This is a genomic window from Undibacterium sp. GrIS 1.8, from assembly GCF_040544445.1.
In the GTDB taxonomy this organism is placed as follows: domain Bacteria; phylum Pseudomonadota; class Gammaproteobacteria; order Burkholderiales; family Burkholderiaceae_D; genus Undibacterium.
Genome location: NZ_JBEONQ010000032.1, coordinates 1 through 52,928, shown reverse-complemented (window position 1 = coordinate 52,928; position 52,928 = coordinate 1). Strand labels below are relative to the sequence as shown.

Sequence of the window (52,928 nt, the reverse complement as noted above, 5' to 3'; positions counted from 1 at the left end):
ATCACCGATCATAAACTGCACATCAACTTTGATCGTTGGGTTTTCCTGACTGAATTGATCGGCGATACGCTGCATTTCTTCTGGCCAATCGGGCGCCCAGATCAAAGCAGTAATAGTGGTTTGTGGCACTGGCTTGCTGGTAGCTACCGTTTGCTCCGCTGGCTTATTACATGCAACGCTAATGCAAACAAGCATAGCTAAAGGCAGTTGAACGAAGAGCGCCTTGGTGATGCCGTTATTTGCTGCTTTATGCATGTATTTTTCCGGCTTGACTGTAGCATCTACAGCATGATCGATTCGATATCTATTGAACCACAAAATTCCAACTAGGAGACATGACTAACTGTCGGAAAATCAGATAAAAGCACACTACCTACGTTCCTGAATTAGGAAACTTGGTTCTGTTGCGTCGCTTGAGTAATCGCCAATACTGCCGGATGCGTCAACTTGCGTTGTACAGAAATCGCATAAAACTGTTCACGAATCTCGTCAGTATGCCCCACCTGCTGCACATCGTATTGACGTATGACCATATCAGCAATGGAGGATGGCGCCGCAAAAAAACCGGCCCCCGCCTGACCGAAGGCGCTCATGAGAGCGCTATCGTCGAATTCTCCAGCAATTCGCGGGTGCAGTTGCTTTTCACTCAGCCAAAACATCAGTTTAGAACGTAGGGCAGAATCTTCTCCGGGCAATAAAATAGGCGCGCCCTGCAAACACGCAGGAAATGCCTCGCCATATTGCTGCGCCAGAGCAGCCGTCGCAAAAAAACTAATGCCACATTCTCCAAGCTGGTGATTAAATCCACGTACATTGACCGTGGGTGACATCGGGCTATCAGTAATCACAATATCGAGCTTATGCAAAGCCAGCTCAGCAAGCAAGACATCGAGCTTGCCTTCGCGGCAATTGATCCGCAAAGTTTGCGGTAACGCCAAGGCAGGTTCTAACAAACGATAAGCAACGGCTTTAGCTACCGCATCTGACACGCCAACACGCAGTTGCAGCGTGCGCGCGGTCGGTCTGTGCTGCAATACTTCTTCCAGCTCTTGTCCCAAAGAAAAAATCTCTTCTGCGTAACCCAATACCAATCGCCCTGCCTCGGTCAATTGCAAATTGCGACCTTGCTTCTTAAATAATTGCTCGCCTTGAATATCTTCAAATAAACTAATTTGACCGCTGATGGTTTGTGGTGTCAGGTTCAATTGCTCGCTAGCACGGGCAATACTGCCCGCTTTGGCGACGACCCAAAAATAATGCAGATGCTTGTAATTAAGGCTGGTCATCGTTGGCCGCACCCAATAAAAATTGAATAGATTTAGGACTTACGCAAAATTGTCCCAGCAAGGCGCTGCGACGCTTTGCGGCGGTTTTGCATAAATTTTAAGATTGCAATATTTCTAAACACTTCGTTTTATACGAACCATTTATCAATTATATTCGACTTTTATTACTAATTGAGGCGCACTATACTTTGGTCACCTTGTATAAAAAGGCGAAAAACTTACTTTCTGACTGGCATTGTCGCTTGGTTCTTATTGGCAATGTCCGAATAAATAAGTTTAGCTTTTAAGGTTTTCGACATTCTAGGAGAAAAGCATGAAAATTTTAGACCGTTCCGCCTTACGCAATGTGCAAACCGTGGATTACAGCGACAGCAATGTCGATGCTAGCCACAAAGTGTTACGCAACACTTATATGCTGCTTTCAATGACGCTGTTATTCAGCGCACTGACGGCCGCAGCCAGCATCGCTTTCGCTCTACCAAACCCGGGCATGATTATTACGCTGGTTGGTTATTTTGGTCTGCTATTCCTAACTAATAAATTCCGAAACAGCGGCTTAGGCATCTTATTTGTCTTTGCGTTGACAGGCTTTATGGGATTGACCATAGGACCGATCATCAGCCATTACCTTGGTATGGCAGGCGGTGCAGGGATTGTGATGAGCGCAATGGGGTTAACGGGTGCTATCTTTTTATCTTTGTCTGCGTATGTGCTGGTGAGCAAACGTGATTTTAGCTTTATGGGTGGCTTTTTGATGATCGGTATGCTGGTCGCTTTTGTGGCAAGTCTGGGCGCAATTTTCTTCCAAATCCCCGCATTGTCATTAACGATTTCTGCTGCGATGGTATTGCTGATGTCTGGCATGATTTTATTTGAAACTAGCAACATCATTCGTGGTGGCGAAACCAATTACATCATGGCTACAGTCAGCTTATACGTCACGATCCTTAACCTGTTCCTAAGTCTGTTGCAATTGTTGGGTTTTATAGATAAAGAATAAAGTTTAGCTGGGGTGCGCATATTGCAAAAAACATCTTGCATAAAACCGTGTGCCCCAGCCAAACGTCACTCTGTATAGACCACACATAACCTATACCACTTCTTCTACCAAACCGGTTTAATAGGAAATTCAATGATTCACAGTATCGCCCAACCTTGGATGTGGGCAGTTTTTATTGCTTTCGTCTTGGGCATGCTTGTACTCGACGTAGTTGCCCTGGGCGGTTCGCGTTCACATAAAGTTAGCGTAAAAGAAGCTGCTATCTGGTCAGCCGTCTGGGTCAGCCTGGCCTTACTGTTTGACTTTGGCCTATGGATGTATTTGACGGACACTTTCGGACGCGCTGTAGCAGATGCTAAAGCGATGGAATTTTTGGCAGGTTACGTTATTGAAAAATCCTTGTCCGTCGATAACGTATTCGTCTTTCTGCTGATTTTTGGTCACTTTGCTGTACCGCTGCAATATCAGCGCAAAGTCTTGTTATACGGCGTATTGGGTGCCATCGTCATGCGCATCGCGATGATCCTGGCTGGCACTTGGGTCGTCACACAATTTGCCTGGGTACTGTATTTGTTCGGTGTATTTTTGCTGGTTACGGGTTTCCGTATGTTAGTCGCAGCAGAAAAAGAACCCGATCTAAACGCAAACCCTGTCCTGCGCTTTTTGAAGAAATGGATCCCATTTACTGAGGACTTCCGTAAAGAAAAGTTCAGCGTAGTAGAAAACGGTAAGCGCGTTTTTACTCCATTACTGTTAGTCCTGATTTTAATCGAAGTATCCGACGTGATCTTTGCAGTTGATTCAATTCCAGCAATTTTTGCAGTTACTACCGATCCGTTTATCGTATTTACGTCTAATATTTTTGCGATTATGGGCCTGCGTGCACTGTATTTCTTGTTGGCAGATATGGCGAATCGCTTCCACTTATTAAAATTTGGTCTCGCCTTTGTGTTGATGTTCGTCGGTATAAAAATGCTCATCGTAGAATGGATGCACATACCAACAGCTATCTCGTTATTGGTTATCGGCAGCATTCTGGCAAGTTCTATTGTAGCCAGCCTAGTTGCCACTCGCAGCAAAAACTAGTTTTACTTGTATCGATCCCTTTTGGGCGCATTACCGATTTTGGTGGTGCGCTCTTTTTTTATCTAGAGTTCCTTAGTCGAGCGACGACAAGTATGAAGTTATCGCTGCAATGTTTATACTCAAATCAAGACGAGATTATTCATTTGAATGTGGCATACCGCGGTATTTCTACGACGTAATAACGGTCTGATAGAAAATCTAGGTTTAATTAAACCGCTCTTCTCAGAAAATATAGACACAAAAAAACCCACGATTTACATCGTGGGTTTTTTAATTTTAGCCAACTAACTACAATCAGCTTAACGCAGCTTAAATTACTTAATACGAATTATGATTTACGACGACGCATAAAACTCAAACCTGCCAGACCCAATCCAAGCAATGCGAGTGACGCTGGCTCAGGCACATTACCAGGAACATCTTCAATTGGCTTGCCACCGATAGTAATGCCATCAAATGCCAAACCTGTTTGATAAGCAGTATCAACGTAATTAGCAGTACCAAATTCCAGATAATAATTACCTGCCGCTGCGACGTTATAAGTCGAAGATACCCAACCAGTGTAACCACAACCATTGCTGTAGCAAGTACCACTGCTGCTACCCAAAGGCGCCCAAGAAGGTGCACCAGGAACAATTGTCACTACGCCTGGATTAATCGTTGCTGCAATACCTGGCATACCAAATCCTGGAACACTATTGCCGTTTGGTGTAGTTCTCGCCGTGAAAAGCAAAGCGATCTGGTTCAAGGAAGAGTCTAACAAACGAGCCCAAGCATAATCAGAAAAACCAGCGCCATCAGAAGTGATGAAGTCAAAACTGAAATTCAATGCGTCACCAGCATTAGATGAAAACAAAGTACTGCGCAATGTAGAACCGTTAGTGCTAGAAGCACCAACTGCCGCCAATACATTTCCAGATACCCCACCGTTAGTAGAAACCCAGCCGTATTTGCTGCTGCCAACTGGCGACAAACCAACTACGCCATTTGCACCGGAAGTACCGCAACCACCAGTGCATACCCAGCCTGATGGCAGACCACCGTCAAATATCGCAGCAGATGCATTACCTGCGACAGCAGCAGCGCCAAGAGTCAATGCTATTGCCAAACTCAATTTTTTTACAGATTTTTTTAAAATGTTCATTTTTTCCTCACATGTTATTGATGATTATGGTTGAAGCTGATCGTCAATAAAGCACTTATCATGCCAAATTGGAATCAAGCATTAAATTCTTTTAAATTCAATCACTTATAATAATATTTCTTGCAATAAAAACTATTAATTCCGGTGTACGTAATATTTATCGACAAAAAATTGACGCTCAAGAATCAAAATGATGGCTCTGACATCCACTTTATTAAAATCGTATTAGCAAGTAACAAAAATGCATAAGGGAAACAAGCCAATCCTGCTCCAGACTAAATTTGTCACACTCTCTTTATCGTATAATCTTTAACTTGCGCCGATTTGATACTCAGATTGCGGGCGCGTAATAAGTGCAGCTAAAAGGAACGCCCGGTCCCGCCTGCATTTTTTGTATGAGCTGATCGGGTTTTTTGTTTCATTAAGAGCATCTTCCATGACTACCGCAAAATCCACTCCCGCTACGAATCTCAACGCAAGTGCAACGACAGCTGTCAGCACAGAAGCACGTCTGCGCGCATTGTTGAAAGAACGCATTCTGATTTTAGATGGTGCGATGGGGACGATGATTCAGCAATACAAATTGACTGAGGCGGATTATCGTGGCGAACGCTTTAAGGACTTCAAGGGTCCGGAAGGTGTCAGAGAATTATTTGTCAAAGGCAATAACGAATTATTGTCACTAACACAGCCGCATATTATTCAAGAAATTCACGAGCAATATCTCGCTGCGGGTGCCGATCTGATCGAGACCAATACCTTCGGCTCTACCACTGTCGCACAAGATGATTACCACATGGCTCATCTGGCCTACGAGATGAACGTTGCAGCTGCAAAAATTGCCCGTGCCGCTTGCGATAAATATTCAACCGCAGACAAGCCACGTTTTGTCGCTGGCGCCCTCGGCCCCACCCCCAAGACAGCATCCATCTCGCCTGATGTGAATGACCCTGCAGCACGTAATGTGACCTTTGATCAATTGGTTGCGGCCTACCTGGAACAAACCCGTGGTCTGGTCGCGGGTGGCGCAGATGTGCTACTGGTCGAAACTATTTTTGATACCTTAAATTGCAAAGCCGCTTTATTTGCGATTGATCAGTATTTTGAAGAATCTGGTATACGCTTGCCGATCATGATTTCTGGCACCGTCACCGACGCATCAGGTCGTATTTTGTCCGGTCAAACCGTGCCAGCGTTTTGGAATTCAGTGCGCCATGCCAAGCCTTTAACGATAGGTTTGAACTGCGCATTAGGTGCGACCTTAATGCGCCCTTACGCCGAAGAGCTCTCTAAGATTGCAGACACTTTTGTGTGTATTTATCCCAACGCCGGTCTGCCCAATCCTATGAGTGACACCGGCTTTGACGAGCTACCTGCTGACACTTCTGCATTGCTAAAGGAATTTGCCGAGAGTGGATTCATCAATATTGCTGGTGGCTGCTGCGGTACGACACCGCCACATATTAAAGCGATTGCAGAGTTGCTTAAGCCGATCACTCCGCGTCAAATTCCAGCAATTACCAACTGCATGCGGCTATCTGGTCTGGAACCATTTACGATTGATCAGGATTCTCTGTTCGTCAACGTAGGTGAGCGCACCAACGTCACCGGATCAAAAGCATTTGCACGTCTAATTCTGAACGAACAGTACGACGAAGCCTTGGCGGTAGCGCGCCAACAAGTAGAAAACGGCGCGCAGGTCATCGATATCAATATGGACGAGGCGATGCTCGATTCGCTCGCGGCCATGACACGCTTTTTAAACCTAATCGCATCAGAACCAGATATCGCTCGCGTGCCTATCATGATCGACTCGTCTAAATGGTCGGTGATTGAGGCGGGACTAAAATGTGTGCAGGGCAAGGCCATCGTTAACTCGATCTCGATGAAAGAAGGCGAAGCCGAGTTTTTGCGACAAGCCACATTATGTAAGCGATATGGTGCCGCCGTCATCGTCATGGCATTTGATGAAAAAGGTCAGGCCGACACCTATGATCGTAAGGTAGAAATCTGTGAACGCGCTTATCGTTTATTGGTTGATACGATCGATTTTGATCCTTACGACATCATCTTTGACCCCAACATTTTTGCCGTCGCCACCGGTATTGAAGAGCACAATAATTACGCAGTCGATTTCATCAACGCGACGCGCTGGATACACCAAAATTTGCCCGGCGCCAAAATCAGTGGCGGTGTGTCCAATGTGAGTTTCTCTTTCCGCGGCAACGATCCGGCGCGTGAAGCGATTCATACCGTTTTCCTGTATCACGCAATCCAGGCAGGTATGACGATGGGTATCGTCAACGCGGGTATGGTCGGCGTATATAGCGAACTGGATGTTGAGTTGCGTGAGCGTGTAGAAGACGTGGTACTGAACCGTCGCGACGACTCGACCGAGCGCATGATAGAAATTGCGGCCACCCTCAAAGCAGGCGGCAAGAAAGAAGAAGCCACGCTGGAATGGCGTAGCGAGTCTGTAGAAAAACGTCTCTCGCATGCAATGGTGCACGGCATCACGCAATGGATAGTAGAAGATACGGAAGAAGCCCGTAAACAAATCATGGATGCTGGCGGACGCCCCATACAAGTGATTGAAGGACCGCTGATGAGCGGCATGAATATCGTCGGCGACTTATTTGGCCAAGGCAAAATGTTTTTGCCACAAGTCGTTAAATCTGCCCGTGTTATGAAGCAAGCCGTTGCGCATTTAGTCCCGTATATTGAAGAAGAAAAAAAGCGGAGTGGCGACAACAAACCCCGTGGGAAAATTGTCATCGCCACCGTCAAAGGTGACGTCCACGACATTGGCAAAAATATCGTCACCGTGGTTTTGCAATGTAATAATTTTGAAGTCGTCAACATGGGCGTCATGGTGCCCTGCTCAGAAATTTTAGCTAAAGCCAAAGCGGAAAATGCCGACATCATCGGCCTCTCTGGCCTGATCACACCGTCACTGGAAGAGATGGCCTATGTCGCAAAAGAAATGCAGCGCGACCCTCATTTCCGCATGCTAAAAATACCGCTGCTGATTGGCGGCGCAACCACCAGCCGCGCGCATACCGCAGTAAAAATTGCACCCAATTACGATGGCCCAGTGGTGTATGTACCTGATGCTTCACGCTCAGTCTCGGTCGCGCAATCGCTGCTGACACCAGAGAGCCGTGATCAATATATGGACGATCTGGCTACCGATTACGAGCGTATTCGCGTACAGCACGCGAACAAAAAAGCTACGCCGATGGTCACGTTAAAACAAGCACGCGCCAATAAAATGAAGCTCAATTTTGTCGGCGCCAATGCGCCTGTCAAACCAAAGTTTATCGGTCGCCGTATCTTTAAAAATTATGATCTGGCGACGATTGCGCAGTACATTGATTGGGGTCCGTTCTTCCAGACCTGGGATTTAGCAGGACCGTTCCCCGCAATTCTGACGGATGAAGTTGTAGGCGAAGCGGCCACCAAAGTATTTGCCGAAGGTCAGGCGATGTTGAAGAAAATCATCGATGGTCGCTGGCTCAGTGCCAATGGCGTAATCGCGCTGCTCCCTGCGAATACCGTCAATGATGACGACATCGAAATTTATACCGACGACAGCCGTACCCAAGTGGCGCTGACATACTATGGCACTCGTCAGCAAACAGAAAAACCTATCATCGATGGTGTGCAACGTCCTAACCAATGTCTGTCCGACTTTATCGCACCGAAGGACAGTGGCATTGCAGACTATATCGGCATGTTTGCCGTCACCGCTGGTTTGGGTATTGAGAAGTACGAAAAACGTTTTGAAGATGCCCATGACGACTACAGCAGCATTATGCTCAAGTCCCTGGCAGACCGTCTGGCAGAAGCCTTTGCTGAACATCTGCACGAACGTGTACGTAAAGATTTATGGGGCTATGCCAGTGATGAATCTTTATCCAATGCCGAGCTGATTAAAGAAACCTATAAAGGTATACGTCCGGCACCAGGTTATCCGGCCTGCCCTGAGCATACAGTCAAAACTGAGATGTTCCGACAAATGCAATGCGAAGAAATCGATATGTATATCACCGAATCTTGGGCGATGATTCCGGGTGCGGCGGTTTCAGGTTTTTACTTTGCACATCCCGAATCTAAATATTTTAACGTCGGCAAGATTGCGGATGATCAGGTAGTGGACATGGCTACACGCCGTGGTGTAGCGAAGGACGAGGTTGAGCGATGGTTAGCACCTAATTTGTGATGACCGGTAGGATCTGATCACACTACAGTAAGAGTACGAAGGGCGAGTCTAAGGCTCGCTTTTTTTCGCCTTTTTTGCTGGCTCTTGCTATTTATTTTTTCCCTCACTCAGGTCTAATTCCATCATTACCCCAAATACTAAGCTAGGTGGATATGCCGGTTTTTTATTTGCTCCGAGTCGTGGTAAACACCTATTAAAGACAGATAAAACTGTCTCGGTTCAGCGCCGAGATTGCGGCCATTTAAGTCTGTTAAAAACACATTTTGTTACATCATATACACGCTTGTTAAGTTCTTTTTAAGGGCAAATGTGTTTTGGAAATGTAACATAAACGCCAGTTAATCTAGGCATGTTAAGCGATACTAATGTTATGCATTTTTCAGTTTTAACGTTCTTATCGGGCGCCGACTGCTACTTTCACATCCACATTTATAAAGGTAAAAAAATGAAGAAAATAATCGCTTTTTTGTTGATCGCCATACTTGGGCTGGTTGGCAACGCCAATGCTCAAGGTGGTACACATTTGACCATCCGTAATGAACTTGGTGGTGACCGTTTGTGTATGGATGCGAGTCTGGACCATGGCATTGGCGATGGTGCACCAGTCTATGTATATCGCTGTCATGGCCATGAAAATCAACGCTGGACAGTGACCCAAAGTGTGCACGGTCAGAGCGCTATTGTTGGCGTTGATGGCTTTTGCCTGGACGTACGCGGTGCGTCACGTCAACCTGGTACACCGGTAGAACTGTATCAATGCCATTTCGGTAGTAACCAAAAATTTGTAGTGCAACAAGAAGGCCATATTAAAGAAGTAGAGAGTGGTAAATGTCTGGCATCTTTAGGCACCCGAGACCGCTCGCCTATCGTGTTGGATTTCTGCCAAAACTCACCTAACCAAATCTGGTTGCTGGAGAGATAATTTGCAATAAGTTTTTGTCTGCTACCTGTCACTTTATCGACTCGCCTTGCTCACTTCGGTACGTCTGATTTTACTAAAGTGACAGATATATTCTGAAAAATAATCCGAAGAAATTCGGATTATTTACCCAATCCAAATCTTACGCTGTACACCAAATCATACTGTGTTTTTACAAGGTGAAGTCAGTGTTAAAAAAGCCCGAACACAATATACTCCCCCAATACCTCTCCAAAATACCGCCACTCACAACATAACATATGGACAACTAAAATATACTTATCTGGAGTATAAATTTAGTTATCTGATTTTTGGCTTATTCATTCAAACAACCGGTTTAACCCATATGCGACTGGCGTAACACAAACGCATCCACACAAATTTGTGGGCAACCGCTATTGGCTGGTAATTGATAATGAATTGACAGCATCAAATCGAATGATAAATATAGTCATCACACCTGAAAGAGACAAAAGCAGGTTAGCTAGAGCGCTAATCCACAACAATGCCTAAAATAGTATCAACATAGATTGCGTCAAATTAACTTAATGCCTATGCTTGTTTTGGCAGCATAAAAGACTAGCGACAAAGCGAATCGCCCCGTCTGTAGATTGATCAAAAATTGCGACGAAACTCTTGTTGTCGCAAAAATAATGATTTAGCGAAGAGCGCAATATAGTCATCTAATGTCATCCATTGCCCCCTAAGACTTATCCCTTGGTTGAAAGAGATAACATGGCCATCCAGCGGTTTTTTTTAGTCTTGATCACCAGCCTGTTTGCGATCGCCACCAGCGGATGCAGTGACTCCAATCAACAATCTCCGTCGCTACCTGCCGCAAGTCAATCTTCTGGTGCGATAAAAAATCTGGCAGACAACAAACCAAAACGAATTGCACTAGTATTAAAAACTCTGACCAACCCTTATTTTATTGAAATGGAAGCCGGTGCGCGTGATGCGGCCAAAGATTTGGGTGTGGATCTGGTGGTCAAGATGGCATCGCAAGAGACTGCAGTAGAGCAGCAAATCCAGTTGGTAGAGGAATTAATTCAGACCAAAGTCGATGCACTGGTGATTGCGCCTAGTGATTCGCAACGCCTGGTGCCAATTCTAAAAAAAGCTCAGCTCGCCGGTATTCTCATCATTAACATTGATAACCAACTTGATGCAGCAACCGTGGCGAGCCATCAAATGAGTCCGATACCATTTATCAGTGTGGACAATCTAAGCTCAAGCTATGAATCCGCAAAATTCATTTCAGATCAAATAAAAACGCCTGGCAAAGCAGCTATTATCGAAGGAATGCGCACCTCAGAAAATGCCCGGATGAGAACCACGGGAGCCGAACGTGCTTTTGCGGAAAATCGAAATATTAAATTGATAGTGAAAGAAACCGCCAATTGGAAAATTGACGAAGCTTATCAAGTGACTAAAAAAATATTTACCCAACATCCTGACATTCAAATTTTATTTTGTGCCAACGATATGATGGCTTTGGGCGCAATTAAGTATTTAGGCGAAACCAATAAAAAAGTATTGGTTGCCTCCTACGATGCATTAGCCGAAGCAAAACTAGCAGTAAAAGCTGGAACGCTGGCAGTGACCGTAGACCAGAAAGCAAAGAAGCAGGGCTATGAAGGTATCGTAACGGCCACACGTGGACTTAAGGGAGAAAAATTACCCGCTGTCATGTTGGTAGATACCTCTCTGGTGACAGCACAGACTCTAAGATCTGCTAGTAATTAAACTGAGTAAATGAGGTTAGTGTATCTTGTCCGTCAAACACAATATCTCGGTCAAACTAATTGGTTACCTGGTCTTTGTCAGTGTATTGCCGTTACTGTTATTTGCTCTCATTTCTTATAGTACGACACAGAAGACGATTTTTGATTTAGCCAGAAGCTACAGTACACAGTTGCTCTTAAATCAACGTGATTATCTGGAGCTGGAAGCCGAACAAGTAGAGAGTTTTGCTTTCAATGTTGCCGGGGTCGAAGAGATCAGCAATATCATCATAAAAGCTGACCAGGCTATTACTTTAAGCCATAATTCTTATGACGAATTATTTACTCAGTCAGAAATCCGGCAACGACTCAATTCCAATAGTAGCCTCAAAGGTGTGGTGTCAATAGACCTGTTCACGGCCAAAGGCCATCGGTTTTATGTGGGTGACACGTTAAGCGTGGCTCCGGTCAACGACATGATCAGACAAACTATTTTTGACACGGGTATCGCTTCAGATAAGTCGATTCTATGGCTTGGAGTAGAAAATAATTTAAATCCTGCATCACCCAACCGCAAGGTGCTGACAGCACTCAAAATTATCCGGCATTTTTCTTCCGAGAGTATGACGTCAACGCCGGTAGGCATGATTTTAATTAATTATTCTACCGATTATTTGTACCAACATTTTAGTCGCATTGATATGGGCGTCGGTTCGTATTTGATGGTGGTCGATAGCTATGATCGCCTTATCTATCACCCGGATAAAGAAAAAATTGGCAAGCCCATCCCCTCAGAGTTCAACACTGCCGCGATACATAAATCAGGTATTCATAATCTGCGATTAAATGATCAGGAGCTGATGCTCAATTCTACTTGCCTGGCGAAATTAGATTGGTGCATCGTTGCGGTGATCCCGGAAAAAACTTTTATGCTGCCGATGGAGCGGCAATCACAAACAGCAGCGTTTTTAATCTTACTTTGTCTGGCACTCATCGCCTTTGGTGCTCGCCACTTTAATCGTACGATGCTATTACCGATTAAAAATATCTCAGATGGATTTAGAAAAATTGAAGAACAACCTTCCATACAATTACAACCATTAAGCATACCCAAAAGCGAAGATGAAATTAGCGAATTGGTCGATTGGTACAATGCATTTCTGGAGTCACTGGAGGCACGCAAACATGCAGACGAAGAGCTACGAGAGAATCAGGAAAAGTTTGCCAGTATTTTTCAAAAATCTCCGCTGCCTTTAAGTTTGGCACGTGTTAGTAATGGCCGGTTTATCGATGTGAATGATGCCTGGTTAAATCAATTTGGCTTTACACGTGAAGAGGTAATAGGACGCTCAGCCATAGGTTTGGGTTTATGGCTAGATGACGCAGAGAAGTCACAATTGCTGGAACATTTAAATCAGAAAACAACGATCAACCAGTTTGAGGTGCATTACCGCTGCAAAGACGGGCGCAATATTACTTGCCTGTTATCGGGTCGCGTAGTAGAGCTGCGAGGCGAAGAATTTTATATTTTCTCGCCCACTGACATCACTCGACAGCGTGAAATAGAAAACGAAATCCAACAGATTAATCAAGAGTTGGAATCCCGCGTCCAGCGCCGCACACTCAATCTGGAGCAAGCCAATACGGAACTGGCAAATGCGATGGAAACCCTCAAACTCACCAAAGATGAGTTAGTCCGTTCAGAAAAAATGGCGGCACTCGGTTCTCTGGTTGCAGGCGTAGCACATGAGTTAAATACGCCGATCGGTAACAGCGTAACCGTCGCCAGTACCTTGCAGCACAAAACCCAGGAGTTAGCACGGGAAATCAATAGCGGCAATATACGTCGCAGCACGCTGGATGCTTATTTGGATAGCTCGGCCATGGGTACAGAATTATTAATGCGCAACCTCGCCTCGGCGCGTGATCTGGTGATCAGTTTTAAACAGGTTGCAGTAGATCAAGCTAGCAATCAGCGCCGTCGCTTTGATCTTAAACATACTTTAGCCGATGTAGTCGTAATGCTAGATCCCATGTATAAAAATACGCCATTTATTTTGGAAGTGGCGTTGCAGGACGAGATACAAATGGATAGCTATCCTGGACCGCTAGGGCAATTGATCACTAACTTTGTCACCAATGCACTCGCCCATGCGTTTGACGGCAGAAACCATGGCACCATGCGCTTAACCACGCGACTAAAACAGGAAGGTCTAGTAGAGATTATTTTCTCTGACAATGGGGTTGGCATCCCTGTAGAACACCAGGCGCGGGTGTTCGATCCTTTTTTTACCACCAAACTGGGGCAAGGCGGTTCTGGTCTTGGCTTAAACATTGTGTTCAATATCGTTACTAACCTGCTCGGTGGAAAAATAGAACTCCAATCCTATGCAGGCGTCGGTACCAGCCTGATCATCACGCTACCACTACAAGCGCCTGAGGTTGTAGAAAAAAATCTTTAGAGACTACAAGATCAGACCTGCGCTGAGTCGGCGGGTCATTAAGTCAATGAGTCATTGCGGTCTAATCTAATTCGGACAGCAGTAAGGCTAAAATTGCTCCCAGTCATCCGTCATACCCGCTGGCTCTTGCGTGGCTTTTCTGGTTTTTGCTGCATCACTGATTCTGCTCACGCTGGATGCTTTAGTTGCAAGCTTAACCGGCGCTTTCGGCACTGCCTTGGCTACTGGAGCGCTCGTCCGTGTTGGTTTGATATTTTGCACTTGCGCCCCGTCTAGTTTAAACACACTCACCAGTTGCGCCAGACTGCTGGCCTGATCTTGCAGTGCTTCGGCGGCGGCCGCTTCTTCTACCAAGGAGGCATTTTGTTGAGTAACGGTATCCATCTCAGTGATGGCCTGATTGATCTGTTGTATGCCACTTTCTTGCTCTTGGCCAGCGGAAGTGATTTCGCCCATGATGTCGGTGACGCGCTTAACGCTGGCGACGATCTCATCCATGGTGGTTCCCGCTTGATTCACCAAGGCGCTACCGGTTTCTATCTTCTCGACTGAATCACCGATCAAGGTTTTAATCTCTTTAGCCGCGCCAGCAGAGCGTTGCGCCAGGTTGCGCACCTCGCTGGCGACGACCGCAAAGCCACGCCCTTGTTCGCCGGCTCTGGCGGCTTCCACTGCGGCATTTAAGGCCAGAATATTCGTCTGGAAAGCGATACTGTCAATCACGCCGATGATGTCGACAATTTTCTTGGCGGAGTCATTGATAGACCCCATCGTTGAAACGACTTTCGCCACAACCTCGCCGCCTTTTACCGCCACGTCAGAAGCAGATACTGCCAGCACATTGGCTTGCCTTGCGTTGTCACTATTTTGTTTAACGGTCGAGGTCAGTTCTTCCATCGAAGATGCGGTTTCTTCCAGCGAACTGGCTTGCTGCTCTGTGCGCGAAGACAAATCCAGATTGCCCGATGCGATTTGGCTGGAGCCAGTCGCAATCGACTCTGTACCTGCCCGCACCTGACCGACGATATTTTGTAAGCTGGCATTCATTTCTTTTAAGGCTTGCAGCAATTGGCCTGTTTCGTCTTTCGTAACAACATCAATACGACCCGTCAGATCATTCGATGAAATCAACTTGGCAATGCCCACCGCTTCCGCCAACGGACGGGTAATACTGACGGTAATAAACCAAGCGCCTGCAACGCCTAACAGCAAGGCGAGTATGCCTAGACTAATAATCAGCGTGCGACCACTTTTATAATCCTCAATAGATTGTTTGCCTGCTTTGATGACGCTGTTATTTTCAAATTCAACAAATTTTTGTAGCGCGACGACATATGCTACCTGCGCCGGTCGCATGCTTTTTAACAGTAGTTCTTTGGCTCCTGCGGTATCGCCCGCGCTGACTAGCTTTAAGAAGTCATCCTCGGACGGGACATAAGCTAAACGGGTCTCGATCACAGCTTGCAGCATTGCCTTCTCATCCGTGGCGGTGACAGTTTTTTGCAATTGATCCAGATATTCTTTACGCGCCCGCTTGTCATCCATGACGGCATCGACTTCTACCTTAATTTTGTCTTGTCCCTCAAGGATCAGCATATTGCGGGTATGACGCGCGGTTTCCATCAAACGGAAAATCCAATTATTCGCCGTCATTAACTTCGGCAAACGCTCCTCGTTGGTGGCGTTGATATCGTCATTCAAGCTGGACAAACGCGACAAACCTACCATCGTGAGTATGGCGAGCAACAACAGTACCAAACCAAAACCTAGTCCCAACCGGGCACCTACTTTTAAATTTGAAAACGTCATGCTCTTCTCCATGTCTATAAAAAATCTGAGTGCGGTGGTGGTGATTATGGTTGTGATTTATCTAGGTATAGCAGAGTCCCGTGAGTCCAATCATATAAACGATTATGACCGCCAGGCAAGTAAAAACAAGCTGGCGCTTACAAATCAGTGTGCCTTAATACCAAAATGCAACCTAGGTGTAAGCAGCAATATTTAACGCTTATTATGTAACAAATGGTAACGATTATCTGGTGAGCCATCGTGTGTGAATTACTCGCAGTCATCGCATAGTTGAAATTCATATAATCGCAGCGTTTAGATAAACAAAAAACCTGCTAACACTACCAATTTTTATAAGCCGATATCACTTATTTCGCCAGCTTACATCGCTGCATTGATCATTCTAAAATGCTATATTGCTGCGTAGAATTTTCCTTGCGCTGTTGTTTTACCTCCGACAATCACGCCGTTGATAACGCATCTTTGCATCAACTTTAGCCCATCATTTTCAGGAACAGACATGTCAGACAAACCTGCTGCAATCGCAACCAAGACTGATCATGCCGATCATGCCGATCTTCCCGCCGATCCTTCTCGTCGGCGCTTATTGCAAGGTGCGGCCGCGGCTGGTGTCGTTGGCAGCCTTCCGATGATGGCCGATGCAGTGACTAGTAAAACGACCAGGATCGTGGCAGGTTCCCTGGATACCAAACTCAAGGCGCATATCAAAAATGTCGTGGTGATTTATCTGGAGAATCGCAGCTTTAATAATTTGTTTGGTAATTTCCCTGGCGTACGCCAGGCATTGTCCGATGTCCCTGCTGCGACTTTTACGCAAAAGGACAGAGACGGCTCGGTTTTACCAAGTTTGCCCAAGGTCTGGGGTGGCATGGTGCAGCGGGGGCAAAATCTAGGCGGCAAGCAATATCTGATCGCAGAAGACAAAATCAGCGGCCTACCGAACGCGCCATTCGCCTTAAAAGATGCGGAGGGTTTACCTCTGCCAGAGTCAGTGATCACCCGCGACCTGTGGCATCTGTTTTATCAAAATCAGATGCAAATCAATGGCGGTAAAAACGACCAGTTTGTTGCTTGGGCAGATTCTGGCGGCTTGACGATGGGACATTATGGCGAGACCCATAAAAATCTCGATCTCTGGAAAATCGCCCAGCAATATACCTTGTGCGACAACTTCTTTATGGCGGCATTTGGTGGCTCTTATTTAAACCACCAATTCTTAATCTCTGGTCGCACCCCAGAATATTTTGATGCGCCCAACACGCCTGCCAAAAAGAAGATTGCCGTCACCGAAGATGGCATTACCGGCAGCAGATTGGCAGTGGACAAAGACAGTCCCGCGTCCGCCTTAAACGGCAGGCCCAAATTTGTCAACGACGGAGCGATTACGCCAGACGGCTACGCGGTGAACACCATGGCGCCGCCATACCAGCCTAGCTATATCAAACCCGCGCCAGGCGGTGACACGTCGGTGGCTGATCCGCAAGACCCAAGTACGTTGCCGCCACAAACCTACAATACCATTGGTGATTTGCTGTCACAAAAAGGCATTAGCTGGGCCTGGTACGGTGGCGCATGGCAAGTTGCGCTGGAGTATAAAGGCGGTGGAGAAAAACCTAATTTCCAATACCACCATCAGCCATTCAATTACTTTAAACAATTCGCACCGGGAACCGCTGCACGGGCAAACCATTTGCGCGACGGTGGCTTGGGCGATAGTCCCATTTCTAATAAATTTTTAGCCGACGTAATTGCCGGAAAACTGCCTGCTGTCACTTTCTATAAACCGCAAGGTAATCTCAATATGCATGCGGGTTACTCGGATATTGAATCCGGTGATCAGCATGTTGCCAATGTCATCGAGCATCTGAAAAAAAGCCCGCAATGGAAAGACATGCTGGTAGTCATTACTTTTGATGAAAACGGTGGATGGTGGGATCACGTCGCGCCACCCAAAGGTGATCGCTGGGGCCCAGGCTCCCGCATTCCGGCCATCTTGGTTTCACCTTATGTGAAGAAGTCGAATGTTGATCACAGCTTTTATGACACTACATCCATCCTGCGGTTTATCACGCGTTTACATGACTTGCCTTTGCTAGAAGGGCTAAAGCTACGTAACAACGCGTTTGCAGAACGAGGCGCGTTGCCACCGGGTGATTTGACCGGCGCACTCAGCTTTGTCTAAGCGTGCTCGGGGATTTTTGGTTGGAATTAAATAGAGTACCACTTCTATATACTCCTCATTATTTTTATAGAAAGTGCCGGATTGTTTAGGTATTATCTGGACGATTAAAATATACTCTATCCGAGTATTTATAAAACTATGTGTTTTTGTCCATTCACGTTAAACCGCGTGTTGAGCACTTTGATGGATGAGAACCTTCCCGCGCTCTAGCCAGACATGTCTAATATCAATAAACTAATCACTCAACTTAGTACTACACTGATGACTAAGCTGACCAAGCAGGTAACAAACAAACTCATAAGCAAACTCATACACAAATTCCTACGCAAACCCACATGCAGAGTCACATACAAACTAAGTCCCGATTCCGCAAAAGCGGCGTCACCGATAAAAGTCATTTGTGCTAAATCACACATATAAATCTGCTACTAAAACGACAAGCATTTTTGTTTTATGTGTTTCCCTGACACAAATGTTGAAAAAGATGGATTTTTCAGAAATGCCGTGTTAATAATACAAGTTACTCCAACTGGCAGATGAATCAGGATATTGAGCAAGGCGCTTTATGACTGACATTCATACACAATTTATTGACCTTTCAGAACTGAAAGTCGGGATGTTTGTTTATCTCGATATGGGCTGGATGGATCATCCTTTTCCGGTAAGCAGTTTTGAGGTCCGGAGTCAGGAACAAATCACCACACTGCAGTCCCTGGGTCTGGAACGCATCCGCTATGCACCCGCCAAAAGTAGTTCCGAATTTAGTCAACGCCATACAGAATCAACGCCATCGCTAGCGGTGATCAGCCCTGCGCAGCCAGAACCTAGCGCCAGCGAACTGGCCCACTCAAACAAACTGGCGGAAGGTCGCAAAAGGCGCGATCTGCTCGCCAACCAACAAGCCAGTCTATTAGTCTGCGAACGGCAATTTATGCTGGCATCGCAAACGTTTAAGCAGGTGACGGAGACCGTCCACGCGCAGCCGCTTCTTGCACGAAAACATGCTGAGGATTTGGTACATAGTTTTCTGGGCGAAGTACTGGGCGAAGGTGAAGCAGCAATCCGTTTATTGTCAGAAAAAGCGGGTGAAAGAACCTCGCTGCATTCCATCAACGTCACCATCATCTCGCTCTTGCTGGGTAAGGCTTTGCACCTCGACAAAGCCGACATGCTGGAACTGGGCATCGGAGCGCTGCTGCATGACATCGGCAAGATGGAATTGCCAGATCGCCTGCGCTGGCCGGAAGATCATTTCACCCACGCCGAGCGGCAGTTGTACCAGGACCATGTGCTGCATGGGGTCACCATAGGGCGCAAACTCGCGCTATCTGCCAACGCCATGCTGCTGATCGCGCAGCATCATGAATGCGTCGATGGCAGCGGCTACCCAAGTCGTATTTTGGCTGAAAAAATATCGCCGCTGGCGCGTATTGCCGCACTGGTCAACCGTTACGATAACTTATGCAATCCCGGCAATCCGGCGCTGGCGATTACACCGCACGAAGCGCTCTCGCATATTTTTACGCAAAGCAAATCCCAATTTCACGCGCCGACCTTGACTGCGTTTATTCGCATGATGGGCATCTACCCGCCCGGCTCAGTGGTACAACTGACAGATGATCGTTTTGCGCTGGTGGTATCGGTCAATTCAGCACGTCCGATCAAGCCTCGGGTAGTGATCCATAATCCCGAGATTCCGCGTGATGATGCCCTCGTCATTAATTTGGATAAAGAGAAAAAGCTCGGTATACATCGCAGCTTAAAACCCTTACAACTACCTAAAGCCGCGTACGATTATTTATCCCCGCGCAAACGTCTATGCTACTTTTTTGAGCGTGGGCGGGAGCTAGAAGAAGTCGGTGCAGAATCATGACAACAACATCATGAGAGCGACATCATGAAGACGCATCAATGGCAAGCCCTGATTGAGGGCATGTTAGAAGCGGTGTTACTAGTTGACCCCATTCAATTGCGCATATTAGCGGCCAACCGCTCTGCCCATGCTTTGCTCCATTTAGATGCCGGTAGTCTGATCGGCAAACCGGTAGTCGATCTGGCTGCATCGCCAGAGGATCTATTCTTTTGGGAAGACGCCGCGGCCGGCTTGTCGGACAATATTTTTTCCGAGACCTTGCTGCAACGACCAGACAAGAGCACGGTACAAGTTGAACGCCGGGTCAGCTTAGTCCACATCGGCCTGGATACGACTATTTATGTCGTGGCAATCCGCGACCATACCAATCAACGTCATGTAGAAAACGAGTTAGAAAAACTCATCGCTGAACTACGTGCCACATTAGAATCTACCGCCGATGGAATTCTGGTAACAGATCTGGACAGCGGCATCCGCAGCTATAACCATCTGTTCGCTAAACTCTGGAGTCTGCCGGAAGAATTGCTCACCCAGCGCGATGACAATGCGATCTACGCCTGGATGGATAAATGCATGGTCGATGCCAGTCATTATGGCGAGCGGCTAGGTGCTATCAACCGCTCGCCGTTGATGGAGGCGACGGATGTGCTGGTGCTGCGGTCCGGCAAAATATTAGAGCGCGTCACGCTGCCGCAATACGCACGCGGTCGTGCGATAGGCCGGGTTTATTCTTATCGGGACATCACCCAACGACTGGCAGATGAGGCTCGCTTGCAACTCGCCGCCAAAGTATTTGAATCCAGCACCGATGCTATCTTTATTACCGATAGCGACCAAAAAATTATCACCACCAATCCCAGTTTTGAGCAGCTCACCAGCTATTCAGAACAAGAAATGATGGGCAAAACCCCCAGCGATTTTTTTTCTGAAGAAACCAATAGTGCGCTCGTCGAACAGCTATTAGAAAGCTTAGAAACCAAGGGTTTTTGGGATGGCGAATTATGGAACCGGCGTAAAAATGGTCATGCCTATTTATGCATGATCTCGTTGGTCAGAGTACAAGACGAGAGCGGTGCGACTATGCACTATATCGGCTTCTTCAAAGACAGAACCGAGACCCATACCGCCAAACAGCGCATAGAAGAATTAGCCTTTTCAGATGTGCTGACAGGTTTGCCCAACCGCTTATTACTGGCAGAGCGGATTAAACAATCGATCACTCTCGCCAGCCGTAATAACGGCACATTTGCGCTACTATTTTTAGACCTGGATCATTTCAAACAAATCAATGATTCACTCGGACATCAGTTCGGAGATCGGGTCTTGATTGACGTGACCGAACGACTAAAAAAATGTATACGCCAGGTAGATACGGCATCGCGGCTCGGTGGAGATGAGTTTGTACTATTGCTACATCAGGCAGACGCCAGTGGCGCAGAAATTTGTGCCAGACGAGTGCTGGAAGAATTAAGCGCGCCGTTTACTTTAGATGGCATGCACTTCTCGGTTACTTGCAGCATCGGCATTGCGCTGTATCCCGATGACGGCACTAACATGGATGATCTGATCAAAAACGCTGACAGCGCTATGTACCATGTGAAGGAAAGAGGGCGCTCGGATTTTCGTTTCTATCAGCGGCAAATGAATATCGGTTTGCTGTCCCGCATGAAGATCGATCATGCGATGCGCCAGGCACTGGAGCATCAAACTTTCCGTCTGTATTATCAACCCCTGGTGAATCTGGACAGCGGCAAAATCTTTGGCGCAGAGGCGCTAATCCGCTGGCACGATAAAGACCTGGGCGAGGTCAGTCCGGTGCAATTTATTCCCATTGCAGAAGAAACCGGCGTGATCGTTGCAATCGGTAATTGGGTAATGACTACCGCAGTTAAACAAGCTGCTTTATGGAATCTGGGCGACCAGCAGATGCGGATTTCGGTCAATGTCTCGGCGCTGCAATTCCAGCAAAGTGATTTTGTAGAAAACGTCGCACGCATCCTGGACGAAGCCGGTTTGCCGCCAGACCGGATAGAGCTGGAACTGACCGAATCAATCTTAATCCGCGATGCGGAAGAAGCCTTGGTCAAACTCAAATGCCTCGCCAATCTTGGCGTCAGTATGGCGATTGATGATTTTGGTACCGGCTATTCCAGCCTGAGTTATCTGAAACGTTTTCCGATCAACAAACTCAAAATCGACCGCTCTTTTGTGATGCACCTGCCGGATGACGAGAGCGATGTCGCCATCGTCACTGCCATCATCAGTCTGGCACATGCGCTTAAATTGCGGGTGATTGCGGAAGGGGTAGAAACCGAAGAGCAGCGCAATTTCTTGCAAACCCTGAGCTGCGATGAGCTGCAAGGTTATTTGTATTCCCCCGCCCTGTCAGCACATGATTTTGAGGCCAAGTATTTGCGGGATTGAGCCTGGTAGTTTAATCCCTGCATTGGCAAGACGCACGATGTATAATCACACAAAAGTAATATACTCCCCCTATTTTTTATTAAATATGCCGTATTGTCCAATTAACCTATGGACAATTAAAAATACACATGGGGAGTATAAATAAATCTATCACGGAGAGTCTTAAGCTTGCCGTAACAAATCCGCCGCCTTTTCACCTATCATCATCGTCGGTGCATTGGTGTTGCCGCCGATCAGAGTTGGCATGATGGACGCGTCAACCACACGCAAACCTGTTACGCCGTACACCCGTAATTCAGGATCGACTACTGCCATTGCATCCACACCCATTTTGCAAGTGCCGACGGGGTGATATACGGTATCGCTGCATTGGCGTATGACTTGTCTGATCTCTTCATCGGTATGCACATTCGCGGTCTGGTAGTCGCTGGTGCGCGCGTTGGCTAAGGCTGGAGCATCCATCAATTTACGTGTCAGTTTATAGCCTTTGACCATCACATCCATATCATCAGGATGTTCTAAAAAGCGCGGATTGATTAAGGGCGCAGCCAACGGATCTTTGCTTGCTAACGTCAGTTCGCCGACACTTTTTGGGCGCAGTAAACAGACATGACAAGAATAGCCGTGACCCAGATGCTGTTTGCGGGCATGGTCATCAATCATCGCCAATACAAAATGGAGTTGCACGTCGGGTGCGGGCAAGTTGGGATCAGTTTTTAAAAAGCCTCCACCCTCTGATCCGTTGGAGCTAAACGTCCCGCGCCGCTGGTTTTGGTAGCGAAAATACTCACGCGTGATGCGTACCGAGCCACCCAGAGAAATCCCCAGTAAGTCCAGGCTCTTGGCACGATATTTAAAAACGAAATCGGGATGGTCTTGTAAATTCTGCCCCACGCCCGGGATATCATGCACCACCGGTATGCCCATTGCCTGCAAGGCTTTGCCGTCGCCTATACCGGATAACATCAGTAATTGCGGCGTCTGCAAAGAGCCAGCCGCTAACAAAATCTCGCGCTTGGCACGCAAGGACTGCTTTTGACCATGCTGGATAAACTCGACGCCGACAGCGCGTTTGCCTTCAAAGATGATGCGGGTCACGTGGCAGCCGGTTTCTACCCGTAGGTTCGGGCGTTTGCCCATATGCGGATGCAGATAACCGCGGGCGGCACTCCAGCGTTCGCCCTCATGTTGGGTGACTTGGTAAATCCCGACGCCTTCCTGATCGTCGCCGTTAAAGTCGCGATTAATTTTAAATCCCGCTTGTCTGGCGGCATCTAAATAAATTGCCTGGAAAGGATTGTCTGAGCGCAGATCACTGACCCGTAAAGGTCCGGCCTGACCATGCAAATCGCCGCCCAGACTAGCGTTATTTTCTGAGCGTTTAAAGTATGGCAACACCTCATCAAATGACCAGCCCTTGTTGCCCAAGGACGCCCAATGATCGTAATCCCAGCGATGACCACGGATGTACACCATGGCATTGATGGCAGAAGAGCCGCCCAAGGTTTTACCACGTGGCTGATAGCCGCGCCGTCCATTCAGGCCGGGTTGCGGCACGGTTTCAAATGCCCAGTTATTGAGTTTGGTCGGCAACATGGCAACGACCGCTAACGGTGTTTTGACAACCCAGCTATCACCTTTGCCACCCGCCTCTAATACGGTGACGTTGATATTGCCGTCTTCACTTAATCGTCCGGCTACCGCGCAGCCACCGGCACCACCGCCGACCACGATGTAATCGGCAATTGCATTGATTGCTTCTGTCATTTGTCTCGTCCTTTGGATGATTTTTATTTTTGTACTTCTTGGTGTTGCTTGGCGTTGCTTGGTGTTGCTTGGTGTCGCTTAATATTACTTTGCTTTATATTTTTGAGGTTTTGTACTACGACTGTATTGAAGCTGAAATTGGATTTAAATTGCGGCAGACTCTGGCGCCGATACTGCTTTAAATTCTACCCAAAAGCTACTCCCTTTGCCTTCGGTAGTCGTAAATCCCAGTCGCCCATGCATTTTTTCTACTAAAGTTTTGGTGATGGGAAGTCCCAAGCCAGTACCACCTTGTTGCCGCGTATCGGTACCATCAGCCTGAGTAAACGGTTCAAACAAATGCGCTTGAAATGCCTTCGGTATACCGGGGCCATGATCGCTTACTTCGATGCGGTAGCTATAACTGCTACCGCTACTGTCTGACAGCGATTGATGCAATAAACGGATTTGCACTGCCTCACCTTCAGGAGAAAATTTGGCGGCATTGGACAACAGATTTGCCATAATTTGCATCAGGCGGTCATGGTCGGCCAAGATCCATGCGCTGCTGACAGCGGTACTAAATTGCAGGCTGACTTTAAGCGATAAGGCATAGGCCGCATTGGCTTCTATTGCGCTGTTAATGAGCGCAAGCAAATCGACAGGTTCTTCTTTAAAACGCATTTTACCGGACACCAATTTGTCCATATCCAGAATGTCGTTGACTAGACCAATCAGGCGAAAACTATTGCTATGCGCGATTTTAATCAGTTGCGCCGCTTTTGCTGGCAAGACGCCAGCCACACCTGCATCCAGCAAACCCAAGGAGCCGCGGATGGATGTTAGCGGTGTACGCAACTCGTGACTGACGACAGAGATAAATTCCGACTTCAGTTTATTAATGCGATGCCGTTCGCTGATGTCTTCCAGCATCCAGACAGCACCGCGCACATAATTTTCTGCCGGTAGGGCGCGCCCTGCTATGCGTGCCAAAAACGTTTCCCCGGTAATTCTTTTTACGGTCCATTCCAGCTCTACCCGTTCGTCCGCGATTAACTGCGGTATGACGCGTTGGCCAAAGGCTTGATAATCCTCTTCACCGCAATATAAGAAGCTGGTTTTAACGCCGATCATCGCTTGTGCATCTGGAAAATTACACAGTTCTGCCAGCGCCTGATTAGCGAGGATGATCACACCGTCGCTGACGAACATAATGCCAACAGGGGCGTTGTTGATCAAAATATCTAACTCACGCGCCAGCAGTTTGTAGCGGTCTTTACTGGCTTGCAGTAATTCTTGATTGATGCGCAAAGTCTCTTCGCTGACTTTTTGCTCGGTGATATCAATATGCGTGCCTTGCATGCGCAACGCGTGACCCTGCTTATCGCGCTCCACCACCCGGCCGCGTGACATGATCCATTTCCACTCACCGGACTTCGTTCTTTGCCGGAATTCGGCATGGTAATCCGTGAGCGGAATACTTTTACCTTGCGCATCAAATTGCTCTGGTGCGCGTAAGTGGTTACGCAAGGCTTGCTTGAGTTGTGAGATATCTTCAGGATGTACGCCGACCTGAGCGAAGTTGCCCCAGAGCTGCTGAAATTCTGCATATTCTTCCGGCTCATAGCCCAGCATCCTGGCGTACTCAATACTGAATTTGGTTTCTCCCGTTTGCACATTCACATCGTACAAACCCTGATTCGCCGCCTCCAGAATTAAGCGTATTTGTAGCTCGGCATTTTGCGCGCGCTGCTCTGCTTGTTTGCGCTCGGTAATGTCATTGAGGTAGCCATGCCAGAGTATGCTGCCATCGCTTAATTTTTCTGGCGTTGCGTCGCCGACGTACCAGCGCTCTTCTTCAACCACGCCAACCACACGATATTCTTGATGCCAGGGGGTGAGCATAGTGGCAGAAATATGCCCAGCCTCTCGCACTTTCATTAGATCATCGGGATGTATTTTGGCAATTACGATGCTTGCGTCATAGCGAATTTGTTCCGCAGTTACGCCATAAATAGCCGTGACTGCATCACTGACATAAGGATAACAACTACGCCCATCTGGAAAGCGCTGATATTGATAGAACATACCAGGCAGCTGCCGCGAAAAGTTAGATAACAAGGTATGGCTTTGTTTGAGCTGATCAGTCAGGCGGTGATTCTCGGTGATATCGCTGACCAGACCGATCATGCGTGCCGGCTGGCCATCGATGGTACGTTCTACCAGCGTACCGCGAGAGCGTAACCACTTCCAGTTACCATCACGGCATCGCAGGCGATGCTCGTGTTCGTATTGAGGAATTTCACCCTCCAGATATAACCTGGTCGCACGCATGGCTTCTTGCGCATCATCGGGATGCAGCCGGTCTATCCACTCATTGATGTGATTACCCAGCTCGTGTTCGGCATAACCCAGAATCTGTTTATAACTACGGGAAAAAAATGCCTCGTTGGTGAGTAAATTCCAATCCCATAAACTATCGCCCACTGCCTCCAGCAAAGTCCGCAATGAACTCGCGCTCACCAGTACACCGGTTTGTAACGATGTGCTGGTGGCGTTGGCGGCGGCCTCGCTTGATTCTGACAACGGGTCCAGACGATTGGGCATAGTGAGTTGAGTAAGGAATCAAGTAATGCGGTCAGTCATTTAAGGTGCCAACTAAGCTGTCATTTAAGCTGTCATTTCAGGCGCCAATAAAACGTATTTGTCTTTGAGCTGCCGGACAAATTCAAATACGATTTAGTTTGAAACCTGATTAAAAAAATCGTAAATGCCTTGGTCGCTCATCTTGCGCGCATTCGACAATTCGCCGCCTTTGCTCGCATACACCAGGCTGTTGTCAGCCTTTAAAACTACTGCCGCAGGAATACCTTTTTTGATCGGATTTTCGTACTGTTTTGCGATCTCCAGATTTTTATCAAACTGACCTACATCCACTTTGACCAATACAAATTTACTGGCGATCAGCGCGGCATTTTGACCTTTGATCGATTTGTCCAGTTCTAAACAATCTTTGCACCAGTTAGCGCCAAAAATCACCAGCACTTTTTTATTTGTCGCCTGCGCTGTTGCCAGAGCTTTGTTAATGTTGGCCTGCGCATCGGCGGTTTCGTCATAGGGTTGATAAGTGGCAGCAGCGCTGACGCCAAGCGTAGCAAAAGACAGGCTGAGACCAAAACAAAATGCGAGTAATTTTTTCATGAGAGTCCTCAAATAACACTGCAAAATTAGCGAGGTCAGCTACATCAGCGAAACCAGCCTAACAGCGCAGCTTGAATTGATTAAATTAATTGAACGAAATAGACAGGATCGGCAAAGCTCTCCGGTCAGACATCATGACGCAAATACCGGAATTTGTCATGGACAGGATGGACGCTGAAACAATTATGGTAGATGCTTAAAATTACAGCAACTTAAAGCGCTGACTTAGAGCAAAGATAGGCGCTGTTTTGTATGCGAGTACGTTGATAGCAGGCTCACTCAAATACTGATTTTATATACTGATGTTACATACTGATTTTATATACAGTATTTTCTTTTAAATGGATTAAAATACCTCAACGCTTGTCAGCAATAATCTCAGTAACAGCTTCAGTAATCACTTCGATAACATCATGTCCACCGCCCAGCGAAAAATTATCCATTGCGATTGTGATTGCTTTTATGCCGCAATAGAAATGCGGGACGATCCGCATCTGCGCGATAAGCCGCTGGCCGTTGGCGGCAGAGCAGATCAGCGCGGTGTGGTGGCGACTTGCAATTACGAGGCGCGGCGTTTTGGCGTGCGCTCAGCGATGCCGACCTCATTGGCGTTACGGCGCTGCCCTGATTTAATCGTGCTGCCACCAACGATGGAGAAATACCGTATCGCATCTAAAGCGATTTTGGCAATTTATCGTGACTACACCGACTTGGTCGAACCTTTATCACTGGATGAAGCGTATCTGGATGTGAGCGATTGCACGCAGCACAAAGGGAGTGCGACCCTGATTGCGCAAGAGATACGGGCGCGGATTGCAGCCACGGTGGGCATCACAGCCTCCGCCGGTGTGGCGGCGAATAAATTTCTCGCCAAAATCGCCAGCGACTGGAATAAGCCAGACGGTCAGTTTGTGGTCTTGCCAGAAGACGCAGATAGTTTTGTGGCGGAGCTACCGGTTGCCAAATTATTTGGTGTGGGCAAAGTCACGGCTGCCAAATTACATGGTCTGGGTGTGCAATATTGCCGAGATTTACGTAGCTGGTCCTTACCCGATTTGCAGCAACACTTTGGCAAGCTTGGCTATAACTTGTACCAGCTTTGTCGCGGCATTGATCATCGTAGTGTCTGCCCGGACAGCGAGCGGAAATCGGTCAGCGTAGAAGAAACCTACGCCCAGGATTTACCCGATCTGGCCGCTTGCCAAACAGAATTGCCTGCCTTATTTGCGATGTTGGTAGCGAGGATGAAACGAGTGCAAGCGGAGGACTACATACATAAGTTGTACGTCAAAATCCGCTTTGCCGATTTTCACCAGACTACCGCAGAATGTCGTGGCAGCAGCTTGGATGAAAGTAGTTTTGTCAGCTTGTTAGAGATCGCATTTGCACGCGGCCAACAACCCGTGCGCTTGCTTGGACTGGGTATGCGTTTAAGCGGCGCGGAGCAAGCGTCAACGACGGAGCAGCAATTGGTTTTGTTTGCGAATTAAATTTCTAAAAATAATATACTACCCGTTAGTATAATTAATTATCCAATTAATTACTGGCCATTAGACCAATTCCAATAAAAATTGGGGGGAGTATATTGATTAATGGGCTTATGACTGTACTAAACAACGGCAAAACAGCCTTCTGGCCAAGCCACATTCAGAGCAGAAAAATTCCCGACATTATCTACTTTTGAGCTGCGTCCAATTGCTGGAAATAGCTGTCTTCTAATTTTTGTGTATCGATTTTATTCAGCGCAAGATTGAAGGCTTTTTGAATTGCCAGCCCGCGCTCGTTGCGCTGAAAACAGATGTGCATAGAAAATTTTGCTAACTCATGAGGATAATATTCGATCCGGTTTTTGTCTGCCTGCAAACTCGGTTCCGACGCCAGCAGCTGATGCAAGACATACTTATCGATCACGATCACATCGACTCTATGCGCTAGCAATTTGCGCAGATTGCTGACATCGGAGGGTGCTGCATCGGTATCCAGCACCCGCTGTTTGACCATGGCATCAAACTCTTCTCCATTAGCGTAATCTTGCACAATACCGATTTTAATACCGCGTAAATCATTGAGCTTAGTCCATTGGAATGGTCGCTCTTTGAGATGCGCAAAACCCACTACGCTATGTCCTAACACGCCAGAAAAGTAGCAAGTTTTTTCGCGCTCTTTTAAGTAAAACGCTGGGAAATAACCCGCGTAATTAGGATCATTTAATCCCGCGTAAACGGTACGACTCCAGGGAGAATAACTAATTTTGGCGTCCATGCCGATTTGACGTGCCGCGACTTTAACGATGCCTGCGGTCAAGCCTTCTTGATGTAAACGTGAGCCTACATAAGGCGCCCACTCCAGACTGGCTAAACGCATCACTGGATTATCCGCGGCAAATATAGGCGACATCCCAAAGGCATACATCAGGATGGCAGTGACAGGAATACATCTGATCTTCAAGGCAATGACTCGGCAAAAGTGATGATGTAGTTTAGCGTAAGTTGTGCGGGTATTGCGCTAAGCTTATTCCTAAGTGTTGTGCTTTGGCAAAACATATATTTACTTCTGGCTCTGTGCTGTCAGAGCAAAAAAACAAGAGTCTTCAAAGTCAGCCAAAAACTATTTTGACTATATTAGTAATACTACGTAGCCTGAGTGAACTCGCTTCAGTAACGTTTTATTCATGTTTAAAAAATCGTGCTGGTAGCGGCAAAAAGCGTTCCGCCAGTTTGTGATAAAGCGGCGTCGGGCAGATGAATTTGGAGATTGCGCTGGCAATCACGGATGCTGACATCAGCGGCACCAACATTTGGTGACTATCCGTCATTTCCATCATGATGATGAATGAGGTCACCGGTGCGCGAGTCACACCAGATAAGTAGGCCGCCATCACCAATAATACGATCGCGCCATGGGTTGCCAAATTGGGGAATAGTGTCGCGATGTTATCGCCAATACCTGCGCCGACGGCGAGTGAGGGCGCGAAGATGCCACCGCTAATGCCGCAAACGGATGAGAGCAAGGTAGCAATCAATTTTGCTATCCCAAAATACCAGGGCAATGTGCCGCTGTCTTCCAACGTTAAGCGGGTAGATTGGTAGCCTGTGCCGAACACTAAGCCATTCGTGTAAATACCAATCAGGGCAACGATTAAACCGCAAACAGCGGCAAATAACAGCGCCCGGTTTCTGAGCAGATTCGCCAGTCGTGGCGGTAATCGTGACGATACTGATATCAATAATTGACTGAACAGACCACCAGCGCCACCGCCGATTATTCCGCATACCAAAATCGCCCAAACACCCGAGCGCCAATCAAGTTCCGCTCCGGTCGATCCAAAGTAGGTGTAATTACCCAGCAAAGATAATGAGATCAGGCCGGAGACGATCACGGTAATCAAAGTCGAGCTGTTCGCACTAAACGCATGCCGTTTACTCAGTTCTTCAATGGCAAACATAATGCCAGCCAGCGGTGTATTAAACGCCGCCGCAATCCCCGCAGCGCCACCCGCTAAAATCAGCGTCCGGCGGGCTTCAGCATTTTGAAAAGGACCACGTCCATAAAACATATGCATGATGGAAGCGCCGATTTGTACGGTGGGGCCCTCGCGCCCGATCGACGCGCCTATCGTCAACCCGCCCAAGGTCAGCAATATTTTTCCTATAGCGATACGCAATGACAGTAACTTGTTATTTTTAGCGGTATCGAGCGTATTAATGGCGGCAACCGTTTGCGGGATACCGCTTCCCTGCGATCCCGGGAAAAAACGCCTGCTCAGGTATGCCAGCAGCGCAAAACCTAGGGGCATAAAAATTAATGGAGAATAAGGCGCGGCTGTCAGTACCCAATTATTTAACTTACTGGCCTGCTCACCACCAAATGCCAAGCCGACGGCCATCGTCCCCACCAGCAAAGGACCTAAAATCCAGGCGGCGCCGCGATGCCAGATATCCACAATTCTAAAAATGAGGCTGGAAGAGAGCACCGGATAGCGCATTCTGAGGCGAGGAAATTGCATAATGGAACCTGTGACGCCTTTGGGTTGGCAGTGAAATAGAAGAGCGATATTTTTCTCAAAAATGACAGAATAAGTTTCGTCAAATTACATTTGTACAAATATAGATATGTTACACTTTAATCGCTGGAGATTTGCAATGACAAAAAAAATTGAACAAAAAAAAGACATCGTGAAAAACGCAGCAAAAGATCTAAAAAAGGTGATGGCGAAAGACAAAGCTAAACATAAACCGGAGGTGGCAGTTAGCGCCAACCTAAGGCTGGAAATTTTAAAAAAGCTTAGAATTGTTATTCGTGCAGCACAACAGCATTCGCTTTGGATAGAAAAACAATGTGGTGTAAACGGTGCGCAGTTATGGATTATTCAAGAGTTACATGAATCGACAGGTCTGCGCGTAGGTGAATTGGCGAAAAGATTGGCCATACATCAAACCACTACCAGCAATTTGTTAGATGGATTAGATAAGCGTGGCTATATCGTTAAGACACGCGATCCAAATGATCAAAGAGCCGTTGTGGTGAATTTGACAGAATCGGGAACTGGCTTACTAATGGCGGCCCCAAAACCTGCCAGAGGTTTGCTACCCGAAGCGCTCTTACAGCTAGACGATCCTTGTCTTGATGACTTGAATAATGGTTTGCAGGGTTTGCTGAACAGTATTGATATTCTGGATGAGGGTTTTGAGTTGTTGCCGCTACCATTTACGATGTAAACATTATTTACATGCTTAAAAGTTTTAAACCTTGCTTTGTTTTAAGTTCTTCACAGAGCATAATTTTTTAGCAGCAAATTACGATTCGACCCATCAATATTTTGATCGTTGAATCGTTCGATAGTTCGATAGTGATTAACCAATCAATCTGGTTCAAGGAGATATCCTATGTCATTGCATCATCTGCGCAGCCCCTTGCTAGTGGCTTTGATGGGATTGTGCTTATCGATATTGCTGGCACATGCAGACGACAAGCTTAATCCAGCTCCTGTTATCAATCCGGCTAAACCAACTGTGCCCGTCAGCCTGCCGGTGCATACACAACCTGACTGGTCCGCGCTTTCTCCCAAACAAAAAGAGGCGCTTGCACCTTTGTTGAGCGAGTGGAAAGGCATTGATGACATCAGAAAGAAAAAATGGGTGGAAATCGCCAATCGGTATGAGGGGATGAAGCCCGAGGAAAAATTTCGCGTACAAGAACGCATGCGCGCTTGGGTCAAGCTCACACCAGAGCAGCGTACGATCGCACGCGAGAATTACATACGGAGTGTGGCTCTTAAAGCACAGCAAAAGACCGAACAATGGAAGCAGTATCAGCTGTTAAGTGAGGCAGATAAAGAGCGGCTGGCATCAGAAAAACACAAAGCCAGGTTAACCAATCTGCAATCAAGTAGTTTAAAACCACAAAATCCAATATCGCCTTTAAAAGTGGTTTCTGCGCCTGCCAAAACTACGCCGGTCAATCCTGAAGCGCCCAATACTGCTTTAGCCAGTGAGCCTATGCGTCAATAAACTTAGAACTAGCAAATCAGATCTGATTACACCGATAAATATGTCGGTCGCATGGACTCATCGCCCGCCAGTTCTGGGAAGTGAAAATCTTATTTTGATAACAGAACCAATGCTCCTTCCCGCCTCTAGGTCAACATCGTCGTTGGCCTTTGCCCACTTTCACTGGCGCCACCACTTGTGAAAATCTATCTAGTAATCGCAAATAGGGATTGCCCGCCAAGATGCTTGAGACGGTCAGCATTTGTTGTTCGCTTCTGCTCATCTAGCCACCTGAACGACGCGGTATTTCTGCCAGATTGATCAGCAGACTAAACAATTTTGGTTCCCCGTTCGAGCCAAATTTCCCAATGCATCTGGCCCGGTCAAGGCGAATGGTCAGAGAATTCTGACTGATTCCTTTACTTCTTTCTTTTGATTTACAAGCAAACGAAATATTTTTAGATTATGATCGGCATCTATTGCATAAATTACGACTGTAATTTATATTAGCAGTGGAAGTTCCTTCTGATGAGAAAGAATGTGCTGCCGGAAGTGCGATGTGAAATGATAAGCTACATGCAAAGCTAATTTGTTGATAGCGCCGGATCATTCCACATGTGATTTGAAATTTGACAAGGATGTCTATGTTTTCCCAAGCACTTTCTAAATGGCTGGACAAGCGTGGTTTTCATTACGCCTGGATCATCGTCATCATTACCTTTATGACAGCGCTGTCGTCTTCGGCTGCGCTTGGCTTGCCCGGTGCACTGATGCAGCCATTGAGCAAAGAGTTTGGCTGGAGTGTTGATCAGATTTCTTCAGCGCTCGCGGTTCGTTTTGCCTTGTTCGGTCTGATTGGACCATTTGCAGCAATTCTGATGGAACGGTTTGGCCTGCGTAATATTGTGGTGACCGCACTAAGCTTGATCGCAACCGGCTTGATCTTATCAACCCGCATGACCGCGTTTTGGCATCTGGTTGCTTTGTGGGGCATCACGATAGGCATAGGATCGGGGTTAACCGCTTTGGTGCTGAGTGCGATCGTATCTAATCGCTGGTTTGAAACCCATCGCGGTCTGGTGATTGGTCTTTTGACGGCAAGCTCGGCGACCGGGCAACTGGTATTTTTGCCCGCGGCGGCATGGCTTACCGAGCATCTAGGCTGGCGCATTGCGGTGTTACCGGTGTCATTTAGTTGCGCTGTAGTAGCAATCGCTGCCTTCTTTTTCATGCGCAATCGTCCTTCAGAAGTAGGACTGATACCCTATGGTGCTGATCCGGCGATTGCCATCCCGCCAGTGGCGCCTGTTAAATTCAGTTTTAGTATGCCGTTTACAATTTTGCGTGAGGCGGCAAGTCAGAGAGTGTTCTGGATCTTGTTTGGCACCTTTTTTATTTGCGGCCTCAGCACGAATGGCTTGATCCAAACCCATTTCATTTCTTTATGTGGTGACTCTGGCTTGGCGGCGGTACCTGCGGCCTCTGTATTGGCCATGATGGGTGCTTTTGATCTGGTCGGTACCATCTTGTCTGGCTGGTTGTCGGATCGCTATGACAACCGTAAATTACTGTTCTGGTATTACGGTTTGCGTGGTTTATCCCTGTTTTGGTTGCCTTACTCCGAATTCACGCTGTATGGCTTGTCCTTATTTGCGATGTTTTATGGCATGGACTGGATCGCAACAGTACCGCCGACGGTCAGATTGACCACCGCCACTTTCGGTAAAGAACGCGCTGGCATGGTGTTCGGCTGGATATTTGCGGGACATCAACTTGGCGCCGCCGTGGCGGCTTATGGCGCGGGTCGTGTCAGAACATTGATGCTGACTTACAACCCAGCGTTGTACACGGCTGGAGCAGCATGCTTACTCGCCGCGCTGTTGGTGATGATGATTAAGCGGCGGGATTCTAAAGTAACCGAGCGTAAAGCAGCGTAAATTAATAGAGCATATTGAAAGCATTTTGTCGCTTTCAATATGCTCAATTTGCACAATATCAGGCTTGCTACTGGCTAAGCGCCTGACGCACAACACGTAAAAACTCATCGGACAGACCCGGCTCATTCACCGCACGTGACAGCATCAGCGCGCCCACCATGCTGGCATATGCGACTAAGACCGCATCACGCTTTTCTTGCGATGACTCTGCTTCTGCCAGTACAGTCAGTTGATCAAGCTGCTGACGCACGCCGTCAGTCAATGCATCACGCACTCCCGAAGAAAGTCGTGCCACCTCAGGGCCAAGAGCGACCACTGCGCAACCAGCACCCGGATTGTCACGATGCTTAGGTGATAGATAAGAGGCCGTGATTGCCTCGAACGGTGCATCAGGATGTTTGGCTGCAAGCCTAGCCCATGAGCTGGCAGAATTCTCAAAAGTACGCGCACAGGCCTCCACCATCAAATCTTCTTTTGAGTTGAAATTGCCATAGAACGCGCCATTAGTCAGACCGGCAGCTTTCATCAGATCGGCCACACCGATACCGTTATAGCCATGCTCACGAAACAGTTTGGCGGCAGTATCAACGACCCGCTCACGATTTTTCTCGGCCTGTTCTCTGCTAACTTTCATGATGCTTCCTTCTAATTACTGATCAATATTATTCATTACGATAATAATATAAAAACTATAGAACAGGCAGATATGCAGGCAAGTAAGCAAGTTGGCATATTCAAATGAAAAAAATCACTTGATTTCGTGACAGTGATCCGCTGTCGGAGCATTCAAAAATGACAACAATCAGTTGCGGCAGGACAAAAGCAAAAGGGTGTACGGTATAGAAATCGAACTTGTATTGCCGGCTTAGAATGACGAATATCTGGGTAATAAGTTATTAATAAACTTAACCCGTTGATTTAAAGAAGAAAAATGAGGTTTGATAGCAGTGACTATCGGCGCATACCAGCCGATATAAGCAAATTTAAGCAAAATTGATAGTTGAATTTGAACCAAGAACTGGTTCGAATGGTGCACCGACAGGAATCCTATGGTGCCTTAAAATCGTTGCTGCCATTAAGTTTAGATAAAAATTAGTGATGAAGTACCATGAAAAATACCAACAAAAGTATAAGCGTCTTTTCTGTTGCCAAACTACAACGCTGTGGTGTATGAAAAATTGAATAGCATAACCAAAGAATACTAGTCGTTTTGTATTTACATCATGCTCTTGTTTGTAGGTTAATAAATCATTTATATTATTACCATAAGTAAATTTTCTCTTAGTGGCATGCTATTAGATGCTGAATTTTTGCTCACCGACATCACGGAGTTCCAAATCCCGGCCGGCAAAGTGTATCTATCGCCGATGATCGATTGTTTCGACGGTCTGATCATCAGTTGGTCAATCGGCACGCGTCCGGACGCAGAGCTTGTCAATACGATGTTGGATGCGGCCGTAGAGACGGTTGCCAATAGAAACGACAGGCCCGTCGTCCACTCTGATCGCGGCGCCCACTATCGCTGGCCTGGGTGGCTATCGCGTATCGGCAATGCGAAGCTGATTCGCTCAATGTCGCGCAAAGGGTGTTCGCCCGATAATGCGGCATGTGAAGGCTTCTTCGGGAGGCTGAAAACGGAAATGTTCTATCATCGGGACTGGCGGGCTACGACCATTGAGCAGTTCATTGAGGCGCTCGACTCCTACATCCGCTGGTACAACGAAAATCGGATTAAAATCTTCCTAGGTTCTCTCAGTCCTATCGAATACCGCGAGAGTCTCGGATTAATGGCATAAATCAGTCCAAGTTTTTGTCCGCATCCCAATTAACAGGAGTTATGCCGACTCAATATCGACCAGTCTAACACTGCCTGGGTAACAGACATTACCTATATTAGGACACACGAAGGCTAGCTCTATCTTGCTGTCATTATTGATCTTTATTCACGCGCAGTCGTAGGACGGTCAATGAAACCGAGGATGACAACCGATATTATTCTGGATGCATTGATGATTGCTATGTGGCGCAGCAAGCCAAAACAATCGGTGATGATTCATTTTAATCATGGAAGCTAATTTGATAGCAATGAATTTGCAAACTGGTGTAAAGATCATTGGACATCACTTTTTCAGATAGCGTGAAATTAACCTCGCGTCCCCAAGCGAAACAGAAAGCTCATCTGCGGCATCAAGTGATATGGCGGCAGAGTCACCGGTGACACTATCGACGCGGATCGGAAAACCGGCGATTCTTACATCCTTTGTGAACTGGTCAAGCTGGTGAGCCGTCGTACTTAGAATCTTTCCGTCTTGAATCCAAACTTCTTGAAATTGTATAGAGCCCGAAGTCACGCCGTTATAGATGATTCTCAAACTCCCAACACCCCAGCTATGGTCAGCCTTGCCAAAGGTAAATTTGACATCCTCAGGATAGGTTTGATAGGTGTAAGCAACGATCGAAGAGCTATCTGACGAATACCGCACAACTCTGTCGCATAGCATCCCGTCTTCGCGAACAAAAACAGCATCTTGTTTATACATAAGGACATGGTAGATATCGCCACTATTGGCTTTGAACCGATAGAGCGCCGTTTGCGCAGATGTGGGGTTATATGAGAAGCTGACAGCGAGCAAATTTGCTGAGTACTTGAATGGTTGCTGCGTACTTAACGAAACATCTCTCTGAATCAATTCAAGGTCGGAAACCAATATTGCGTCGCCCTTGGCGACAATTTTCTTGGATATTGTTCTTACAGATGTGTTGGTTAGTTTACGGATAAATTCAGGTTGCCCTATGAGCTGAGGACTGGACTGAAAATTCTGTACTGCTGTAGCGCCAGAGAGATCGCATTCTGGCAGCGGTGCTGCGAAGATATTTGCTGTAACTAGAGTAAGCGCTATGGCAATGAATTTCATGTGGGAAGAAGTTAAGTTAGTAGTGACACAGTTTGTGAGGCAGAGCTTGAAACATAAGCGGTCCTAAAAATGAAGCCGCATGTTTGCAGGATCTCATTGTCGAACTCGAAAAACACCGATTTGATATAGAAAATTATGACGTTAATATGAAAAATTAAATGCGCTAATTCGCTGAAAATGCATCCTATTTCTAGCGGTTACTCCGAGATACTGAATACGAGTAACCAGCGGCCTCCGCCGAAAATATCGCATCTGCTTTTAGCTATTGCACCTTTGAACAAAAGAGCAACTACTTGAGCATCGTTCGTTGATGACCAATCCAAAATTTCTTATGCGTATCTCCCATGAGACATCGTAGTTCCTTGATACTCAATCCGCTGACTTCATGCATGCGGATTAGTAGTGATGATCCCACAGGCAGGCGTCGATGACGAATTTTGCTAATAATCGGTGCCGACACGCCTAACTCTTGCGATAAGGCAGCATCATTTTTTAAATGCAATTGTTTAATCAAAGTATCGAACAAGTGATTCGGATTGTATTGAAACTCTTCGGCTTCATGGTCTAACAGGTGTTTCATAGCTTTATTTCTTCAATTACGATATTTAAAAATTCTTGCTTCAACTGTTGTAGAAAAAGTGCTTTACGATATTTCTCGTCCCATACATACAACCCAGACTCGGTCAATACCGCGTAACTCTGGCCGCCAGATGATCTCTACGACTACGGCATCATCTAGGAGGTAGCTTTGGCGACAATCTCCTCGCGCAAGACCGCGTGTTGATACGCTCAGAATTATTGAGTTATGCATAAATCATTTTAATTGGAAGATTGGTCAAGAAATTGACGTACCTTCTTCGAAAAACCAAAGCGGAAAAATAAAATCCAGAAACAAATCAACATAAATATATTCCCAAGAAATGCACCTCCACGTTGTGCAGGGGAGGTCAATTCATATCTTGGCAAACCATGACCTATAGGGAGTGCATTGAATTTACTAAAAACAGTCAACGCAAATAAGATACCAAGTGCGATCAGTCCAATTATTCGACTATTTTTCCAAACCTTAGTAATAGCAAAAACAGCGTACGCAACATAACCGCATAAGGTAAATTTAAAAGCGAACTCGATCAAAAACAGTATTACCTCTGTTGGCGGCCTAGACGATCCCCAAAGTTCAGCAAATGACTACGTTGTCCAAACCATCAAGGAAGAGACAAAAACAAAAAAGGCAATCGTTAACAGAATTTGCACTAGCCAGACTGATAGAGGTCTTTTGATCATAAAATTTTCTATTGCCTGTGGTTAAAAATCAGAGGGTAGTTGGACGTTACGGGATTAGTCGCTTGTCTTTGAGTTTTTGAAGATATAAATGTCCATCGATCTCACCAGAAAATATCTCATCTCCATCCAGCATATATGCCTTTAATAAGTGAGAAATTCCACTGTCCTCATTTCCTATTTTGATTTCACATTGCCCAAGGCGGTAGTGAACAAATGGATTCGCTTGTCCATCAGACCCGTTAAGTGCGTCATAAAAGCTGTTTCGTGCAGCATCTAGTTGATTGAGTTGGTATTGCGCATCGCCAATCGACACCAATAACCAGGTGTAGGCATCCCAATCTTCACGGGGCTCTGGCAACAAGTCTATTGCTGAAGACCATTTTAGAATCGCGTCTTCGTATTTAGACTGATCGCATAATTCATTACCTTCTTCAGACAAGTCATCAATCTCAGTACCAATTTTTTCTGGAAGTTCCATTTAATTTCCCGCAACTCGTTTTTTGTAAAATTCCAGATATTTCTTATCTTCATCTTGAAAGCAACGGCCTTTGGAAAGTTTATTTGCTCGCTGTAGATGTAAAAAAGCTTTGTCTTCATCATGCAGCTCAAAGAACGTCATTCCGATAAGAAGGTCTGGTTCTGCATCTATCGTTGAAATTGGAAGATATTTAAGTTCGTCTATCCATTTAAAAGCTAGCGATGGCTTTCCAGATTGAGCCATTAATCGAATTGACGCCAAGACCTTAGAAATGCTGATGTCATATTCAGATTTTGGTTCAGGAATCAAACGCCAGCCTTGCTCAAGCAATGATTGCGCTTCTTCTGCATTACCAATCTTAAGCGCCTCACGCACTTTGGCGCCTAGCTCTCTCATCTGCTGCATTATTTCGTCATTGACCGATTTCATAAAAGTCTCATTTCAAAGGTGGTAAATATGTTTCTCCGAGCTTTGCGCCAAGAGATCTATTAATAGACAGATGATCTAACACATAATTTTTTGAATCAAGCATCCATGCTCTCACTTCAGATGACTTTGCTCCAAATTGTCTACCAGTTTCGTTCCACCAGGTAACTGCATCTGTCTTATGAGACATATCAGAGTATTTTAGGTTCTGTCGCGTTATTTAGCTGAGACCAGCTTTTGCCGACACGACGAGGGTGTACCTTTACGCTGGACGGACCTGTCCTACCAGGGCATAGAATTGTTGCGCAAATGACAGGTCCGCAAGACCATCGGTGTCAAACTAACCTTTTCGAATCATGTGCATGAGCTCGACACCAGCGAGCACTGCGCTGGCCGATCGAAAAGATTTGAAGTTAAGCATCGGTTTGGTTATCCGCTTGATGCCGCGGTGGTCCTGCTCGACGATGTTGTTGAGATACTTGACCTGGCGCACAACGATAGGCTGAACGCGGCCAATATTGATCGCATCAATGGCAGCCTTGTTGGCTCCGCTCTTATCCATTGCGACCTTGTCAGGATCACCGTTCGCTCCCATCGCTTTGTTAAAAAAGCGCTTTGCCGCAGCCATGTCGCGTTTGGCTGTCAGCAAGAAGTCCACGGTCATGCCCTGCTTATCCACGGCGCGGTAGAGATATTTCCATTGGCCCTTCACCTTGATATACGTCTCATCCATGCGCCAACTCCGACCTACGGAACGCTTACGTGAACGAAATATCTTAGCCAGCAAAGGCAATATCTTCACAGCCCAGCGATGTAACGTGGCGTGATCAACGACAACGCCGCGTTCTCCCATCATTTCTTCGATATGACGAAAACTCAATGGGTATGCCACGTACCAGCGTACACAAAGCATCATGACTTCCAACGGATAATGCAGTCGTTTAAGAACCTTACGGAGAGTGCTTTTGATGAGGCTTTTACGAAAATCGTCCATATCAAACTTTACCAGATTCGCTTATTGCGACACAACCGGCATTGCTGAGTATTCCAAAACGCGGAACGATGCAACGGCCGTACCTGACTCCACCCGTTATGTCTTAGGTCTGGAATACAGAATTGCCGAAGGCTCTTATCTGACCTTGGGGGGAGCCCGGGATAGCGGGAAGGATAGCAAAAACTCCCTGCTTGCCAACCTGAATTTCGGTTTCGGTAAGTCGTCCATTTTTGGTCAATAATGGACTCGGCCTGCTGGGATTTGCCTTTGATTCTGGCAGGCTGTTCCCACATTTTATTGAGGTAGGATAGGAGGTCGGCCGTTCAAGGTAACCGCCGCCAAATTGCGTCTATACACGGCGGCGATGGGTAGCCAGAAATCAAGGTTGGCGATTTGTGCCAGGAACACGGAATACAAGATAAATGTTATACCGACACGTCTCACCAAAAGGATTTACGGCTAGATGGTGCGAAGCTGCTTGCTCGAACCTGATGTAGTAATGAATGCGTACAATCAAGCAAATTCTCGGGAAAGGGAACGACCATGGGCGCAATCTTTAGACTTAATCACGCTAACATCATGGCGTTCGTGACCTCCAGGTCCCAAGGTGCGCCACGGGTTCGCCGTGGCGACCTAATTGAGTTTCTCGAAGCGCTGACATACGACGCGAGGCGCTATCTCATTTCTGAGCCGGCCTTCGAGTCCTGGCCGGAAGAGATCGCTGAAGTTGCATCGCGAGCCGCCTCACGGCTACGGGAGACACACGATTTCGGTGACAGAGAAACGTTGCCTGGCCTCGTCGTCGAGCGTGTCCTGGAAGAGTTGCGGTCCGAACTTTCCGACTACGCGCTATTCGCGCTTGCCGTCGGCGCCGGTGACCGGTTGCGGGAGACAGCCAAGCAGATCGCAAGCGCGCCCATGTATGGCCAACTGCTTGTGCTGATTCCCGAGCAGGACATGACGGATCGGAACTTCGAAGTCCTCGACCCAATCGCGGCGTTCTCGGTTGCGCTGCATGCAGCTGCGGATTGGCCTGGCATCGTGTTCTGGACCGCCAATGGTGCGAGCGCCTTCGCTCGCTTGGAAAGCGTCCCAGAACTCATGCGTGAGCTTGAGAATGGCATGCATGAGGGCAGGCATCGCCGAGGGCCGTTCCCGGGCTACCGAGGCAGCGGCGGATTCGATGCCGTACTTCGGCGCTGGGCGTCAAACAAGCCCAGCAACTATCGGCGGCTGCTGCACCTCAGCGACCTGCACTTCGGCACCAGCGATGCGACCGAGAACCAGCCGCTGCTCGACGCCGAACTTCGCGACATCGTCAAGTCAGTAGATAGGGTAGTCATCACCGGCGACCTGTTCGACACGCCCAACCAGAACTATGCAGCGATGTTCGCGGGATTCAAGCAGAACATCACCCACTTGGCAGGCGGCCGAGAGCCAATCTCGATCACCGGCAATCACGACCAACGAATGATTGGCCTGTTCGGCGACAATTACAAGCAGGTTGCGTTGATCGGTTCCACCAAGATCGTTGTCGATGAACAGTGCCAGATGGTATTCATCTGTTTCAACTCGTCGGTGAAGGGGAGCTTCGCTCGCGGGAAGATCACGCAGTCTCAGTTTAGGCAGATCGGCGCCGAATACCGAACGCTCACGGCGGCCAGGCCGGAACTCAAGGACTTCCTGCCGATCGTGTTGGTGCACCACCACCCGTTCTCCTTCGATGTGCCGCCTGAGACCTGGGTGCAACGAGCGCTCAACGTTGTCGGTCTCAGGGACGAGGCCTTCCTTGAGATGGTCGACGCCAAAGACCTGCATCGATGGTGCCTCGACTGGAGGGTGAAGACGATTCTTCACGGTCACAAGCACAAGGCCCGCTACGTCGAGCGCGAGGTCGAATGCGGGTCAGATCGCATGCCGCTCACTTCGATTGGCTGCGGTAGTTCTCTTGGGGCTGAAGGCTCGCCCCTCTCGTATAACTTGCTGGAGTGGGCACCAGATAGCCAACGATGGATTGCGTCATTTTTCGAGAGCGTCAACGGCGGCGCTTTCCGCGAGGTAGTTGCCTCCGTGTCTCCGGAGTTCGCGAACCGGCGGTAACTGGATTCGGGATTGGGGGTGTCCGCTTGCTCTGGTCACCGTGGTCGGCTTTGGTTAGTTTCAGCCCTTGGGCACCGCATTCAACCGGCAATCAGGCGAACTACGTCCATAACGGTTCCGGTGTGAACGGGCCTGCTCGCACCCTGACCTCACCAAGTACGCGGAACCGTTAGTGCAGTCCGCTTCTGAACTCGCGTGCAGTCGTCTTCTGAAAATGACAGGCCCCCCTTGTCGACACTTCAAAATTCTTAAGTCGGTTCACTGTTCCATTGCGCCCAGGCATCAAATCGCCCCTGACGCTTTTCGACGGAATTTTCTGGGGTTCCGGCTTACACCCCCTGACTCAGAGGAAGACAAAAATATTTGGCTCTATATTTTTTATTCGTCTTTTAGCCAGAATGGAATAACCTGAAAACTTTCATCAATCGGCGTAAATTTTAATCCCAATAGTTTTCTGTTATTGCACGCATCCTTGAATAATTGATTGCAAACAAATTTTGCGCCGATATCTAAACACTTAAAAATTCCGGCACTACCAACTTTTTTTGAATCAACAATAAATTTGTAAATCGCTTCGTACCTAACTTGGTCGGGAAAAAATCTGTCATAGACTGGCTGACTAGTTTCCATATCGAGATCTATTCGAAAATTAGATTGTTCAACATCAAGGATTGACAGGTAGTCTTTTACAAGCACGTAAAAATATTTCTTTTGCGTTTCAATTTTGTTTGACTGAATAATTTTTACAGGAATCAAACGCATCTCAAGTCCAAATTCTCTGCATAGCGCAGTGAAATTTTCAGAACACAATAGTCCGTCCCAGAAGTCTAAATCGATGGCAGTGTGTTTCGCCCTAAATTCATATTCTGCATCAATCACGAATTTATCCACATCAGGATCGTATGCTTCCCACTGAAAATCCTTATTTAAGGTGCCTTTGAGATAATCAGGACAGCCACGATCGCCACCCAAATATTCAATAACATAATAGTTCATAGCTCTACCTTCTACATTAATCGACATTTTGCGTTTAACTTTACTTTGCCAGTTTGAATATTGTTTTTTGCTCTACCTTGAATATCTTTAACTCCAAGGGCGAGACTAGTGTTCGAGACACGACCCGCCTTCCATTCTCGGAATAGAGTATCAACTTCACCTTTTACAGACGCAGAATACTGCGCGTGATTACTCCAATGCCCTGGTAAACCAGTTTGCTTGGCCAAGTTCGAATTGTCGGGAAGTAAAATTCCGTTACCCGCACCATCTGGATCAAAGCCCATATTTTTTAATTTATCGAACATGGATTTGTATTGAGGATCACCCATTACTTCTTCAGGAATTAAATGATGGGCCTCATGACAGTCTTTCTTTTTTCCACCAAGGGCTTTGTCGAGTCGAGCACTACTCAGTCCAAATGGATCTATGTGATTCAGCGAATTTTCTGCATAAAGAAACGAATTTATACCGCCTTGCAATCCAATCGGATCTTCTGAAACAAACCGCCCCACCGCCGGATCATAGTATCGAAATCGATTGTAATGCAGCCCAGTCTCTTCATCAAACTGCTGACCCTGAAACCGGAACGGCTGATCGATAACAGGCGTAGCTTTTGTTGATGTTTTCCACGCATGACTTGACGCATAAGACAAATTGTCCGTCCCAGTCCTAAGCGATACGTCTCGCACTTTCGCCTCACCCCAGACCTTGTAATCTGCCGCCCAGACGATCTTGCCTTCTTCATCAGTCAGTTCTTGCGGAGCACCGATTTGATCACATTGATACCAGTAGATGTTGTCGTCCTGGATGGTTGCCAACGGTACGAAGCTGTTTGGCTCAAACACGAATAGTGAAGCCTTGTTACCGCGCTGGCTGTGTATCATCAGATCGCCATCCCACAAATATTCGGTGGCACCAAAGGCATCTGTTTTCTTGGTACGTCTGCCTAATGCATCGTATTCATAATTGGTGGTTTGCGTCACGCCGTGGCGCGTGACTGTTGCGTTTTGTAATTGATGGTCGGCGTTCCATATGAACTGCGCCTCTTCATGCGCGCCTTTTTTGCGGTTGATGACATTGCCATGAAGATCGTATTCAAAGCTCAGGTCTTGAAATACCTTGAGGCGATTGCCTCTGACCATAACTGCTGCACGGCCAGGTTGCGCTGTTTGTATGTTACCAGCCGGGTCAAAGGCAAAGAATAGTAAAAAATTTTACAACCACCAATTTAAAAGGGTTTCATCTTGTATATCTTCAAAATTTTCATAGACATTGCCGAAGTACCATTGAACGCCTGTTTTTTTTGTGAATGAATCAAAGAAAACATTAATGTTTTCAATTCCAGCAGATGAAGGCACTGTCAATGATAAGTTGCCCATATAAACTCCATCGACAGTACCACTAAGAACGTGTGCAACATCTTTTTCAAGGTGGCTTAGATCCTGATCTGAAATATTATCCGAATATATCTGTATGCAGAAATTACCGCCTCTTTTCAAAACCTTTACTGGTTGTTTTGTGTCGACTATTTCAACAACATCGCTTTTAGCTAAATTCAGTGCTAAACCAGGGGATGATAATAATTCATAAATATTGCCCCCCAAATTGTATGCCGGCAGTTCTTCAAAAACAGGTAAATTATTGGATTCCCCTGCATAAACATGAATGAGAATTTTTTCTTTATCTTCCATATGGTGCACCACAGCTTCCCCTTTCTAAACAAGACATCCCTTCTTTTACATACCCACTGTTCCCAGCACTTAAGTTACAAGATGCACCTTCTGTATCAACATTTACATCTGCAAGATTTCCACCTTTTGATGTTGGTACATTTTTGTGACCCAGATGCATATCCGATGCATTTTTACTTGTATGACCGCATCGCCAACATTTGTATATTCCACCGTTATTATTTTTGGCATCTTTTAGTAGTTTGTCTCTACATGCCTGTTGACCAACGCGAGTTCCTCCACCAATTTTGCTGGCGGTGATATCTGAAGGCGACGCACCAGCACCATCTTTAAGTGCAAATATTGATGGTGGTTTAGGAGCCAATCCGAATGGATCGACCCACCCAATCGGATTCGGCGCATAAGCAAATAGATTCGTCCCGCCAGCCAAGCCAATAGGATCTTGTCCAGCAAACCGCCCAACTCCAGGATCATAGTACCGAAACCGATTGTAATGCAGGCCAGTCTCTTCATCAAACTGCTGCCCCTGAAACCGGAACGGCTGATCGATTACGGGCATCATTTTTGTTGATGCTTGCCACACATTGGTCGACGCATAAGAGCGATTATCTGTCCCTGTCTTCAGCGCTACATCGCGCACTTTCGCCTCACCCCAGACCTTGTAATCGGCAGCCCACATGATCTTGCCTTCTTCATCAGTCAGCTCTTGTGGCGCGCCGATTTGATCGCATTGGTACCAGTAGATGTTGTCGTCCTGGATGGTTGCCAACGGTACGAAGCTGTTTGGCTCAAACACGAATAGTGAAGCCTTGTTGCCACGCTGACTATGGATCATCAGATCGCCATCCCACAAATATTCGGTGGCACCGAAGGCATCTGTTTTCTTGGTACGTCTGCCTAATGCGTCGTATTCATAACTGGTGGTCTGCGTTACACCGTGGCGCATGACTGTTGCGTTTTGTAATTGATGGTCGGCGTTCCATTTGAACTGCACTTCTTCATGCGCACCTTTTTTACATGTGATGGAAAATTTAAAATAGGCATGTCCTGTCACGCTTTATACATGCGGGTTTTGAGTCTATCTGGCTTATAGAGCGCATAGGAATTGCGTGATGGGCTAGGTGTTTTTAAAATTTATCTCGAACAAATTACGGTTTGGTGGCATAAATTTTTTTGATGGCGCGATAGGTTTCCGTATCGCGATTTACATGATGATCAATTTTTTCTAACTCAGGAAAAACTGCCTCCTTTAATCCGTTGAAATTCTCCCCGGTTTCAAAAAAATGAATCAACCGTGCCGCAGAATCTTTATCACCCCACATAGGCGTTAGTTCATGTTGATGAATTACATCAAGATGCTTGCTGACGCTTAAATCAGAAATTTTTACCGGGGCGCGGGTCATGTCTTCTTGCGCATTTTCGCCTTTATCAATTAACTTGCCGCCAAGGTAAACGAAAGGCCCCTCATAATTAATATTTGGCTTGATGAAATACCGCTCAAAAGGTGCATGACTAGGGATCACTTCCTTATCAGGCACACGGCGCACACCTAGATGTTGGATCAATGCATTACCCACAGATACACAGAATAGTGGCGCTACTGTATTCAAATCAATTTTTCCCCACACATCTTCATGATTGCTGATTGCATAAAAACGCATATATGCACTTTCATCAACCATCTGAGCAAGCGTGTAAAGATTCTCTTTTAATTTTAAACAAACAACTCCATCCTTTTTCCAAAAAGCTCGCATTTTATATTTTTCCTTAAATTATCTTTAATCACAATCGTCATCGCTGGCTTTACCTGTATAGCAAGAGCACTTGTTGTGCTGATCATTAGCCTTGAGATATTTCTTGCGGCGTTTATTATTCTTTCCTACAGGATTTTGCTTATTGGATGTTTTATCCAATCCGCCCATCTTTTCGAACGTACGTTGTTCCAGTCCGCGAGCAGTATCTTTTCCGGCCTGACCATACCCACTATAGATAGGTTCAGGCGCGGCTCCTGCGTCAAACACGCTAAAATTACCGTTGTATCGATAACGAAGAACAGCTTCCGCCGACTGTTTTCCAGGCATACTTGCATAGCCAACATAAGGCTTGCCGTCTTTCATGCCGGTATAAGTGATGTGTGTCGCTTTCGCCGGATTGCATGCAAGTCCATAAGGGTCTAACCACCCAATCGGATTGGGCGCATAAGCAAACTGGTTGGTACCGCCCGCTAATCCAATAGGATCCTCAGAAACAAACCGTCCCACCGCGGGATCATAATATCGAAACCGATTGTAATGCAGCCCAGTCTCTTCATCAAACTGCTGACCCTGAAACCGGAATGGCTGATCAATAACTGGCGTAGGTTTTGTTGATGTTTGCCAGTTATAGTTCGATGACGATGACCAATTATCCGTCCCCGTCTTCAGTGACACATCGCGCAATCTCGCCTCACCCCAGACCTTGTAATCGGCCGCCCAGATGATCTTGCCTTCTTCATCAGTCAGTTCTTGTGGCGCGCCGATTTGATCGCATTGGTACCAGTAGATGTTGTCGTCCTGGATGGTCGCCAACGGTACGAAGCTGTTTGGCTCAAACACGAATAGTGAAGCCTTGTTACCGCGCTGGCTGTGTATCATCAGATCGCCATCCCACAAATACTCAGTGGCACCAAAGGCATCTGTTTTCTTGGTACGTCTGCCTAGTGCGTCGTATTCATAACTGGTGGTCTGCGTTACACCGTGGCGCGTGACTGTTGCGTTTTGTAATTGATGGTCGCCATTCCATGTGAACTGCGCTTCTTCATGCGCACCTTTCTTACGGTTGATGACATTGCCGTGGAGGTCGTATTCAAAGCGCAGGTCTTGATACACGCTGAGGCGATTGCCTTTGACCTTTGCCGCCGCACGGCCTGACTGAGTAGTTTGTATATTACCCGCTGGATCAAAAGCAAAGGCTTCATTCAAGCGACCAGTCGCCGCAAGAATGCGTCCAGTAGGGTCATATTGATAGTTTTGCTTGCCACGTAGGGCATCAATCTGATTAGTCAAATTGCCAGCGGCATCATAACGATAACTACGCTCTATCTCAACACTGGCATCACGTGTAGTACTGTAGCTCATGCTGGTAACGATTGGATTCGCCTTGGCTTGCCCGGCCTTATGTCGTGTCAGACGCCCCATAGGATCGTAGTCGTAACGACTTTCTAAGCTGCCCTGACTGCGCTTTACTTCACGGTGTAAAGCATCGCGCTCCATATCCGCAATGACCTGGTGCTGGGTGTGTTGGTGTGGTTGCGCCAGATTGATTTGATGCAGATGGCCGGAGCCGTAAAACAACCAGTGCAGACTGCGTTGATCTGGCAAGGTGCTTTGAATACGGTTGCCTAGTTCATCGTAGCCGTGCTTGAGTATTTTTGTACTGCCATTGACCAGAGTTTGGCTTTCAGTGAGTAACTGCCCTAGCGGGTCGTAGGCAAAGGCGAGTTGGGCTGCTGGGTTATTGGCATTGGTTAATCGCCCCAGGGTATCGTAGGTAAATTGTGCCTGGCAGCTGGTGTCGTCTTCGGCATGTTTGGCGACAAGACGGCCAATTGCATCGCGCTCGAAGCGGGTGACTTTGCCTGGACCGAATTGGCTACCACCAGCCTCGATCAGATGCGTGAGTTCACCTGCGGCGTTATAGCAATAGCGTTGGTGGCGGCCATCAAAGCCGGTTTCGTCGGTAAGTTGGTCGGCGGAAGAAACAGGGTTTCAAATACACTGCCGTTTTTTAACAACTAAGAATTTCTCAACGATTCCATGCTGCGTATTGCAATACGGCTTACGGTCTTGAGCCGGTCTAGCGTTCAAGCCTCATGGGAATTGCGTGTTGGCCTAGTTCGTTGATTAAAATCTAAATTGCGCTATTTGTTGCTTAACGAAAAAGGAAGAGCGGTGACAATTTGAGTGTATTTCTCACAGTGCCATCACTAAGCGCCTCACAGAAATGCATTACTCATTATCCCACTCCATAAATGCATCATTTTCACAATAAAATACAAATGCTTTAAATAATTGTTCTAATGTGGGATTATCGATTTGAGCTTTTGTGTTTTCAATTACGTCTTCAACCTCTTCATTTGGAATTATTGGTTTCCAACCTTGAACAATTAATTGATGTTTTAGTTGTTCATTCCAATCAGGATCGGCATCCAAATTCTGCTTCAAAACAAAGCAATTTGTGCCTAATGCAAGATCTCCTGTTGGCAAATATAACCAACCGTCAAAATTTTCTGGATTGGTAAGAATGTCTTTAATTGAAATTGTGTGATTCATTTGCTTCTCCTAAATTAAGAACAATTAAGTTTCTTAAATCCGCCACCTTGATCAGGATGTAAGGATTTTTGCACTTCGCCTGGCGCTTGATGCTGAGCACGCGGTACTAGCTCCATTTTTGTTGGATCATCGTTATTATGATGCCACGATAACCCAGGAGGGCTCTTATCACTATATGCGCCCCTAGCCCCAGGCTTCACGTGCGCAACAACATCTTTTCCAAGACTATTTCCAAATTCTGGGCTTTCTAAAATCATTTGATGAAGTTGCTGGTTGGCATCTTTAAAATGATCACCTCGTGTTCCGCTCAAAAGATTGCATGGAATAGTTGTTTGAGTCCAAACACTATATTTATCGCTACTTAAAGGTCGACCTGATTTGTCATTTCCAGTAAGAACTCGTCGCCCAGCCAATCCCAATGGATCAATCCATTCAATAGAGTTCTGTCCATAAGAAAAAAGATTATTACCCCCCATTAAACCAATAGGATCTTCAGAAACAAACCGCCCCACCGCCGGATCATAATATCGAAACCGATTGTAATGCAGCCCAGTCTCTTCATCAAACTGCTGCCCCTGAAACCGGAATGGCTGATCAATAACTGGCGTAGGTTTTGTTGATGTTTGCCAGTTATAGTTCGATGACGATGACCAATTATCCGTCCCCGTCTTCAGTGACACATCGCGCAATCTCGCCTCACCCCAGACCTTGTAATCGGCCGCCCAGATGATCTTGCCTTCTTCATCAGTCAGTTCTTGTGGCGCGCCGATTTGATCGCATTGGTACCAGTAGATGTTGTCGTCCTGGATGGTCGCCAACGGTACGAAGCTGTTTGGCTCAAACACGAATAGTGAAGCCTTGTTACCGCGCTGGCTGTGTATCATCAGATCGCCATCCCACAAATACTCAGTGGCACCAAAGGCATCTGTTTTCTTGGTACGTCTGCCTAGTGCGTCGTATTCATAACTGGTGGTCTGCGTTACACCGTGGCGCGTGACTGTTGCGTTTTGTAATTGATGGTCGCCATTCCATGTGAACTGCGCTTCTTCATGCGCACCTTTCTTACGGTTGATGACATTGCCGTGGAGGTCGTATTCAAAGCGCAGGTCTTGATACACGCTGAGGCGATTGCCTTTGACCTTTGCCGCCGCACGGCCTGACTGAGTAGTTTGTATATTACCCGCTGGATCAAAAGCAAAGGCTTCATTCAAGCGACCAGTCGCCGCAAGAATGCGTCCAGTAGGGTCATATTGATAGTTTTGCTTGCCACGTAGGGCATCAATCTGATTAGTCAAATTGCCAGCGGCATCATAACGATAACTACGCTCTATCTCAACACTGGCATCACGTGTAGTACTGTAGCTCATGCTGGTAACGATTGGATTCGCCTTGGCTTGCCCGGCCTTATGTCGTGTCAGACGCCCCATAGGATCGTAGTCGTAACGACTTTCTAAGCTGCCCTGACTGCGCTTTACTTCACGGTGTAAAGCATCGCGCTCCATATCCGCAATGACCTGGTGCTGGGTGTGTTGGTGTGGTTGCGCCAGATTGATTTGATGCAGATGGCCGGAGCCGTAAAACAACCAGTGCAGACTGCGTTGATCTGGCAAGGTGCTTTGAATACGGTTGCCTAGTTCATCGTAGCCGTGCTTGAGTATTTTTGTACTGCCATTGACCAGAGTTTGGCTTTCAGTGAGTAACTGCCCTAGCGGGTCGTAGGCAAAGGCGAGTTGGGCTGCTGGGTTATTGGCATTGGTTAATCGCCCCAGGGTATCGTAGGTAAATTGTGCCTGGCAGCTGGTGTCGTCTTCGGCATGTTTGGCGACAAGACGGCCAATTGCATCGCGCTCGAAGCGGGTGACTTTGCCTGGACCGAATTGGCTACCACCAGCCTCGATCAGATGCGTGAGTTCACCTGCGGCGTTGTAGCAATAGCGTTGGTGGCGGCCATCAAAGCCGGTTTCATCGGTGAGCTGGTCGGCGATGTCGTAACTAAAATAGGTGCTGTCGCCGTTCTCATTGGTGAGGCGAATTAAGCGCCCAACCGCATCGTAGGCGTAGTCGAGTGTGTTGCCGTTGGCATCGCTACGCTGGATGGGCTCACCGTGGCGGTTGTAGTGGTAGGTGGTTGTGGCACCCAATGGATCGGTGTAACTGAGCAAGCGGCCTTCTGCACTCCATTGATAGTAATGTTTGGTCTGATTGTTATCTTCGTTGTTATTTTTGTCGTTGTTGCTGCTCGGTTCAGTCATGCTACTCAAGCGTCCGACCGCATCCCAACAGTAATACGTGGTATGGCCTAGCGCATCGACGCGGCTAAGCAAACGCCCGAGCATGTCATAAGTAAAGCGGGTGGTATGACCTGAGCAATCGGTATAAGCGATCAGATTACCAGCTGCATCCCATTGCAGTTGTTTGTTGCCGCCACGGGCATCAGTGATTGTCACGGGTTGTCCGTGGCTATCATAGGAATAGCAGATACTTTGTTCTAAGGGATCGGTGACTTTGGCGAGATTGCCGCGCGGATCATAATCGCGACGCCATATGTGCTGCAACGCATCGGTAAGTTTTACTGGCAAATCAAGAGGGTTGTAGTCAATCGACGTGCGCGCACCAGCGGCATCAACCAGGGTCGTGAGATTACCGCGCCGGTCGAATTGGAAGAAGCTTTGTCGCCCTAAGGGATCAATACTGCCACGCGGGTGGCCATTGCTATCGAATGGGGTTGCTACCCGTATGCCATCGGGACCGGTGGTGGCGATGATGTCTTTGCGGGCATCGTATTCGTAAAGAGTGCTGCGACCTAATTCATCAGTAACTCGGGTAGCACAGGCGTGGTCATTGTAGACAAAGTGCAGGCCACGTCCGTCAATGGCGGCATACGAGCGGGTGACCCGACCAGACGGTGAGTATGCGTCATAATCTGCGCAATAACGTGCACCATCTGGTTCGGTGTAGGCAACGAGAACATGGTTGCGCCATTCATAGCGGCGCTGAGCACCATTGGCATCGGTGTGACTGAGTAAATCGCCGGTGTCGCTGTACGTGTAGCTGGCGGTAGATTCTACAATGCCACCTACCAGGCCAACGCCTTCACCGACCACGGCTACAGCACCGCCACCTGCTGCAATGACAGCGCCTGGGGCGGCTCCTATCCCGGTGAGTACCATTGCGTCACCGACAGCGGCGGTGCCGCCTCCGGTTAATGCGATGGTGCCGCCTTTGTCCAT

33 protein-coding genes and 7 pseudogenes are annotated in these 52,928 nt (G+C 47.1%); 16 read left to right on the top strand and 24 right to left on the bottom strand.

All coding sequences use genetic code 11. The features are described from left to right. Positions 1-255: pseudogene (locus tag AAKU64_RS15260) on the bottom strand (hypothetical protein); the annotation flags it as partial. A gap of 131 nt (positions 256-386) precedes the next feature. Then, the gene (gene nhaR, locus AAKU64_RS15255) at positions 387-1,286 is read right to left on the bottom strand and encodes a transcriptional activator NhaR (RefSeq protein ID WP_354333758.1); all 900 of its coding nucleotides are present in this window, start codon (positions 1,284-1,286) and stop codon (positions 387-389) included. A 313-nt stretch (positions 1,287-1,599) separates the two neighbouring features. Here nhaR and AAKU64_RS15250 point away from each other — a divergent pair, with 313 nt between their 5' ends. Both AAKU64_RS15250 and AAKU64_RS15245 read left to right on the top strand, forming a co-directional pair. Next, complete coding sequence (locus tag AAKU64_RS15250; protein WP_354333760.1) at positions 1,600-2,286, top strand: Bax inhibitor-1/YccA family protein; 687 nt, start codon at positions 1,600-1,602, stop codon at positions 2,284-2,286. A 132-nt stretch (positions 2,287-2,418) separates the two neighbouring features. Further along, positions 2,419-3,372 (top strand): TerC family protein, encoded by a 954-nt coding sequence (locus tag AAKU64_RS15245; RefSeq protein WP_322120450.1) that lies wholly within the window; start codon positions 2,419-2,421, stop codon positions 3,370-3,372. Positions 3,373-3,700: 328 nt separating this feature from the next. On the opposite strand, the gene AAKU64_RS15240 is transcribed toward AAKU64_RS15245, so the two are convergent. Beyond that, entirely contained in the window at positions 3,701-4,516 is an 816-nt protein-coding gene (locus AAKU64_RS15240; protein WP_354333762.1) for an NF038132 family protein, read from the bottom strand. 436 nt (positions 4,517-4,952) lie between these two features. Here AAKU64_RS15240 and metH point away from each other — a divergent pair, with 436 nt between their 5' ends. From metH to AAKU64_RS15220, 4 genes are all read left to right on the top strand, one after another. Continuing rightward, on the top strand, positions 4,953-8,738 hold the full coding sequence (metH, locus tag AAKU64_RS15235; protein WP_354333764.1) for a methionine synthase: 3,786 nt from the start codon (positions 4,953-4,955) through the stop codon (positions 8,736-8,738). Between the two features lie 445 nt (positions 8,739-9,183). Then, the gene (locus AAKU64_RS15230; RefSeq protein ID WP_354333766.1) at positions 9,184-9,660 is read left to right on the top strand and encodes an RICIN domain-containing protein; all 477 of its coding nucleotides are present in this window, start codon (positions 9,184-9,186) and stop codon (positions 9,658-9,660) included. A 732-nt stretch (positions 9,661-10,392) separates the two neighbouring features. Continuing rightward, positions 10,393-11,403 (top strand): substrate-binding domain-containing protein, encoded by a 1,011-nt coding sequence (locus tag AAKU64_RS15225; protein WP_354333768.1) that lies wholly within the window; start codon positions 10,393-10,395, stop codon positions 11,401-11,403. Positions 11,404-11,428: 25 nt separating this feature from the next. After that, positions 11,429-13,843, top strand: a complete 2,415-nt coding sequence (locus AAKU64_RS15220; protein ID WP_354362367.1) for an ATP-binding protein — start codon at positions 11,429-11,431, stop codon at positions 13,841-13,843. Positions 13,844-13,930: 87 nt separating this feature from the next. Here AAKU64_RS15220 and AAKU64_RS15215 read toward each other — a convergent pair whose 3' ends face one another. Next, the gene (locus AAKU64_RS15215) at positions 13,931-15,652 is read right to left on the bottom strand and encodes a methyl-accepting chemotaxis protein (RefSeq protein ID WP_354333772.1); all 1,722 of its coding nucleotides are present in this window, start codon (positions 15,650-15,652) and stop codon (positions 13,931-13,933) included. Between the two features lie 499 nt (positions 15,653-16,151). Here AAKU64_RS15215 and AAKU64_RS15210 point away from each other — a divergent pair, with 499 nt between their 5' ends. The 3 genes from AAKU64_RS15210 (at position 16,152) to AAKU64_RS15200 (ending at position 22,131) form a co-directional block, all read left to right on the top strand. Then, positions 16,152-17,834 (top strand): acid phosphatase, encoded by a 1,683-nt coding sequence (locus AAKU64_RS15210; protein ID WP_354362366.1) that lies wholly within the window; start codon positions 16,152-16,154, stop codon positions 17,832-17,834. 565 nt (positions 17,835-18,399) lie between these two features. Beyond that, entirely contained in the window at positions 18,400-19,707 is a 1,308-nt protein-coding gene (locus tag AAKU64_RS15205; RefSeq protein WP_354362365.1) for an HD-GYP domain-containing protein, read from the top strand. A 24-nt stretch (positions 19,708-19,731) separates the two neighbouring features. Further along, positions 19,732-22,131, top strand: coding sequence for a sensor domain-containing protein (locus AAKU64_RS15200; protein WP_354333777.1), 2,400 nt, complete (start codon positions 19,732-19,734; stop codon positions 22,129-22,131). Positions 22,132-22,293: 162 nt separating this feature from the next. On the opposite strand, the gene AAKU64_RS15195 is transcribed toward AAKU64_RS15200, so the two are convergent. From AAKU64_RS15195 to AAKU64_RS15185, 3 genes are all read right to left on the bottom strand, one after another. After that, complete coding sequence (locus tag AAKU64_RS15195) at positions 22,294-23,886, bottom strand: GMC family oxidoreductase (protein ID WP_354362368.1); 1,593 nt, start codon at positions 23,884-23,886, stop codon at positions 22,294-22,296. 156 nt (positions 23,887-24,042) lie between these two features. After that, entirely contained in the window at positions 24,043-26,484 is a 2,442-nt protein-coding gene (locus AAKU64_RS15190; RefSeq protein ID WP_354333779.1) for a PAS domain-containing protein, read from the bottom strand. A 132-nt stretch (positions 26,485-26,616) separates the two neighbouring features. Beyond that, on the bottom strand, positions 26,617-27,078 hold the full coding sequence (locus AAKU64_RS15185; RefSeq protein WP_323491730.1) for a thioredoxin family protein: 462 nt from the start codon (positions 27,076-27,078) through the stop codon (positions 26,617-26,619). A gap of 413 nt (positions 27,079-27,491) precedes the next feature. Here AAKU64_RS15185 and dinB point away from each other — a divergent pair, with 413 nt between their 5' ends. Continuing rightward, positions 27,492-28,568 carry a DNA polymerase IV gene (gene dinB / locus AAKU64_RS15180; protein WP_354362364.1) on the top strand — a complete coding sequence of 359 codons (1,077 nt, stop codon included), beginning with the start codon at positions 27,492-27,494 and terminating at the stop codon, positions 28,566-28,568. A 184-nt stretch (positions 28,569-28,752) separates the two neighbouring features. Here the strand turns inward: dinB and AAKU64_RS15175 are convergent, their stop codons facing one another. Next, positions 28,753-29,526 (bottom strand): substrate-binding periplasmic protein, encoded by a 774-nt coding sequence (locus AAKU64_RS15175; RefSeq protein WP_354362363.1) that lies wholly within the window; start codon positions 29,524-29,526, stop codon positions 28,753-28,755. 217 nt (positions 29,527-29,743) lie between these two features. Then, complete coding sequence (locus AAKU64_RS15170) at positions 29,744-31,084, bottom strand: chloride channel protein (RefSeq protein ID WP_354362362.1); 1,341 nt, start codon at positions 31,082-31,084, stop codon at positions 29,744-29,746. 136 nt (positions 31,085-31,220) lie between these two features. On the opposite strand from AAKU64_RS15170, the gene AAKU64_RS15165 reads away from it, so the two are divergent. From AAKU64_RS15165 to AAKU64_RS15155, 3 genes are all read left to right on the top strand, one after another. Further along, the gene (locus AAKU64_RS15165; RefSeq protein WP_354333786.1) at positions 31,221-31,796 is read left to right on the top strand and encodes a MarR family winged helix-turn-helix transcriptional regulator; all 576 of its coding nucleotides are present in this window, start codon (positions 31,221-31,223) and stop codon (positions 31,794-31,796) included. Positions 31,797-31,964: 168 nt separating this feature from the next. Next, entirely contained in the window at positions 31,965-32,588 is a 624-nt protein-coding gene (locus tag AAKU64_RS15160; protein ID WP_354333787.1) for a DUF3106 domain-containing protein, read from the top strand. A gap of 623 nt (positions 32,589-33,211) precedes the next feature. After that, positions 33,212-34,504, top strand: a complete 1,293-nt coding sequence (locus AAKU64_RS15155; RefSeq protein WP_322120793.1) for an MFS transporter — start codon at positions 33,212-33,214, stop codon at positions 34,502-34,504. Positions 34,505-34,571: 67 nt separating this feature from the next. On the opposite strand, the gene AAKU64_RS15150 is transcribed toward AAKU64_RS15155, so the two are convergent. Continuing rightward, positions 34,572-35,138 (bottom strand): TetR/AcrR family transcriptional regulator, encoded by a 567-nt coding sequence (locus tag AAKU64_RS15150; RefSeq protein WP_354333790.1) that lies wholly within the window; start codon positions 35,136-35,138, stop codon positions 34,572-34,574. 679 nt (positions 35,139-35,817) lie between these two features. On the opposite strand from AAKU64_RS15150, the pseudogene AAKU64_RS15145 reads away from it, so the two are divergent. Both AAKU64_RS15145 and AAKU64_RS15140 read left to right on the top strand, forming a co-directional pair. Further along, positions 35,818-36,300, top strand: a pseudogene (locus AAKU64_RS15145) (IS3 family transposase); the annotation flags it as partial. 66 nt (positions 36,301-36,366) lie between these two features. Further along, positions 36,367-36,576, top strand: a pseudogene (locus AAKU64_RS15140) (DDE-type integrase/transposase/recombinase); the annotation flags it as partial. Positions 36,577-36,624: 48 nt separating this feature from the next. On the opposite strand, the gene AAKU64_RS15135 reads toward AAKU64_RS15140, so the two are convergent. The 5 genes and pseudogenes from AAKU64_RS15135 to AAKU64_RS15110 all read right to left on the bottom strand — a co-directional run. Further along, positions 36,625-37,419 (bottom strand): hypothetical protein, encoded by a 795-nt coding sequence (locus tag AAKU64_RS15135; RefSeq protein WP_354333791.1) that lies wholly within the window; start codon positions 37,417-37,419, stop codon positions 36,625-36,627. 289 nt (positions 37,420-37,708) lie between these two features. Then, positions 37,709-37,999: a hypothetical protein gene (locus AAKU64_RS15130; protein ID WP_354333793.1), complete on the bottom strand. Its 291-nt coding sequence runs from the start codon at positions 37,997-37,999 to the stop codon at positions 37,709-37,711. Between the two features lie 750 nt (positions 38,000-38,749). Beyond that, positions 38,750-39,181 carry a tetratricopeptide repeat protein gene (locus AAKU64_RS15125; protein WP_354335518.1) on the bottom strand — a complete coding sequence of 144 codons (432 nt, stop codon included), beginning with the start codon at positions 39,179-39,181 and terminating at the stop codon, positions 38,750-38,752. Beyond that, on the bottom strand, positions 39,182-39,610 hold the full coding sequence (locus AAKU64_RS15120; protein ID WP_354335516.1) for a hypothetical protein: 429 nt from the start codon (positions 39,608-39,610) through the stop codon (positions 39,182-39,184). 340 nt (positions 39,611-39,950) lie between these two features. After that, positions 39,951-40,601 (bottom strand): annotated as a pseudogene (locus AAKU64_RS15110) (IS6 family transposase); the annotation flags it as partial. Positions 40,602-41,144: 543 nt separating this feature from the next. Between AAKU64_RS15110 and AAKU64_RS15100 the strand changes: the two are divergent. Then, positions 41,145-42,701, top strand: a complete 1,557-nt coding sequence (locus AAKU64_RS15100; protein WP_354362360.1) for a metallophosphoesterase family protein — start codon at positions 41,145-41,147, stop codon at positions 42,699-42,701. Positions 42,702-43,079: 378 nt separating this feature from the next. On the opposite strand, the gene AAKU64_RS15095 is transcribed toward AAKU64_RS15100, so the two are convergent. The 9 genes and pseudogenes from AAKU64_RS15095 to AAKU64_RS15050 form a co-directional block, all read right to left on the bottom strand. Next, the gene (locus tag AAKU64_RS15095) at positions 43,080-43,697 is read right to left on the bottom strand and encodes an imm11 family protein (protein WP_354335508.1); all 618 of its coding nucleotides are present in this window, start codon (positions 43,695-43,697) and stop codon (positions 43,080-43,082) included. Positions 43,698-43,708: 11 nt separating this feature from the next. Further along, on the bottom strand, positions 43,709-44,386 hold the full coding sequence (locus AAKU64_RS22625) for an RHS repeat-associated core domain-containing protein (protein ID WP_503012670.1): 678 nt from the start codon (positions 44,384-44,386) through the stop codon (positions 43,709-43,711). Between the two features lie 18 nt (positions 44,387-44,404). Beyond that, a pseudogene (locus AAKU64_RS22620) lies at positions 44,405-44,884 on the bottom strand (RHS domain-containing protein); the annotation flags it as partial. Positions 44,885-44,911: 27 nt separating this feature from the next. Beyond that, the gene (locus AAKU64_RS15085) at positions 44,912-45,388 is read right to left on the bottom strand and encodes a DUF4265 domain-containing protein (protein WP_354335504.1); all 477 of its coding nucleotides are present in this window, start codon (positions 45,386-45,388) and stop codon (positions 44,912-44,914) included. Positions 45,389-45,740: 352 nt separating this feature from the next. Next, a pseudogene (locus tag AAKU64_RS22615) lies at positions 45,741-46,124 on the bottom strand (RHS repeat-associated core domain-containing protein); the annotation flags it as partial. A gap of 412 nt (positions 46,125-46,536) precedes the next feature. Further along, positions 46,537-47,142, bottom strand: a complete 606-nt coding sequence (locus tag AAKU64_RS15075; protein ID WP_354335785.1) for a DUF8309 domain-containing protein — start codon at positions 47,140-47,142, stop codon at positions 46,537-46,539. A gap of 402 nt (positions 47,143-47,544) precedes the next feature. Further along, positions 47,545-49,116, bottom strand: a pseudogene (locus tag AAKU64_RS15070) (RHS repeat-associated core domain-containing protein); the annotation flags it as partial. Between the two features lie 258 nt (positions 49,117-49,374). Further along, positions 49,375-49,698, bottom strand: a complete 324-nt coding sequence (locus tag AAKU64_RS15055; protein ID WP_354335878.1) for a DUF7716 domain-containing protein — start codon at positions 49,696-49,698, stop codon at positions 49,375-49,377. Positions 49,699-49,712: 14 nt separating this feature from the next. Continuing rightward, a partial coding sequence (locus AAKU64_RS15050) for an RHS repeat-associated core domain-containing protein (RefSeq protein ID WP_354362356.1) occupies positions 49,713-52,928 on the bottom strand: 3,216 nt, incomplete at its 5' end.

Coding starts and splice junctions, on each gene's coding strand:
- nhaR (WP_354333758.1), bottom strand. CDS start 1,286: ATGACCAGCCTTAATTACAAGCATCTGCATTATTTTTGGGTCGTCGCC.
- AAKU64_RS15250 (WP_354333760.1), top strand. CDS start 1,600: ATGAAAATTTTAGACCGTTCCGCCTTACGCAATGTGCAAACCGTGGAT.
- AAKU64_RS15245 (WP_322120450.1), top strand. CDS start 2,419: ATGATTCACAGTATCGCCCAACCTTGGATGTGGGCAGTTTTTATTGCT.
- AAKU64_RS15240 (WP_354333762.1), bottom strand. CDS start 4,516: ATGAACATTTTAAAAAAATCTGTAAAAAAATTGAGTTTGGCAATAGCA.
- metH (WP_354333764.1), top strand. CDS start 4,953: ATGACTACCGCAAAATCCACTCCCGCTACGAATCTCAACGCAAGTGCA.
- AAKU64_RS15230 (WP_354333766.1), top strand. CDS start 9,184: ATGAAGAAAATAATCGCTTTTTTGTTGATCGCCATACTTGGGCTGGTT.
- AAKU64_RS15225 (WP_354333768.1), top strand. CDS start 10,393: ATGGCCATCCAGCGGTTTTTTTTAGTCTTGATCACCAGCCTGTTTGCG.
- AAKU64_RS15215 (WP_354333772.1), bottom strand. CDS start 15,652: ATGACGTTTTCAAATTTAAAAGTAGGTGCCCGGTTGGGACTAGGTTTT.
- AAKU64_RS15210 (WP_354362366.1), top strand. CDS start 16,152: ATGTCAGACAAACCTGCTGCAATCGCAACCAAGACTGATCATGCCGAT.
- AAKU64_RS15205 (WP_354362365.1), top strand. CDS start 18,400: ATGACTGACATTCATACACAATTTATTGACCTTTCAGAACTGAAAGTC.
- AAKU64_RS15200 (WP_354333777.1), top strand. CDS start 19,732: ATGAAGACGCATCAATGGCAAGCCCTGATTGAGGGCATGTTAGAAGCG.
- AAKU64_RS15190 (WP_354333779.1), bottom strand. CDS start 26,484: ATGCCCAATCGTCTGGACCCGTTGTCAGAATCAAGCGAGGCCGCCGCC.
- AAKU64_RS15185 (WP_323491730.1), bottom strand. CDS start 27,078: ATGAAAAAATTACTCGCATTTTGTTTTGGTCTCAGCCTGTCTTTTGCT.
- dinB (WP_354362364.1), top strand. CDS start 27,492: ATGTCCACCGCCCAGCGAAAAATTATCCATTGCGATTGTGATTGCTTT.
- AAKU64_RS15170 (WP_354362362.1), bottom strand. CDS start 31,084: ATGCAATTTCCTCGCCTCAGAATGCGCTATCCGGTGCTCTCTTCCAGC.
- AAKU64_RS15165 (WP_354333786.1), top strand. CDS start 31,221: ATGACAAAAAAAATTGAACAAAAAAAAGACATCGTGAAAAACGCAGCA.
- AAKU64_RS15160 (WP_354333787.1), top strand. CDS start 31,965: ATGTCATTGCATCATCTGCGCAGCCCCTTGCTAGTGGCTTTGATGGGA.
- AAKU64_RS15155 (WP_322120793.1), top strand. CDS start 33,212: ATGTTTTCCCAAGCACTTTCTAAATGGCTGGACAAGCGTGGTTTTCAT.
- AAKU64_RS15150 (WP_354333790.1), bottom strand. CDS start 35,138: ATGAAAGTTAGCAGAGAACAGGCCGAGAAAAATCGTGAGCGGGTCGTT.
- AAKU64_RS15135 (WP_354333791.1), bottom strand. CDS start 37,419: ATGAAATTCATTGCCATAGCGCTTACTCTAGTTACAGCAAATATCTTC.
- AAKU64_RS15130 (WP_354333793.1), bottom strand. CDS start 37,999: ATGAAACACCTGTTAGACCATGAAGCCGAAGAGTTTCAATACAATCCG.
- AAKU64_RS15125 (WP_354335518.1), bottom strand. CDS start 39,181: ATGGAACTTCCAGAAAAAATTGGTACTGAGATTGATGACTTGTCTGAA.
- AAKU64_RS15120 (WP_354335516.1), bottom strand. CDS start 39,610: ATGAAATCGGTCAATGACGAAATAATGCAGCAGATGAGAGAGCTAGGC.
- AAKU64_RS15100 (WP_354362360.1), top strand. CDS start 41,145: ATGGGCGCAATCTTTAGACTTAATCACGCTAACATCATGGCGTTCGTG.
- AAKU64_RS15095 (WP_354335508.1), bottom strand. CDS start 43,697: ATGAACTATTATGTTATTGAATATTTGGGTGGCGATCGTGGCTGTCCT.
- AAKU64_RS15085 (WP_354335504.1), bottom strand. CDS start 45,388: ATGGAAGATAAAGAAAAAATTCTCATTCATGTTTATGCAGGGGAATCC.
- AAKU64_RS15075 (WP_354335785.1), bottom strand. CDS start 47,142: ATGCGAGCTTTTTGGAAAAAGGATGGAGTTGTTTGTTTAAAATTAAAA.
- AAKU64_RS15055 (WP_354335878.1), bottom strand. CDS start 49,698: ATGAATCACACAATTTCAATTAAAGACATTCTTACCAATCCAGAAAAT.